General features: G+C 73.0%; 48 protein-coding genes, 1 pseudogene and 2 riboswitches (2 of these 51 running past the window's edge). Of the genes and pseudogenes, 27 read left to right on the top strand and 22 right to left on the bottom strand.

What is annotated here, in order from left to right:
• Together WBQ80_RS04000 and WBQ80_RS03995 are read right to left on the bottom strand one after the other, a co-directional pair.
• Nucleotides 1-461: the 5' portion of an NUDIX hydrolase gene (locus tag WBQ80_RS04000; protein WP_336571166.1), read on the bottom strand. Its footprint begins 310 nt before the window's first position; only the first 461 of its 771 coding nucleotides appear in the window; the start codon lies at nucleotides 459-461; its stop codon lies beyond the left edge, outside the window.
• Between the two features lie 181 nt (nucleotides 462-642).
• Entirely contained in the window at nucleotides 643-1,593 is a 951-nt protein-coding gene (locus WBQ80_RS03995; RefSeq protein ID WP_336571167.1) for an endonuclease domain-containing protein, read from the bottom strand.
• Between the two features lie 297 nt (nucleotides 1,594-1,890).
• Nucleotides 1,891-1,996: riboswitch (glycine riboswitch) on the top strand.
• A gap of 57 nt (nucleotides 1,997-2,053) precedes the next feature.
• Nucleotides 2,054-2,155, top strand: a riboswitch (glycine riboswitch).
• A gap of 44 nt (nucleotides 2,156-2,199) precedes the next feature.
• On the opposite strand from WBQ80_RS03995, the gene gcvT reads away from it, so the two are divergent.
• The 3 genes from gcvT to gcvP all read left to right on the top strand — a co-directional run bounded on the left by gcvT (nucleotide 2,200) and on the right by gcvP (nucleotide 6,777).
• Complete coding sequence (gene gcvT, locus WBQ80_RS03990; protein ID WP_336571168.1) at nucleotides 2,200-3,378, top strand: glycine cleavage system aminomethyltransferase GcvT; 1,179 nt, start codon at nucleotides 2,200-2,202, stop codon at nucleotides 3,376-3,378.
• Between the two features lie 55 nt (nucleotides 3,379-3,433).
• A complete protein-coding gene (gene gcvH / locus WBQ80_RS03985) occupies nucleotides 3,434-3,805 on the top strand; it encodes a glycine cleavage system protein GcvH (RefSeq protein ID WP_336571169.1) in 372 nt (123 codons plus the stop codon).
• Nucleotides 3,806-3,873: 68 nt separating this feature from the next.
• Nucleotides 3,874-6,777 carry an aminomethyl-transferring glycine dehydrogenase gene (gene gcvP, locus WBQ80_RS03980; RefSeq protein ID WP_336571170.1) on the top strand — a complete coding sequence of 968 codons (2,904 nt, stop codon included), beginning with the start codon at nucleotides 3,874-3,876 and terminating at the stop codon, nucleotides 6,775-6,777.
• A gap of 3 nt (nucleotides 6,778-6,780) precedes the next feature.
• Here gcvP and WBQ80_RS03975 read toward each other — a convergent pair whose 3' ends face one another.
• Nucleotides 6,781-6,978 carry a hypothetical protein gene (locus WBQ80_RS03975; protein WP_336571171.1) on the bottom strand — a complete coding sequence of 66 codons (198 nt, stop codon included), beginning with the start codon at nucleotides 6,976-6,978 and terminating at the stop codon, nucleotides 6,781-6,783.
• A 135-nt stretch (nucleotides 6,979-7,113) separates the two neighbouring features.
• Between WBQ80_RS03975 and WBQ80_RS03970 the strand changes: the two genes are divergently transcribed.
• Nucleotides 7,114-7,590 (top strand): hypothetical protein, encoded by a 477-nt coding sequence (locus WBQ80_RS03970; RefSeq protein ID WP_336571172.1) that lies wholly within the window; start codon nucleotides 7,114-7,116, stop codon nucleotides 7,588-7,590.
• Here WBQ80_RS03970 and WBQ80_RS03965 read toward each other — a convergent pair.
• Entirely contained in the window at nucleotides 7,536-8,300 is a 765-nt protein-coding gene (locus WBQ80_RS03965) for a CPBP family intramembrane glutamic endopeptidase (protein ID WP_336571173.1), read from the bottom strand. The genes WBQ80_RS03970 and WBQ80_RS03965 overlap by 55 nt on opposite strands.
• Before the next feature lie 228 nt (nucleotides 8,301-8,528).
• Between WBQ80_RS03965 and WBQ80_RS03960 the strand changes: the two genes are divergently transcribed.
• From WBQ80_RS03960 to WBQ80_RS03935, 6 genes are all read left to right on the top strand, one after another.
• On the top strand, nucleotides 8,529-10,151 hold the full coding sequence (locus WBQ80_RS03960; protein WP_336571174.1) for a peptide ABC transporter substrate-binding protein: 1,623 nt from the start codon (nucleotides 8,529-8,531) through the stop codon (nucleotides 10,149-10,151).
• A gap of 185 nt (nucleotides 10,152-10,336) precedes the next feature.
• Nucleotides 10,337-11,266: an ABC transporter permease gene (locus WBQ80_RS03955; protein ID WP_336571175.1), complete on the top strand. Its 930-nt coding sequence runs from the start codon at nucleotides 10,337-10,339 to the stop codon at nucleotides 11,264-11,266.
• Nucleotides 11,256-12,206: an ABC transporter permease gene (locus tag WBQ80_RS03950; protein ID WP_336571176.1), complete on the top strand. Its 951-nt coding sequence runs from the start codon at nucleotides 11,256-11,258 to the stop codon at nucleotides 12,204-12,206. Before WBQ80_RS03955 ends, WBQ80_RS03950 begins: the two co-directional genes overlap by 11 nt.
• Complete coding sequence (locus WBQ80_RS03945; protein WP_336571177.1) at nucleotides 12,203-13,972, top strand: ABC transporter ATP-binding protein; 1,770 nt, start codon at nucleotides 12,203-12,205, stop codon at nucleotides 13,970-13,972. The genes WBQ80_RS03950 and WBQ80_RS03945 overlap by 4 nt, the downstream gene beginning before the upstream one ends.
• A 202-nt stretch (nucleotides 13,973-14,174) precedes the next feature.
• Nucleotides 14,175-16,079 (top strand): translational GTPase TypA, encoded by a 1,905-nt coding sequence (typA, locus tag WBQ80_RS03940; RefSeq protein ID WP_336571179.1) that lies wholly within the window; start codon nucleotides 14,175-14,177, stop codon nucleotides 16,077-16,079.
• Between the two features lie 271 nt (nucleotides 16,080-16,350).
• Complete coding sequence (locus WBQ80_RS03935) at nucleotides 16,351-17,040, top strand: M23 family metallopeptidase (RefSeq protein ID WP_336571180.1); 690 nt, start codon at nucleotides 16,351-16,353, stop codon at nucleotides 17,038-17,040.
• A 70-nt stretch (nucleotides 17,041-17,110) separates the two neighbouring features.
• On the opposite strand, the gene WBQ80_RS03930 is transcribed toward WBQ80_RS03935, so the two are convergent.
• Nucleotides 17,111-17,923 carry an enoyl-CoA hydratase/isomerase family protein gene (locus tag WBQ80_RS03930; protein ID WP_336571300.1) on the bottom strand — a complete coding sequence of 271 codons (813 nt, stop codon included), beginning with the start codon at nucleotides 17,921-17,923 and terminating at the stop codon, nucleotides 17,111-17,113.
• 87 nt (nucleotides 17,924-18,010) lie between these two features.
• Between WBQ80_RS03930 and WBQ80_RS03925 the strand changes: the two genes are divergently transcribed.
• The 5 genes from WBQ80_RS03925 (at nucleotide 18,011) to WBQ80_RS03905 (ending at nucleotide 21,894) form a co-directional block, all read left to right on the top strand.
• Nucleotides 18,011-18,460, top strand: a complete 450-nt coding sequence (locus WBQ80_RS03925; protein ID WP_336571298.1) for a hypothetical protein — start codon at nucleotides 18,011-18,013, stop codon at nucleotides 18,458-18,460.
• Nucleotides 18,457-18,903 (top strand): DUF6113 family protein, encoded by a 447-nt coding sequence (locus WBQ80_RS03920; protein ID WP_336571296.1) that lies wholly within the window; start codon nucleotides 18,457-18,459, stop codon nucleotides 18,901-18,903. Before WBQ80_RS03925 ends, WBQ80_RS03920 begins: the two co-directional genes overlap by 4 nt.
• Nucleotides 18,904-18,942: 39 nt before the next feature.
• Nucleotides 18,943-19,263 (top strand): ferredoxin, encoded by a 321-nt coding sequence (gene fdxA, locus WBQ80_RS03915; protein ID WP_067949403.1) that lies wholly within the window; start codon nucleotides 18,943-18,945, stop codon nucleotides 19,261-19,263.
• A 2-nt stretch (nucleotides 19,264-19,265) separates the two neighbouring features.
• The gene (gene dapC, locus WBQ80_RS03910; RefSeq protein ID WP_336571292.1) at nucleotides 19,266-20,381 is read left to right on the top strand and encodes a succinyldiaminopimelate transaminase; all 1,116 of its coding nucleotides are present in this window, start codon (nucleotides 19,266-19,268) and stop codon (nucleotides 20,379-20,381) included.
• A 199-nt stretch (nucleotides 20,382-20,580) separates the two neighbouring features.
• A complete protein-coding gene (locus WBQ80_RS03905) occupies nucleotides 20,581-21,894 on the top strand; it encodes a citrate synthase (RefSeq protein ID WP_442892678.1) in 1,314 nt (437 codons plus the stop codon).
• A 48-nt stretch (nucleotides 21,895-21,942) separates the two neighbouring features.
• On the opposite strand, the gene ctlX is transcribed toward WBQ80_RS03905, so the two are convergent.
• Nucleotides 21,943-22,929 (bottom strand): citrulline utilization hydrolase CtlX, encoded by a 987-nt coding sequence (gene ctlX, locus WBQ80_RS03900; protein WP_337282464.1) that lies wholly within the window; start codon nucleotides 22,927-22,929, stop codon nucleotides 21,943-21,945.
• Between the two features lie 3 nt (nucleotides 22,930-22,932).
• A complete protein-coding gene (locus WBQ80_RS03895; protein WP_336571288.1) occupies nucleotides 22,933-23,961 on the bottom strand; it encodes an ornithine cyclodeaminase in 1,029 nt (342 codons plus the stop codon).
• A 124-nt stretch (nucleotides 23,962-24,085) separates the two neighbouring features.
• On the opposite strand from WBQ80_RS03895, the gene WBQ80_RS03890 reads away from it, so the two are divergent.
• A complete protein-coding gene (locus tag WBQ80_RS03890; protein WP_336571286.1) occupies nucleotides 24,086-24,517 on the top strand; it encodes an Lrp/AsnC family transcriptional regulator in 432 nt (143 codons plus the stop codon).
• Between the two features lie 57 nt (nucleotides 24,518-24,574).
• Here the strand turns inward: WBQ80_RS03890 and WBQ80_RS03885 are convergent, their stop codons facing one another.
• A complete protein-coding gene (locus WBQ80_RS03885) occupies nucleotides 24,575-27,169 on the bottom strand; it encodes a penicillin acylase family protein (protein WP_337282463.1) in 2,595 nt (864 codons plus the stop codon).
• A 120-nt stretch (nucleotides 27,170-27,289) separates the two neighbouring features.
• Nucleotides 27,290-28,252 (bottom strand): 2,3,4,5-tetrahydropyridine-2,6-dicarboxylate N-succinyltransferase, encoded by a 963-nt coding sequence (gene dapD, locus WBQ80_RS03880; protein WP_336571282.1) that lies wholly within the window; start codon nucleotides 28,250-28,252, stop codon nucleotides 27,290-27,292.
• Between the two features lie 102 nt (nucleotides 28,253-28,354).
• Between dapD and dapE the strand changes: the two genes are divergently transcribed.
• The 3 genes from dapE to WBQ80_RS03865 all read left to right on the top strand — a co-directional run bounded on the left by dapE (nucleotide 28,355) and on the right by WBQ80_RS03865 (nucleotide 30,953).
• Nucleotides 28,355-29,458 carry a succinyl-diaminopimelate desuccinylase gene (gene dapE, locus WBQ80_RS03875; protein WP_336571280.1) on the top strand — a complete coding sequence of 368 codons (1,104 nt, stop codon included), beginning with the start codon at nucleotides 28,355-28,357 and terminating at the stop codon, nucleotides 29,456-29,458.
• 8 nt (nucleotides 29,459-29,466) lie between these two features.
• On the top strand, nucleotides 29,467-30,699 hold the full coding sequence (locus WBQ80_RS03870) for a hypothetical protein (protein ID WP_336571279.1): 1,233 nt from the start codon (nucleotides 29,467-29,469) through the stop codon (nucleotides 30,697-30,699).
• Nucleotides 30,700-30,779: 80 nt separating this feature from the next.
• Nucleotides 30,780-30,953: a DUF3117 domain-containing protein gene (locus WBQ80_RS03865; protein WP_019179788.1), complete on the top strand. Its 174-nt coding sequence runs from the start codon at nucleotides 30,780-30,782 to the stop codon at nucleotides 30,951-30,953.
• Between the two features lie 2 nt (nucleotides 30,954-30,955).
• Here WBQ80_RS03865 and WBQ80_RS03860 read toward each other — a convergent pair whose 3' ends face one another.
• Complete coding sequence (locus tag WBQ80_RS03860; RefSeq protein WP_336571277.1) at nucleotides 30,956-31,588, bottom strand: O-methyltransferase; 633 nt, start codon at nucleotides 31,586-31,588, stop codon at nucleotides 30,956-30,958.
• Nucleotides 31,589-31,679: 91 nt separating this feature from the next.
• Here WBQ80_RS03860 and WBQ80_RS03855 point away from each other — a divergent pair, with 91 nt between their 5' ends.
• Nucleotides 31,680-32,069, top strand: coding sequence for a twin-arginine translocase TatA/TatE family subunit (locus WBQ80_RS03855; RefSeq protein ID WP_336571276.1), 390 nt, complete (start codon nucleotides 31,680-31,682; stop codon nucleotides 32,067-32,069).
• Nucleotides 32,070-32,090: 21 nt separating this feature from the next.
• Here WBQ80_RS03855 and WBQ80_RS03850 read toward each other — a convergent pair whose 3' ends face one another.
• The 5 genes from WBQ80_RS03850 to WBQ80_RS03830 are packed head-to-tail and all read right to left on the bottom strand — an operon-like array spanning nucleotide 32,091 to nucleotide 37,606.
• Entirely contained in the window at nucleotides 32,091-33,650 is a 1,560-nt protein-coding gene (locus tag WBQ80_RS03850; RefSeq protein ID WP_336571274.1) for a succinic semialdehyde dehydrogenase, read from the bottom strand.
• Between the two features lie 4 nt (nucleotides 33,651-33,654).
• On the bottom strand, nucleotides 33,655-34,554 hold the full coding sequence (locus tag WBQ80_RS03845) for a hypothetical protein (RefSeq protein WP_336571273.1): 900 nt from the start codon (nucleotides 34,552-34,554) through the stop codon (nucleotides 33,655-33,657).
• A gap of 5 nt (nucleotides 34,555-34,559) precedes the next feature.
• On the bottom strand, nucleotides 34,560-35,726 hold the full coding sequence (locus WBQ80_RS03840; protein WP_336571308.1) for an Mrp/NBP35 family ATP-binding protein: 1,167 nt from the start codon (nucleotides 35,724-35,726) through the stop codon (nucleotides 34,560-34,562).
• A gap of 34 nt (nucleotides 35,727-35,760) precedes the next feature.
• Nucleotides 35,761-36,285, bottom strand: a complete 525-nt coding sequence (locus WBQ80_RS03835; RefSeq protein ID WP_336571272.1) for a DUF1003 domain-containing protein — start codon at nucleotides 36,283-36,285, stop codon at nucleotides 35,761-35,763.
• Nucleotides 36,272-37,606, bottom strand: a complete 1,335-nt coding sequence (locus WBQ80_RS03830; RefSeq protein WP_336571271.1) for a magnesium transporter MgtE N-terminal domain-containing protein — start codon at nucleotides 37,604-37,606, stop codon at nucleotides 36,272-36,274. The genes WBQ80_RS03835 and WBQ80_RS03830 overlap by 14 nt, the downstream gene beginning before the upstream one ends.
• A 66-nt stretch (nucleotides 37,607-37,672) precedes the next feature.
• Between WBQ80_RS03830 and WBQ80_RS03825 the strand changes: the two genes are divergently transcribed.
• The gene (locus tag WBQ80_RS03825; protein ID WP_336571270.1) at nucleotides 37,673-38,386 is read left to right on the top strand and encodes a general stress protein; all 714 of its coding nucleotides are present in this window, start codon (nucleotides 37,673-37,675) and stop codon (nucleotides 38,384-38,386) included.
• Between the two features lie 48 nt (nucleotides 38,387-38,434).
• Here WBQ80_RS03825 and WBQ80_RS03820 read toward each other — a convergent pair whose 3' ends face one another.
• Together WBQ80_RS03820 and WBQ80_RS03815 are read right to left on the bottom strand one after the other, a co-directional pair.
• On the bottom strand, nucleotides 38,435-40,015 hold the full coding sequence (locus tag WBQ80_RS03820; protein WP_336571268.1) for an aminopeptidase P family protein: 1,581 nt from the start codon (nucleotides 40,013-40,015) through the stop codon (nucleotides 38,435-38,437).
• A 29-nt stretch (nucleotides 40,016-40,044) separates the two neighbouring features.
• On the bottom strand, nucleotides 40,045-41,067 hold the full coding sequence (locus WBQ80_RS03815; RefSeq protein ID WP_336571267.1) for an endonuclease/exonuclease/phosphatase family protein: 1,023 nt from the start codon (nucleotides 41,065-41,067) through the stop codon (nucleotides 40,045-40,047).
• A 95-nt stretch (nucleotides 41,068-41,162) separates the two neighbouring features.
• Between WBQ80_RS03815 and WBQ80_RS03810 the strand changes: the two genes are divergently transcribed.
• A complete protein-coding gene (locus tag WBQ80_RS03810) occupies nucleotides 41,163-42,053 on the top strand; it encodes a PHP domain-containing protein (RefSeq protein WP_336571266.1) in 891 nt (296 codons plus the stop codon).
• Between the two features lie 9 nt (nucleotides 42,054-42,062).
• Here the strand turns inward: WBQ80_RS03810 and WBQ80_RS03805 are convergent, their stop codons facing one another.
• Entirely contained in the window at nucleotides 42,063-43,556 is a 1,494-nt protein-coding gene (locus WBQ80_RS03805; RefSeq protein WP_336571265.1) for a DEAD/DEAH box helicase, read from the bottom strand.
• 134 nt (nucleotides 43,557-43,690) lie between these two features.
• Between WBQ80_RS03805 and WBQ80_RS03800 the strand changes: the two genes are divergently transcribed.
• Nucleotides 43,691-44,407, top strand: coding sequence for a ferritin-like fold-containing protein (locus WBQ80_RS03800; protein WP_336571263.1), 717 nt, complete (start codon nucleotides 43,691-43,693; stop codon nucleotides 44,405-44,407).
• A gap of 17 nt (nucleotides 44,408-44,424) precedes the next feature.
• Here WBQ80_RS03800 and WBQ80_RS03795 read toward each other — a convergent pair whose 3' ends face one another.
• Both WBQ80_RS03795 and WBQ80_RS03790 read right to left on the bottom strand, forming a co-directional pair.
• A complete protein-coding gene (locus WBQ80_RS03795; RefSeq protein ID WP_336571262.1) occupies nucleotides 44,425-44,730 on the bottom strand; it encodes a hypothetical protein in 306 nt (101 codons plus the stop codon).
• Nucleotides 44,730-44,954 carry a DUF3107 domain-containing protein gene (locus WBQ80_RS03790; RefSeq protein ID WP_336571261.1) on the bottom strand — a complete coding sequence of 75 codons (225 nt, stop codon included), beginning with the start codon at nucleotides 44,952-44,954 and terminating at the stop codon, nucleotides 44,730-44,732. Before WBQ80_RS03790 ends, WBQ80_RS03795 begins: the two co-directional genes overlap by 1 nt.
• 93 nt (nucleotides 44,955-45,047) lie before the next feature.
• Between WBQ80_RS03790 and WBQ80_RS03785 the strand changes: the two genes are divergently transcribed.
• Nucleotides 45,048-48,152, top strand: coding sequence for a PD-(D/E)XK nuclease family protein (locus WBQ80_RS03785; RefSeq protein ID WP_336571260.1), 3,105 nt, complete (start codon nucleotides 45,048-45,050; stop codon nucleotides 48,150-48,152).
• Nucleotides 48,149-51,466 (top strand): ATP-dependent DNA helicase, encoded by a 3,318-nt coding sequence (locus WBQ80_RS03780; RefSeq protein WP_336571259.1) that lies wholly within the window; start codon nucleotides 48,149-48,151, stop codon nucleotides 51,464-51,466. Before WBQ80_RS03785 ends, WBQ80_RS03780 begins: the two co-directional genes overlap by 4 nt.
• A gap of 458 nt (nucleotides 51,467-51,924) precedes the next feature.
• Here WBQ80_RS03780 and WBQ80_RS03775 read toward each other — a convergent pair.
• Nucleotides 51,925-52,692 (bottom strand): annotated as a pseudogene (locus WBQ80_RS03775) (phosphotransferase); the annotation flags it as partial.
• Between the two features lie 84 nt (nucleotides 52,693-52,776).
• Here WBQ80_RS03775 and nudC point away from each other — a divergent pair.
• Both nudC and WBQ80_RS03765 read left to right on the top strand, forming a co-directional pair.
• Nucleotides 52,777-53,799, top strand: coding sequence for an NAD(+) diphosphatase (gene nudC / locus WBQ80_RS03770; protein WP_336571258.1), 1,023 nt, complete (start codon nucleotides 52,777-52,779; stop codon nucleotides 53,797-53,799).
• Nucleotides 53,796-55,613, top strand: coding sequence for an ATP-dependent helicase (locus WBQ80_RS03765; RefSeq protein ID WP_336571307.1), 1,818 nt, complete (start codon nucleotides 53,796-53,798; stop codon nucleotides 55,611-55,613). Before nudC ends, WBQ80_RS03765 begins: the two co-directional genes overlap by 4 nt.
• An 801-nt stretch (nucleotides 55,614-56,414) precedes the next feature.
• Here WBQ80_RS03765 and WBQ80_RS03760 read toward each other — a convergent pair.
• A protein-coding gene (locus WBQ80_RS03760; protein ID WP_336571305.1) for a zinc-dependent metalloprotease crosses the window boundary here: on the bottom strand, nucleotides 56,415-56,597 show its 3' portion. Its footprint extends 1,245 nt past the window's final position; only the last 183 of its 1,428 coding nucleotides appear in the window; its start codon lies beyond the right edge, outside the window — the gene reads right to left on this strand; the stop codon is at nucleotides 56,415-56,417.

The raw sequence follows: 56,597 nt of genomic DNA, 5'->3' as shown, positions 1-56,597 counted from the left end.
GAGTACTCGAGCTTGGTGCGCAGTCGGCGGAGCGCGTAGTCGATGATCGCGTCGTGGTCGAACGCCAGGTCGGGGAGGTCGTCCTCGTCGAACCAGCGGACGTTCTCGTCGGAGACGGCGCGCTCGACCTCGTCGGAGTGCACGAGCGCCCAGTACACGACCGAGACGACGCGCTCACCGGGGGAGCGGTCGGGGTCGCCGAAGGTGTAGAGCTGCTCGAGGTACCGCGGGGAGAGCCCCGTGGTCTCGGCGAGGGTGCGACCGGCGGCGGCATCGAGCGACTCGTGCACGGGCAGCCAGCCGCCGGGCAGGGCCCATCGGCCCAAGCCGGGCTCGCGCAGGCGGCGCACGAGGGGGACTCGGAGGCTCGGGCGCTCCACGCCGTCGCCGTCGGTCTCCGGGGAGAGGGCGAAGATGACCGTCGACACGGCCAGGCGCGCCTGCGCGTGGTGCTGCGGCATCCGTCCCCCTTTCTCTCGGTCTTCGTGTCAGGATGACGCGAAGTCCTCCCAACAGCTTACAGTCACCCTGACACGAACGCCAATCGCGTGACGCCCGGCTGCTCGCGGCGCAGACTCCGCACTCCACCACCCCTGGCCGCGGGTCCCACGTGGTGGACTGCGGAGCCTGCGGCAGTGCGGGTCATGGAGCCCATCCGCGCGAGCGGAGACGGGCGGCGATGCGCGCCACGGTCCGCTGCGACGCCGCGCCCGGGCGGTCCGGAACGTCGTCTGCGGTGAAGCGGACCACGATCCAGCCGGCGTCCTGCAGCCGCTCGTACCGCGCGATGTCGCGCCGGAACTGCAGTGGCGCCCGGTGGTGGTCGCCCTCGTACTCCAGCGCGACGCGGTACTCGGGGTAGGCGAGGTCGACGGTCGGCTCGTACCCGTTCAGCGCCCGCTCGACCACGCGGTACGCCACGACGGGCTCGGGCAGGCCCGCCTGCACGACGCGGACGCGAAGCAGCGACTCACGACGTGAGAGCGGCCCGGGTCGCAGCAGGGGGAGCGCCTCGCGCAACAGGCCGACTCCAGTCGTGCGGCGGTGGGCGGCGGCCGCCGCCGTGAGCGCGGGAACAGAGGAGAACGCACTCCGACGGCCTGAGTCGAGCCTCCGCACCGTGATGAGGTGGTCGCCGACCGCCACGAGGTCCTCCAGGCCCAGGAGCCGCGCGAGTTGGCACCACGTGGTCGCGGCATCGGTCATGCGGACGCCCCCGACCCGGACGACGTGCGTCCGTGCCGCTTCGAGCTGATGGCCGATCACGCCGGCGACCCGGGGCTGCGCGTCGCCGGCGAGTACCGAGACGTGCAGCAGCCGGTCGTCCTCGATCGCGGCCGGCAGGGGCACGCCGTTGAGGATCGCGGCCGTGCTGTGGCTGAAGAACTGGGTGGCCGGCATCCGAGCGGCGTACGCGGCGGCGAATGCGGCCACCGACTCGGGTGCGTCGACCCGCAGCCGCGCTCCTCGGTACGGCGTCCGCAGATCGGATGCCTCAAGCCGACGCCGCGACGCGCCGAGCCCGACCGCGTGACGGACCCCGAACGCGGGCTCCGACGAGAGGGGCTCGGGCAACGGTGCGGGATGCGGCATCCGCTCAGCGTGCCCGCTCGCGCCGGAGACGGGTGAGTCTGTCCACATGCTCGACCGTCGGTGGTCCAGAGTCCGCAGTCGACCACGCCACGGATCCGGTCAGGGGTGGTGGAATGCGGAGTCTGCGCAGAGGGGTGGAGAGCTGAGGTGAGAGGGAGATAGGGAGAGGGAAAGAGAGGGAGAGGGGGAGAGAGGGAGAGAGGAAGAGGGAGAGAGGGAGAGGGCGAGAGTGGGGCGCGCGGGCGCGGGGGACGGAGGGGCGTTGTAGACTGCGACGACAACCGCACATCGGGCCGTCCACGCATCGCGGGAGAGCCGGCAGTCCCGTCACGACGAGACCAGCCGGCACCGAAGGAGCAAGCCTCCCCGCCAATCTCTCAGGTCGCATCACCGCGATGACCAGGCCACTCTGAAAAGTGCTCCGCGCGGAGCGCGGAGCAGATCGAGCAGCGCCGCCGCAGGCGACGCGTCTCGAGATCCCCGCACCCGTGCGGGCCGCCGAAGGTGAAAGCAAGCTCCCCGGGGCGCGCGAAGCTCTCAGGCCCATGACAGAGGGGGAGTTCTCGAGCGGCGCATCGCCGCGCCATCGCGCGATATGGAGAACTCGTGACCGACGCAACCGGCACCACCGACCCCGGCACCGCCACCGAACGACGCAGCCCCCTCGACGAGGTGCACCGCGCCGCGGGCGCGTCCTTCACCGACTTCGCCGGCTGGCAGATGCCCGTGCGCTACTCGAGCGACCTGGCCGAGCACCGCGCGGTGCGCGAGCACGCGGGCCTGTTCGACCTGTCGCACATGGGCGAGATCCTCGTGGTCGGCCCGGAGGCCGCCGACGCGCTCGACTACGCGCTCGCCGGAAAGCTCTCGGCCATCGCCGAGGGACAGGCCAAGTACTCGCTCCTGCTCGCCCGCGACGGCGGGGTCGTCGACGACCTCGTCGTGTACCGCACCGGCGAAGACCGCTACATGGTGGTCGCGAACGCGTCGAACCGCGAGGTCGTGGTCGAGGAGCTCCGGAACCGCACCTCGCCGTTCGACTGCGAGGTGTTCGACGAGTCCGACGACATCGCGCTCATCGCGCTGCAGGGCCCCGACGCACTCGAGGTGCTGCAGCAGACGGAGGGCTTCGGGATCCAGGGTCCCGGCAACGACGACGAGGACTTCGACGCCGCCGTCGCGGCCCTGAAGTACTACCGCGCGCTCGCCGCCGAGTTCGAGGGCGAGCCCGTCCTCGTCGCGCGCACCGGGTATACGGGCGAGGACGGCTTCGAGCTCTACCTTGCGCCCGACCGCGCTGCGCGGCTGTGGGAGGCCCTCCGGGAGACCGGCGGCCCGCGGGTCGTGCCGTGCGGCCTCGCGAGCCGCGACACCCTGCGCCTCGAGGCCGGCATGCCGCTCTACGGACACGAGCTCACGCGCGACATCCTGCCGGTGCAGGCGGGCCTCGGCCGCGTGGTCGCGCTCTCGAAGGACGGCGACTTCGTCGGCCGCGCCGCGATCGAGCAGGGCCCGGCCGACGGCGCGCCCGTGCTCGTCGGCCTGACCGCGGAGGGCCGTCGCGCGCCGCGCGCCGGCTACGAGGTCTACGACGGCGACGGCGACGGCGCGCGCCGGGTCGGCGAGGTCACCTCCGGTGCCCTCTCGCCCACGCTCGGCCACCCGGTCGCGATGGCGTTCGTGGCCCCGGATGCCGCCGAGCCCGGCTCGCAGCTGTTCGTCGACGTCCGCGGCACGCGCATCGCGGCATCCGTGACGCCCCTGCCCTTCTACAAGCGCGCCTGACCGCGCCCCCGACCGCACCGCAATCCGCACCGCCCGAGACCACGAGGAGCACGCCATGACCGACCGCACCGACCTGCAGTACACCGAGGAGCACGAGTGGGTGAAGGTCGACGGCGAGACCGTCACCATCGGCATCACCGACTACGCCGCCGAGAAGCTCGGCGACGTCGTCTACGTCGACCTGCCCTCGGCGGGCACCGCGATCACGACCGGCACGGTCGTCGGCGAGATCGAGTCGACCAAGTCGGTCGGCGAGCTGTTCGCGCCCGTGGACGGTGAGGTCGTCGAGTCGAACCAGGCCGTGGTCGACTCGCCCGAACTGGTCAACAGCGATCCGTTCGGCGAGGGCTGGCTCATCAAGGTGACCGCCGCGTCGCTGCCGAAGCTCCTCACGCTCGACGAGTACCGCGCCCTCACGGGCGAGTAGTCCTCCTCGCATCCCGGTCGGCAGACGCGGGCTGCGCCTGCTCCTCGACCAGCGACCCAAGGAACACGATGACCACCAGCACCTCTCCGGCCTTCGACGTCGACGCCTTCGGGCGACGGCACATCGGCACGACCCCGCGCGACCACGAGTGGATGCTCGCGGCGCTCGGCTACGACTCGCTCGACGCGCTCATGGACGCCGCGGTCCCCACCGCGATCCGCATGCACGACGTCGTGGACTCGGTGATCCCCGCGGCGGCGACCGAGCGCGAGGCGCTCGCCGAGCTGCGGGCGCTCGCCGACCGCAACGCGGTGCGCACGTCGATGATCGGGCTGGGCTACTCGGGCACGATCACGCCCGCCGTGATCCAGCGGAACGTGCTCGAGAACCCGAGCTGGTACACGGCCTACACGCCCTACCAGCCGGAGATCTCGCAGGGCCGGCTCGAGGCCATCATCAACTTCCAGACGATGGTCGCCGACCTCACCGGGCTCGACACGGCGAACGGGTCGATGCTCGACGAGGGCACGGCGGTCGTCGAGGGAATGCTGCTCGCGCGTCGCGCGTCGAAGTCCCGCTCGAACCGCTTCGTGGTCGACGCCGACGCGCTGCCGCAGACGCTCGCGCTGCTCCGCTCGCGCGCCGGGGCGGTGGGCATCGAGCTGGTCGAGGCCGACCTCGACGAGACGACGGATGCCGCGGCGCTGGGCGAGCACTTCGGCCTCTTCGTGCAGTACCCCGGCGCGTCGGGGCGGGTCTGGAACCCGGCATCCGTCATCGCCGCCTCGAAGGAGCAGGGCGCGCTCGCCGTCGTCGCGGCCGACCTGCTGGCGATGGCGCTGCTGACGAGCCCCGGCGAGCTGGGGGCGGATGTCGCGGTCGGCACCTCGCAGCGCTTCGGCGTGCCCATGGGCTTCGGCGGCCCGCACGCCGGCTACATGGCCGTGCGCAAGGGGCTCGAGCGGCAGCTGCCCGGCCGCCTCGTCGGCGTGTCGCAGGATGCCGCGGGCCACCCCGCGTACCGGCTCAGCCTCCAGGCGCGCGAGCAGCACATCCGTCGCGAGAAGGCGACGTCGAACATCTGCACCGCGCAGGTGCTGCTCGCCGTCATGGCGTCGATGTACGCCGTGTACCACGGGCCCCGCGGCATCCGCCACATCGCCATGACCACCGCGGCCAAGGCCAAGGCCCTCGCCGACGCCCTCGCCGCGGGCGGGCTCGACCTCGTGCACGAGTCGTTCTTCGACACGGTGCGCGTGCGCGTGCCCGGCCGTGCCGCCGAGGTCGTCGCCGCTGCTCGCGAGGCCGGCGTGCACCTCTGGCAGGTCGACGGCGACACCGTGCACGTGGCCGTCGACGAGACCACGACCGCGGCCGAGCTCGAGCTCGTGATCCTCGCGAACGGGATCGAGGCCATCGCCGAGCAGCTCGCGCCGCTCCGGGGGCTCGTCCCGCCGGCCAGCCTGCCCCCGGCGCTGCGCCGCACGTCCTCCTACCTCGAGCACCCGGTGTTCAACACGCACCAGTCCGAGACCCAGATGATGCGGTACCTCAAGACGCTCGCCGACCGCGACTACGCGCTCGACCGCGGCATGATCCCGCTCGGCTCGTGCACGATGAAGCTCAACGCCGCCACGGAGATGCAGGCCGTGACCTGGCCCGAGTTCGCGAACCTGCACCCGTTCGCGCCGGAGGCCGACGTGGACGGCTCGCTCGAGCTCGTCTCGCAGCTCGAGGGCTGGCTCGCCGAGGTCACCGGCTACGACACCGTCTCGCTCCAGCCGAACGCGGGCAGCCAGGGCGAGCTCGCGGGCCTGCTCGCGATCCGCGGGTACCACCTCGCGAACGGCGACGCCGAGCGCGACGTGTGCCTCATCCCGTCGAGCGCGCACGGCACGAACGCGGCCTCCGCGGTGCTCGCGGGCATGCGCGTCGTCGTCGTCGCGTGCGACGAGCTGGGCAACGTCGACCTCGGCGACCTGCGCGCGAAGATCGCCGACCACGCCGACCGGATCGCGGCGCTCATGATCACCTACCCGTCCACGCACGGCGTGTACGAGCACGACGTGAAGGACATCACGACGGCCGTGCACGACGCGGGCGGCCAGGTCTACATCGACGGCGCGAACCTCAACGCCCTCCTCGGCTTCGCGCGCTTCGGCGACGTCGGCGGCGACGTGTCGCACCTGAACCTGCACAAGACGTTCTGCATCCCGCACGGGGGCGGCGGACCCGGCGTCGGACCGGTCGCGGCGAAGGCGCACCTCGCGCCGTTCCTGCCCGGCCACCCGATGGCGCAGCGCAACGCCCACGCCGGCGGGGTGTCGCACGACGGCGGCCCCGTGTCGGCCGCCCCGTACGGCAGCCCGTCCATCCTGCCGATCTCGTGGGCCTACGTGCGGATGATGGGGGCCGAGGGCCTCAAGCAGGCCACCGCGACCGCGGTGCTCGCGGCGAACTACGTGGCCACGCGCCTGCGCGACCACTATCCGGTGCTCTACACGGGCGAGAACGGCCTCGTGGCGCACGAGTGCATCCTCGACCTGCGACCCCTCACCGCCGAGACGGGCGTGACCGTCGACGACGTCGCCAAGCGGCTCATCGACTACGGCTTCCATGCGCCGACCATGTCGTTCCCGGTCGCGGGCACGCTCATGGTGGAGCCGACCGAGTCCGAGGACCTCGCCGAGCTCGACCGGTTCATCGAGGCCATGATCCAGATCAAGGCCGAGGCCGACGCCGTGGGCCGGGGCGAGTGGCCGGCCGACGACAACCCGCTGCGGAACGCCCCGCACACCGCCGAGTCGGTCATCGCGGGCGAGTGGACGCACCCCTACACGCGCGAGCAGGCGGTCTACCCGGTCCACTCGCTCGTGCGCAACAAGTACTGGGCGCCGGTGCGGCGAATCGACCAGGCGTACGGCGACCGCAACCTCGTGTGCGCGTGCCCGCCGATCGAGGCGTTCGCGTAGCCGTCAGGCACTCGCCGGGCGCGGCGCCGCGTGGCGTCCGCGCTCGGTGAGCTCGCGGCGAGCGGATGCCGCGGCGCGGGCGGTCCGGCGCGCGAGGACCCGCTGCTCGGCGGCGCGCACCTCCTCCTCGTCGGCGCGGAAGCGTCGTTCGGTGCGCCGGGCGGCGATGCCGCCGGCTGCGAGGGCATGTGCGAGGTCCATGGCCGATCCCTTCCGTACGGTCGCCGCGGGCGACCCGTGGACCACGGTCTCCGCGGTCGGGCGGGCCCGGATCCGGAGGGTCCCTCGACCGGCCCCCGGGAGTACACTGAGGATCTCTCGCACATGGGGGTGCGCATGATCCCGATTGACCTGGTCGCGGCGGTCGCGACGATCGCCTTCGTCGGCGTGATGGTGGGCTGCACGCTCGCCGGAGCCGGCTCGCTCGGACTCCAGCAGCGCGCGGGACTCGTCGAGCGCCGCAATCCCGCGCTCGCCGAGGCGCTCCGGCGCGCCGAGACCATGGGCGACTTCACCCGCGGGTTCGCGACCGGCCCCGAGGCGTTCTCCGCGGTCTGCACGCCGAGCCGACGCAGCTGGATGGACGGCGCGCGCATCCGCGCGGCCGACACCGACCTCCGGGTCGAGCCGCCGGAGGAGGCGCTGCCGCCGATGCCCGCGACGGTGGTCGCGCTGGCGCGCGGCCGGCACGTCGCCGAGGCGCCGCGCCCGCGGCATCCGTCGCCGATGCCGCCCGCGCACCCCGCTCGGCCGGGGCCTCAGTCGGCCGGGGGCGCGAACAGCCCGGGCCACCAGCCGAGCGCGAGCGGGTAGCCCACGAAGGACACGATGTCCAGGATCCAGTGGGCCACGACGAGGGGCATCGTGCGGCCCCATCGCAGGTAGGCCCAGCCGAACACGACGCCCATGACGGCGTTGCCCGCGAACGCGCCGAACCCCTGGTAGAGGTGGTACGTGCCTCGCAGGAGCGCGCTCGACAGGATCGTCGCCCAGGGGCCGACCCCCAGTTCGCGGAGCCGCGTGAAGAGGTACCCGACTGCGATGACCTCCTCGACGAGGGCGGCCTCCAGGGCGGCCAGAACCAGGATCGGCACGGTCCACCAGTAGTCGTCGAGCGATTGCGGGACGACCGCCACGGTGAAGCCCATCGCGCGTCCGGCGGCGTACAGGGCGAGCCCGGGCACGCCGATCACGGCCGCGAGCAGCACGCCGGATGCCGCATCGCGGCCGGGACGCGTGAGGTCGAGTCCGATGCGACGGAAGGGATCCCGTCCCGGCTGCCAGAGCAGGTACAGGACCAGCGCCACGACCGCGACGCCGAAGACCACGTCGAGGAACTGGTAGGCGAAGTCGAGCCACTCGCGTTCGGCGCGGGACTGGTTGAGCGCGGCCGACTGCTCGCCGAGCGGCCGATCGTCGGTGAGGCGCGCCACGATCGAGACCACCGAGTACACCGCGGAGGCGCCGAGCGAGAGGGCCAGCACGATGGCGATCTCGAGTCGCAGGCGCCGCGGCTGTGACATGCCGTCATCCTCGCATGGCGGCGCGGCACGCAAGAATCGTGCGTCCCGGCGTGCTCATGTGAGCAGACCGGCCGCCGTAGGTTGCGCCTCGGTAACGGTTGCGCCATCGGGTTTGCGCGGCTCGAACGCGCTTATAGTCTCGATTCACCTACCAGCGCCCCCAGACCCGACCTTCGAGTCCACCAGACGCGAATCGTGCTGTCGTGCGCTCATCTCACAGGAGGAACATTGAAGATCAAGAGAATCGGCGTCGCAGCCATTGCTCTTGCGGCGGCCGGTGCGCTCGCGCTCTCCGGTTGCTCGACCAGCAACGAGCCGGCAGCCCCCGAGGGCGACTCGACCGCGATCATCACCACCAACGGCTCCGAGCCGCAGAACCCGCTGATCCCGACCAACACCAACGAGACCGGTGGCGGCAAGATCCTCGACGCGATCTTCGCGGGCCTGATCTACTACGACGCCGACGGCAAGCCGGTCAACGACATGGCCGAGTCGATCGAGACCGAGGACTCGCAGACGTACACGATCACGATCAAGGAGGGCCAGGAGTTCACCAACGGTGAGCCCGTCACGGCCGAGTCCTTCGTGAAGGCGTGGAACTACGGCGCCGCGCTCGACAACGCGCAGCTCTCGAGCTACTTCTTCGAGTCCATCGAGGGCTTCTCCTACGACGAGAACGTCGAGGAGATGTCGGGCCTCGAGGTCATCGACGAGCGCACCTTCGAGGTGACCCTGAGCCAGCCGGAGTCCGACTTCCCGCTGCGCCTCGGCTACTCGGCGTTCTACCCGCTGCCCGAGGCGGCGTGGGAGGACCTCGAGGCCTTCGGTGAGAACCCGATCGGCAACGGCCCGTACAAGCTGGCCGAAGAGGGCGCCTGGAAGCACAACGAGCGCATCGACCTCGTGAAGAACGAGGACTACCAGGGCGGCCGCCAGGCGGCCAACGGTGGTCTCGAGATCATCTTCTACGCGACGCAGGACGCGGCCTACGCCGACCTCCAGGGTGGCAACCTCGACATCATCGACGCCATCCCGGACAGCGCGCTCGCGACCTACGAGGACGAGTTCGGCGACCGCGCGGTCAACCAGGCCGCGGCGATCTTCCAGTCGTTCGTCATCCCGGACCGCCTCCCGCACTTCGGTGGCGAAGAGGGCAAGCTCCGTCGCGCCGCGATCTCGCACGCGATCAACCGCGAGGAGATCACCGACGTGATCTTCTCGGGCACCCGTACCCCGGCGAAGGACTTCACCTCGCCCGTCATCGACGGCTACTCCGAGGACATCGCCGGCGCCGAGGTCCTCGAGTACGACCCCGAGCGCGCGGTCGAGCTCTGGGAAGAGGCGAACGCCATCAGCCCGTGGGAGGGTTCGTTCCAGATCGGCTACAACGCCGACGGTGGCCACCAGGCCTGGGTCGACGCTGTCGCCAACCAGGTCAAGAACGAGCTCGGCATCGACGCGACGGGTGCTCCGTACCCGACCTTCGCCGAGTTCCGCACGTCCATCACCGACCGTGCCATCCAGACCGCGTTCCGCACCGGTTGGCAGGCCGACTACCCGTCGCTCTCGAACTTCCTCGCCCCGCTCTACCAGACCGGCGCAGGCTCGAACGACGGTGACTACTCGAACCCCGAGTTCGACCAGCTGATGGAAGAGGGCCTCGGAGCGACCGACGTCGAAGAGGGCATCGCGAAGTTCCAGCAGGCGCAGGAGATCCTCTTCGAGGACCTCCCCGCGATCCCGCTCTGGTACTCGACCGTCAACGGCGCGTGGGGTGAGCAGGTGGAGAACGTCGAGTTCGGCTGGAACTCGGTGCCCCTGTACCACCAGGTGACCAAGACCGAGGAGTAATTCTCGATCTCGGTGTGAGGGGGTTTAGACTCTCTTCCGCCCGTGGGGCGGCGGTCATTCAGATCGCCGCCCCACTCCCACGTATCCGGGGTGCAGACAGAGCGCGTAACATCGTGTGGTCGCACTCCACAACGGTGAGGTTTCTTCAACACATGTCCACGAACGAGAAGCACGAGGCCTGATCCATGGCCGGTTACATCGTGCGCCGGGTCCTGCAGGCGATCCCTGTACTGCTCGGCACCACATTCCTGATCTACTTCATGGTCTTCGCCATGCCGGGCGATCCCATCGTCGCCCTGTTCGGCGAGAAGACCCCGCCGCCTCAGGTCCTCGAGGCGGTCCGCGAGCGGTACAACCTCGACGAGCCCTTCATCGTCCAGTACCTCCTCTTCCTCGGCGGCATCTTCCAGGGCGACCTCGGCATCTCCTTCTCGGGTGAGCCGGTGAGCGACATCCTCGCTCGCACCTTCCCCGTGACGCTCCGCCTCGCGCTGCTGTCGACGATCTTCCTCATGGTCGGCGGCATCCTCATCGGCCTCGTCTCGGGTCTGCGCAAGGGCGGCATCTTCGACGCCAGCGCGCTCGTCGTGAGCCTCATCCTGATCTCGCTGCCGATCTTCGTGATCGGCTTCGTGGCGCAGTTCGTCTTCGCCATCCAGTTGGGCTGGTTCCGGACCACCGTCGGTCCGGGCGCCCCATGGGGTGATCTGGTCCTGCCGGCCATCGTGCTGGCCGCGGGCAGCTTCGCGCAGATCGTCCGACTGACGAGGGCGTCGGTCATCGAGACGGACGGCCAGGACTTCGTTCGCACCGCCGCGAGCAAGGGCCTGTCGCGTCGCCGGATCGTGCCGGTGCACATCCTGCGCAACTCGCTCATCCCCGTCGTCACCTACCTCGCCGTCGACTTCGGCGTGCTCATGGTCGGTGCGACGGTCACGGAGGGCATCTTCAACGTGCCGGGCGTGGGCAACACGCTCTACCAGGCGATCATCCGAGGAGAGGGACCGACCGTCGTCTCCTTCGTGACCGTCATGGTGCTGATCTACCTCGTCGTCAACCTCGTGGTGGATCTGCTGTACGCCGTTCTCGACCCGAGGATCCGCTATGCCAAGTAACATCCGACCCACTCAGGCGCACTACGTCGCCCCGGTCGAGGAGACCCCGCTCGTCGCGATCGACTCCGTGAAGGCCGAGGGCAAGCCCTCGAACCTCTGGACCGATGCCTGGCGAGACCTGCGCAAGCGGCCCATGTTCTGGATCTCCGCGGTCATGATCGCCCTGCTGGTGGTCGTCGCGCTGTTCCCGACCCTGTTCACGAGCGTCGACCCTCGGTACTGCCAGCTCTCGCTGAGCAACCAGGGACCCGGCGGCGACAGCCTGCTCGGCTACAACCGGCAGGGCTGCGACATCTACTCGCGGATCATCCACGGCACGTCGACCTCGCTCGCGGTCGGTCTCATCGTGTCGTTCCTCGTCGCCGTGCTCGGCGTGATCTTCGGCGCGTTCTCCGGCTTCTACGGCGGCTGGATCGACGCGGTGCTGTCCCGCCTCGGCGACATCTTCTTCTCGATCCCCTACATCCTCGCGGCCGTCGTGGTCATGTCGGTGTTCTCGCAGTACGCGAACGTCTGGACCATCTCGCTGGCGATCGGCGCCTTCGCGTGGCCGGCGACGGCCCGTGTGCTCCGAGCCGAGATCCTGCGGGTCAAGAACGCGGACTTCGTCATGGCGGCGACCGCGCTCGGCGTCTCGCGGTTCCGCATCCTGGTCCGGCACGTGCTGCCGAACTCGATCGCGCCCGTCCTGGTCATCACGACGATCTCGCTCGCGTCGGCGATCGTCGCCGAGGCGACCCTGTCGTTCCTCGGCGTCGGCCTCCCGTCGACGACGATGTCGTGGGGCAACGACATCAGCCAGGCCCAGGTGGACCTGCGGACCAACCCGCAGACCCTGATCCTCCCCTCCATCGCGCTGTCGGTGACGGTCCTGAGCTTCATCATGCTCGGCGAGGTCATCCGCGACGCGCTCGACCCGAAGGCGAGGGCGCAGCGATGACCTCGACCGTGAACGGATCCGACGTGCAGCAGTCCACCCCCGGCGCCGACGAGCGCCCGATCCTCGAGGTCAAGGACCTCGAGGTCGCCTTCACCACCCAGGAGGGCAAGGTCACGGCCGTCGACGGCGTGAGCTTCACCCTCTACCGCGGCCAGAGCCTCGCGATCGTGGGCGAGTCGGGCTCGGGCAAGTCGACGACCGCGCACGCGATCATCAACCTGCTCCCCGGCACCGGGCACATCGCCGGCGGCCAGATCCTGCTCGACGGGCAGGACCTGGCGCAGACGTCGCAGAAGGACATGGAGGCGATCCGCGGTCGCAAGATCGGCTTCGTCCCCCAGGACCCGATGTCGAACCTCAACCCGGTGTGGTCGATCGGCTACCAGGTCGAGGAGGCGATCAAGGCCAACGGCATCGCGAGCGAGCGCAAGGAGGTTAAGGCCCGCGCCATCGAGGTGCTGAAGCAGGCCGGCCTGCAGGACGCCGATCGCCGCATGAAGCAGTTCCCGCACCAGTTCTCGGGCGGCATGCGCCAGCGCGTGCTCATCGGCATGGGCCTGTCGGCCGACCCCCAGCTGCTCATCGCCGACGAGCCGACCTCGGCGCTCGACGTGACCGTGCAGCGGGTCATCCTCGACCACCTGGAGTCGCTGACTCGCGAGCTCGGCACCACCCTGCTGTTCATCACGCACGACCTCGGCCTCGCGGCCGAGCGCGCGGAGCAGCTCGTCGTGATGTACAAGGGCAAGGTCGTCGAGTCCGGCCCGTCGCTCGAGATCCTGCAGAACCCGCAGCACCCCTACACGCAGCGGCTGGTCGCCGCGGCACCGAGCCTCGCCTCGCGCCGCATCCAGTCGACCGGCAGCGTGGCGGCGGCCGAGGCGTCGATGTCCGAGGATGCCGCGTCGGCGGCCGGCGACACGATCGACCTGATCGCGACCGCCGAGGCGCGCCAGGAGGCCGTCGAGGCCGCCGCGTCCAGGGAGCCGGCCATCGTGGTCGAGAACCTCACCAAGGTGTTCAAGATTCGCGGTTCGGGCGAGTTCACGGCGGTCGACGACGTCTCGTTCCGGATTCCCAAGGGCACCACCATGGCGCTCGTGGGCGAGTCCGGTTCGGGCAAGTCCACCGTGGCGAAGATGCTGCTGAAGCTCGAGGATGCGACGAGCGGCAGGATCATCGTGGGCGGCAAGGACCTCGAGAAGGTCAGCCGGTCCGAGCTCTTCGCGCTCCGCGGGCGCATGCAGCCGGTCTTCCAGGACCCGTACGGCTCGCTGAACCCGCTGCGCAACATCGGCAATACGATCGCCGAGCCGCTGTACACGCACAAGGTCGGCGACACCGCGTCGCGTCGCGCTCGCGTGCTCGAGCTGCTCGACCAGGTGTCGCTCCCGCGCACGCTGGTCGGCCGCTACCCGAACGAGCTGTCCGGCGGTCAGCGCCAGCGCATCGCCATCGCGCGGGCGCTCGCGCTGAAGCCCGAGATCGTGGTCCTCGACGAGGCCGTGTCGGCGCTCGACGTGCTCGTGCAGGCGCAGATCCTGCGCCTGCTCGCCGACCTGCAGGCCGAGCTGGAGCTGACCTACCTCTTCATCACCCACGACCTCGCGGTCGTGCGGGTCATCGCCGATCACGTCGCGGTGATGCAGAAGGGGCGCATCGTCGAGGCGGCGACCACCGACGAGGTGTTCGACAACCCCAAGGAGCAGTACACGAAGGACCTGCTCGCGGCCATCCCGGGCGCGAACCTCGTGCTCGGCGCCTGACGCCGAGCTCCTCCCGCCGGACGCCCGGCATCCGCGAGTCGGATGCCGGGCGTCCGCCGTTCCGGCGACAGGGTAGGCTGGTCTGGCGCGATCCGTGCCGTTCGGCCCACCGCGCTCCCACCGACTCCCATCCAGCGCCCTCCCGCGCTGCCGACCCGCGCCCCGGTGCCCACGGCGACCGGCGGCCACGCGAGGACCCACCATGGCCAAGGCCACCCGCAACGACCTGCGCAACGTCGCGATCGTCGCCCACGTCGACCACGGCAAGACGACGCTCGTCGACGCCATGCTGAAGCAGACCCACTCGTTCGCCGAGCACGCCCACGTCGACGAGCGCGCGATGGACTCGAACGAGCTCGAGCGCGAGAAGGGCATCACGATCCTCGCGAAGAACACGGCGATCGAGTACGCCGGCGAGCACGCGGCATCCGGCCCCGTCACCATCAACGTGATCGACACCCCCGGCCACGCCGACTTCGGCGGCGAGGTCGAGCGCGGCCTCTCGATGGTCGACGGCGTGGTGCTGCTCGTCGACGCGTCCGAGGGGCCGCTGCCCCAGACGCGCTTCGTCCTGCGGAAGGCGCTCGAGGCGCGCCTGCCCGTCATCCTGCTCGTGAACAAGACCGACCGGCCCGACGCGCGCATCGACGAGGTCGTCGCCGAGAGCCAGGACCTGCTCCTCGGCCTCGCCTCGGACCTCGCCGACGACGTGCCCGACCTCGACCTCGACGCCATCCTCGACGTCCCCGTCGTCTACGCTTCGGGCAAGGCCGGTCGCGCGTCGGCGAACAAGCCGGCCGACGGCTCGCTGCCCGACAGCGACGACCTCGAGCCGCTCTTCGAGGCCATCCTGACCCACATCCCCGCGCCGACGTACGACGACGAGGCTCCCCTCCAGGCCTGGGTCACGAATCTCGACGCGTCGCCGTTCCTCGGTCGCCTCGCGCTGCTCCGCGTGTTCAACGGCACCATCCGCAAGGGCCAGACGGTGGCCTGGGTGCGCCACGACGGCTCGCACTCGAACGTGCGCATCACCGAGCTGCTGAAGACCAAGGCGCTCGAGCGGCACCCGGCCGAGGAGGCCGGCCCGGGCGACATCATCGCGGTCGCGGGCATCGACGAGATCACGATCGGCGAGACGCTCGCCGACCCGGAGGACGTGCGACCGCTCCCGGCCATCACGGTCGACGACCCCGCGATCTCGATGACCATCGGCACGAACACCTCACCGCTCGTCGGCAAGGTGAAGGGCCACAAGCTCACCGCGCGCATGGTCAAGGACCGACTCGACCGCGAGCTCATCGGCAACGTGTCGCTCAAGGTGCTCGACATCGGCAAGCCCGACGCGTGGGAGGTGCAGGGCCGCGGCGAGCTCGCGCTCGCGATCCTCGTCGAGCAGATGCGCCGCGAGGGCTTCGAGCTCACCGTCGGCAAGCCGCAGGTGGTCACCAGGACCGTCGACGGCAAGGTGCACGAGCCGTACGAGCACCTGACGATCGACGCTCCCGAGGAGTACCTCGGCGCCATCACCCAGCTGCTCGCGGCGCGCAAGGGCCGCATGGACGGCATGTCCAACCACGGCACCGGCTGGGTCCGCATGGAGTTCATCGTGCCGAGCCGCGGGCTCATCGGCTTCCGCACCGAGTTCCTCACCATCACGCGCGGCACCGGCATCGCCAACGCGATCTCGCACGGCTACGACGAGTGGGCCGGCACGATCACGACGCGCAACAACGGCTCGATCGTCGCCGACCGCGCCGGCGTGGTGACGCCGTTCGCGATCATCGCGCTGCAGGAGCGCATGACCTTCTTCGTGAACCCGACCGAGGAGGTCTACGAGGGCATGGTCATCGGCGAGAACTCGCGCAACGACGACATGGACGTGAACATCACCAAGGAGAAGAAGCTCACGAACATGCGGTCGTCGACCGCCGACACGTTCGAGTCGATGACCCCGTCGCGGCAGCTCACGCTCGAGGAGTGCCTCGAGTTCGCTCGCGAGGACGAGTGCGTCGAGGTGACCCCCGAGAAGATCCGGATCCGCAAGGTCGAGCTCGATGCGACGGCGCGGGCGCGAGCCGCGTCGCGCCTGAAGAAGCAGGGGTAATCGGGCGTCGAGCGGATGCCGCCGGCGGGGCCGCTGCGCGGCATCCGCTCGCTCGATTGATGAACCTCACAGAAACGGGGTCGTAAGGTTGTCGGGTTCTCCGAAACCAGACACGCCAGTTACGCAATCGTTACGCAACCCCCCTTTTCTTTCTATGACTCCTCCCCCCCACGGTCGCCGCGCGGCCGCACGCCCCCGCCCTGCCTTCCGACCCATCCGCGACGCCGCGACCCGACGGCGCCGCACCGGCACCGGTCCCGTCCGATCGGCGATGTCCGTCGCGGCGATGTCCATCGCCGGCGGCATGCTCCTGGCCACGAGCGTCCCCGCGCTCGCGGTGACCGCCACGGACACCGAGGTCCGCGCCTCGGTCTACGCGCCCGCCCAGGACACGATCTCCCAGCGCTCGCAGTCGCTCGAGGTGAGCGCCGAGGCGAGCCTCCAGCCCATCGACGTCGGCGGGTGGGACGTCGAGGCGGCGCCGCCGCCCATCGAGTCGAGCGTCGCCGGCGTCGGCGAGGTCTCCCTGCTCGAGTCGCCGCGCATCGTGTGGCCGGTCGACCCCTCGCGCACCTCCGACGGCTTCGGTCCGCGCAGCGCCCCCTGCGGCGGCTGCTCCACCGAGCACGACGGCATCGACTTCAACCCGGGCGCGGGTGCGCCCATCGTCTCCCTCGCCGACGGCGTCGTGATCACGGCGACCGAGTCGGGCGGCGGCTACGGCGCCTACGTCGAGGTGCAGCACAACATCAACGGCGTGCTCATCACCTCGCTGTACGCGCACATGCAGTACGGCTCCATCGCGGTCTCGGCCGGCCAGCGCGTGAGCGCAGGCGACGTGCTCGGTGCCGTCGGCTCCACCGGCCAGTCCACCGGGGCGCACCTGCACCTCGAGATGTACGGCGCCGACGGCGTGCGGTTCGACGGCATGGCCTGGCTCCAGGCGAACGTCACCGGCTGAGCCGACACCCCATCCCGAGCGGGGCGCCGCCGTCGATGACGGAGGCGCCCCGCTTCGGCGTCCGCCGGGCTCAGCGGCCCGTGAACTCCGGCGTGCGCTTCTCGAGGAACGCCGCGACGCCCTCGCGCATGTCGTGCGTGCGGAAGGCGTCGGCGAAGCCCTCGACCTCGAGGTCCGCGGCGACGGCCGTGGGGGTGCCGGACGCGGCCACGAGCACGCGCTTGGCGAGCGCCACCGCGGTCCAGGCGTTCTCGGCCGCCTCGCCGATGGTCGCTCGGGCTCCGTCGAGCAGCGCATCGCGATCGGGGAACCGGCGGGCGACCAGGCCCGCCGCCTCCGCCGTCCGGGCGTCGATGCGCCGACCCGTGTAGATCAGCTCCTTCGCGAGCGGGAGCCCGACCGCGCGCGGCAGGCGCACCGTGCCACCGAAGCCCGGGATGAGTCCCAGGCGCACCTCGGGCTGGCCGAACGTCGAGGCCTCCGTCGCGTAGATCATGTCGCAGGCCAGCGCGAGCTCGAGACCTCCGCCCAGGGCGAACCCGTCGACGCACGCGATCACGGGCGCGGGGAACGACTCGATCGCCGCGGCGACGCGATGGCCGAGACGTGCGGCCTCGGCGCCTTCGTCGGGCGTGAGTTCGGCGAGCGAGCGGATGTCGGCTCCGGCGACGAACGCACGGCCGCCCTCGCCGACCACGATCACGCCGCGCACCGCGTCGCGCTCGGCCGCCAGCTCCTCGAACGCGGTCGCGAGCGCCCGGAGGACGTCGGGGGAGAGGGCGTTCAATGCCGACGGCCGGTCGACGACGACCGTCGCCACGATGCCGTCGCGTTCGACGCGGACGGGCGGAGTCGGGCTCTCGGCTGCGGGCTGCTCGGTCATTCGTCGTCCTTCCGGGCGCGCTCCGGTGCCCGCCGGCGACCACGCTACGCCATCGGCGGGTCCGGCCCCGCCGGTAGACTCGGCGGCATGCGCGCTTCCCCCCGCCGCCGTCGGACGGCCGCCGCCGCGACCGCGGCCGCCCTCTCGATCGGACTCCTGGCCGGCTGCACCGGCACTCCCGTCGACGAGTTCGTCGACCGCGGCGTGGAGGACGCGGTCGAGGGGGCCACCGGCGGCGATGTGAGCCTCGGCGGCGAGCTGCCGGCCGACTTCCCGCCGAGCGTCCCGGTCATCGACGGCGAGGTCGAGCTGAGCGGCGGGTCGGGCGGCGGCGAGGGATGGGTCGTCGTGCTGACCACCTCCGCCGAGGACCCGCTCGGCGAGGCGAAGGCCGCGCTCGAGCAGGCGGGCTTCACCGAGCAGACGGGAGCCTCGACGCAGGCGGCCGCCGGGGTCCTCTACTCGGACGGCGAGCACCTCGTGGTGCTGGCGGGCGAGGGCACCACGGTGAGCTACGCCGTGAGCGCGGCCCCGTGACCGGCGCGGCGATGCGGCCGGCCGACGAGCGCGAGGCGGCGTCGTCGCGATCCGCGCGCATCCGCGCGATCGCGATCGCGACCGTGGTGGGTCTGGTCTACGGAACCGTCGCGACGATCGGGCATCGGCACGCCTGGCAGGTCGGCGACGTGTCGATCCCGTGGGGGCTCGTCGCGGGGCTCGTCGGCGTGGCCGCCCTGCTCCTCGGCATCCGGCTCGTCGCCGGCGGGCGGGCGGCGGCCATCGGTGCGGCGGTGGGCGTCGTCGGGGCGGTCGCCCTGCTCTCGCTGCCCGGACCGGGCGGTTCGGTGCTCGTCGCGAGCGGCGTGGTCGGCACGGTCTGGTCGGTCGGCCCGGCGCTCATCGCAGTGCTCGTGGTCGCGTGGCCCTCGCTTCCGTCACGCGGCGCCGCTCGCGCACACCCGGCCGCGACGCACGCGTAGACTGGCACTCCAGCCTCATCGAAGGGACACCGACCCACCGTGACCTATGTCATCGCCCTCCCGTGCGTCGATGTGAAGGACCGTGCCTGCATCGACGAGTGCCCCGTCGACTGCATCTACGAGGGTGAACGCTCGCTCTACATCCACCCCGACGAGTGCGTCGACTGCGGGGCCTGCGAGCCCGTGTGCCCCGTCGAGGCGATCTACTACGAGGACGACCTGCCCGACGAGTGGGCCGACTACTACAAGGCCAACGTCGAGTTCTTCGACGACATCGGCTCGCCGGGCGGTGCGGCGAAGGTCGGCGTGATCGCCAAGGACCACCCGCTCGTCGCTGCGCTTCCGCCACAGGGCCACTGAGGATGGCGCTCGGCGCGCTGCCCGAGTACCCCTGGGACCTCATGGTCCCGTACCGCGATCGCGCGGCCGCCCATCGCGACGGCATCGTCGACCTGTCGATCGGCTCGCCGGTCGACCCCACGCCGGCCGTCGTGCGCGACGCGCTCGCCCGGGCGACCGATGCGCACTCCTACCCGACGACGGTCGGCACGACCGCGCTCCGCCGGGCCATCGTCGCGTGGTACGAGCGGCGGCGCGGCGTGGCGGGCCTCGGGGTCGACGACGTGCTCCCGACGATCGGCTCGAAGGAGCTCGTCGCGCTCCTGCCGTTCATGCTGGGCGTGGGCGACGGCGACGTCGTGGTGCACCCGCGCGCGGCGTACCCCACCTACGAGATGGGCGCGATCTTCGCCGGCGCGCGCTCGGTCGCGTCCGACGACCCCGCCGAGTGGCCCGACGGCACGAAGCTCGTGTGGCTCAACTCCCCGGGCAACCCCGACGGCCGGGTGCTGGGCGTCGACGAGCTGCGGGCGGCCGTCGAGCGCGCGCGCTCGCTCGGCGCCGTCATCGTGGGCGACGAGTGCTACGCCGAACTGGGCTGGGAGTCGCCCTGGCGCGACGGCCCGGTGCCGAGCATCCTCGATCCGCGGGTGACCGGTGGCGACGCCTCCGGCGTGCTCGCGATCTACTCGCTCTCGAAGCAGTCGAACATGGCGGGGTACCGCGCCGCATTCGTCGCCGGATGCCACGACTCGATCGCCCGGCTCACGACCGCGCGCAAGCACGCCGGGCTCATGGTGCCCGCGCCGCTGCAGGCCGCGATGACGGTCGCCCTCGCGGACGACGCGCACGTCGCCGAGCAGAAGGAGCGGTATCGGAGCCGTCGCGAGCAGCTGAAGGGCGCGCTCGAGGATGCGGGATTCCGCATCGATCACAGCGAAGCCGGCCTCTACCTGTGGGCCACCGAGGGCCGGGATGCCTGGGACTCGATCGGGCGGCTGGCCGACCTCGGCATCCTCGCGGGACCCGGCCACTTCTACGGGGCGCACTTCCCCCGGCACGTGCGGCTGTCCCTCACCGCGCCCGACGAACGCGTCGCCTCGGCCGCTGCGCGGCTCCGGGCGACCGCCGTCCGCTGACCGGGGCCGGGGAGCAGTGCGGGCGGCCTCGCAGCACGGTGCGATGAGTTCTGTGGCATCCGTCAACTGAGCGCCGGATCTCTTGGGGGATGCGACAGTGCGCTCGGCGCCCGTCTAGGCTGTAGTGCGGGCCGCCGACGCCGACCGGCACGGGGCCGGAAAGCAGGTGACCCCGCAAGTGACGATCACAGGAGATGCCGTGAGCGACGCCGTGAACACCGCGCCGGGGGCCGACCGTCCCGATACCGCCACGCTGGCCTTCCCGGGCGGCACCGCCGAGTTCCCCATCCACGCGGCCGCCCAGGGCAACTCGAGCATCGACCTGTCGACGCTGACCCGGCAGACCGGCCTGACCGCGCTCGACTACGGGTTCGTGAACACGGCATCCACCCGGTCGTCCATCACGTACATCGACGGCGAACAGGGCATCCTCCGGTACCGCGGGTACCCCATCGAGCAGCTCGCCGAGCACTCGACCTACCTCGAGGTCGCGTGGCTCCTCATCTACGGCGAGCTGCCCACGGCCGACCAGCTCGGCGAGTTCGACGAGAAGATCCGCCGGCACACGCTCCTCCACGAGGACCTCAAGCGGTTCTTCTCGGCACTGCCCCACACCGCGCACCCCATGGCCGTGCTCTCGAGCGCCGTCGCCGCGCTCTCGACGTACTACGAGGACTCGTCCGACCCGCACGACCTCGACCACGTCGAGCTCACGACCATCCGGCTGCTGGCCAAGCTGCCCGTGATCGCCGCGTACGCGCACAAGAAGAGCATCGGCCAGGCGTTCCTCTACCCCGACAACTCGCTGAACTTCGTCGAGAACTTCCTGCGGCTGAACTTCGGCAACATGGCCGAGCCCTACTCGATCGACCCCACGCTCGCGAAGGCGCTCGACCGCCTGCTCATCCTCCACGAGGACCACGAGCAGAACGCGTCGACGTCGACGGTCCGTCTCGTCGGCTCGACGGGCGCCAACCTGTACGCGTCGATCTCCGCGGGCATCCAGGCCCTGTCCGGACCGCTGCACGGCGGTGCGAACGAGGCGGTCCTGCAGATGCTGGCGCGCATCCGCGACTCCGGCGAGGGCGTCGGCAAGTTCGTCGAGCGTGTGAAGAACAAGGAGGACGGGGTCAAGCTCATGGGCTTCGGGCACCGGGTCTACAAGAACTACGACCCGCGCGCGAAGATCGTCAAGACGAGCGCGGATGCCGTGCTCGAGGGACTCGGCGTCGACGACCCGCTGCTCGACATCGCCAAGGAGCTCGAGCAGTTCGCGCTCGAGGACGACTACTTCAAGCAGCGCCGGCTCTACCCGAACGTCGACTTCTACACCGGCGTGATCTACAAGGCGATGGGCTTCCCGACGCGCATGTTCACCGTGCTCTTCGCGATCGGCCGCCTGCCCGGCTGGATCGCGCACTGGCGCGAGATGAACCTCGACCCGCAGACGAAGATCGGCCGTCCGCAGCAGCTGTACACGGGCTCGCTCGAGCGCCCGTACCCGCACCGCTGATCGGCGTCGACGGACGGCCCCGACCCATGGGGGAGCGGGGCCGTCGTCCTAGCGGGCCGCGACCTCGTCGGCCGAGGCGTCGTCGGCCGGGGTCGCGTGCCGCTCCACGAGTCCCGGGCGCGGGTCGAGGTGGATCCCGGTGAGCATGCACCGCACCGATCCGCCCGCCAGCTCGATCGTGGGCACGTCGAGGGGGAGCAGGCGTGCGGACCGCTCGATGCGCGCGCGCTGGTCGTCGGTGAGCGCGTCGAACGCCCGCTGCGACAGCGCGAGCACGCGACCCTGGGAACCCCAGAGCTCGAGCGCGTTGCCGCTGAACTCGTCGACCTGGTCGTTCGTCAGGGCGATGACGTCGCGGCGCCCGCGGGCGGAGAGCCGGTCCACGATCTCCTGGCGGCGCGCAGGGGAGACGATCATGTCGGTCGCGAGCAGCGCGTACTCGGTGGCGATGCTCATGATCACGTTCGTGTGGTAGACGGCGATGCCGCGTCCGTCGACCGCGTCGAACACCATGGGCTCGTAGCCGAAGTTCGTGCAGAATCGCTCGAGCGCGATGGGGTCGGCCCGGTTCGAGCGCGCGGCGTAGGCGATGCGCGACTCGTGGTCGAGCACCATCGCGCCCGTTCCCTCGAGGAACACGTCGTCGTACTCGAGCCCCGAGTAGTCGATGACGTCCTGGACGCGGTAGGTCGTCTTCAGCAGCTCCACGATGTCGGAGCGGCGCTCGGTCCGCCGGTTCGGCGTGAACATCGGGTAGAGCGCGATGTGGCCGCCGGAGTGCGTGGAGATCCAGTTGTTGGGGAACACGCTGTCGGGGCGGTGCCGCGTCTCGTCCTCGAAGAGGTGCACCGTCACGCCGGCCGCCTCGAGCGCCTGGGCGGCGCGCGTGACCTCGTCGTAGGCGGATGCCGCGAATCCGGCCCCGTCGAGGCCGTCGGTGCTCGGCTGGAAGCCGTTGTCGGCGACCGTCTGCGGGTTGGGGGCGAAGTGGTGCGGTCGCACCATGACGACCGCGGAGGGCGACTGGACCGACATCGGTCAGCTCACCGGGGAGAACGCGCCGACGATGCCGAACAGGTCCTTCGGGTCCTCGGGGTCGGCGACGAGGTCGATGCGCTGCTCGAACGCCGTGCCCGCCACCTGGTCGCGCACGTACCGCAGCGCCGAGAAGTCCTCGATCGCGAAGCCGACCGAGTCGAAGAGCGTGATCTGCTCGGCGCTCGTGCGGCCGGCGGCCCGGCCGGTCAGGGTCTCCCACAGCTCGGTCACCGGGAAGTCGGGCGCCTTGGCCTGGATCTCCCCCTCGATCCGCGTCTGCGGGGTGTACTCGACGAACACGCTCGCGCGGTCGAGGATCGCCGGGTCGAGCTCGGTCTTCCCGGGGCAGTCCCCGCCGATGGCGTTGAGGTGCATGCCGGGGCGCACCCACTCGTCGGCGACGACCGTCGCGCGCGCCTTGTCCGCGGTGCAGGTCGTGACGATGTCGGCGCCCTCGAGGGCCTCGGCCGCACTGCCCGCGACCTCGATCTCGAAGCCGAGGGGGAGCATGTTGCGCACGAACTTCGCGATCGCATCCGGGTCGACGTCGAACACGCGGAGCGACGTGATGCCGAGCGCGCTGCGGAAGGCCAGGGCCTGGAACTCGGCCTGGCTGCCCGTGCCGATCATGGCCATGACCCGGGAGTCGGGGCGGGCGAGCAGCTTCGCGGCGAAGGCCGACGTCGCGGCGGTGCGGAGCGCGGTGAGGACCGTCATCTCGGCCAGGAACGTCGGGTAGCCGTTGTGCACGTCGGCGAGCACGCCGAACGCGGTCACGGTCTGGTAGCCGCGCGCGGGGTTGGAGGGGTGCCCGTTGACGTACTTGAAGGCGTACGACTCGTGGTCGCTCGTGGGCATGAGCTCGATCACGCCGAACGGGGTGTGGCTGGCCACGCGGGGGGTCTTGTCGAAGCTCTCCCACCGGGCGAAGTCCTGCTCGAGGTACTCCATGATCCCGGCGATGATGCGCTCGGGACCGGTGCTGGCGACCCAGCCGACCATGTTGCGTACGTCGACGAAGCTCGTCATCACGTTCCTTTCGAATTGCCTGCGATCAGGCTAGATCCCGTCGATATGCAACGGCAACGAGCGTTCTGCCATCGGTGCGCGCACGGTGTGATCGATCTGCGCAGCATGGAGGTACGATGTGCGCATGGACAACCTCGACGACCTCGACCGCCGGCTCCTCGCGCTCCTGCGCGAGGACGGACGCGCCCCGGTCGCCGAGCTCGCACGCCGCCTGGGCGTCGCCCGCGCGACGGTGAACGGCCGCATCGACCGGCTCGTCGCATCCGGCACGATCATCGGGTTCTCGGTCCGCGTGCGCGACGAGGCCGACCCGCTCGCGATCCACGCCATCTCGTTCATCGAGGTCGAGGGCCGAAGCACCGACGACGTGATCCGGCGCCTCCGCGGCTTCCCCGAGATCATCGCGCTGCACACCACGAACGGCGGATGGGACCTCGTGGCCGAGCTGCGGACCGGGACGCTCGGCGAGTTCGATCGCGTGCTCGGCCGCATCCGCTCGATCGTGGGTGTCGTCAACAGCGAGACGAGCCTGCTGCTCAGCTCGGTGCTGCGCTGACCGCCGCGCCGCGGTGCGGGAGCCCGTCCTCGCACCGCGGACGGCGGGGCCGGCGCGTCAGTCGCCCGGCGGCCGCAGCTGCAGCACGTCCCGCGAGGTCTCGCGCACGGCCCCGACGCTGAAGGCCCACGGCCGCATCCGCTGGTCGCGCCACAGCTCGGCCTGGTCGTCGTAGTTGCGGTGGAACGCGTGTCCCGACACGCCCGTGAGGTTGACCCACGTCGATTCGTCGAAGTCGTCGAGGTCGACGACCATGCGCATGGACGGCACCCAGTCGACCTCGTATCCGAGCCTCGCGTCCCATCCGATCGCATTCACGATCGCCGAACCGCCGCCCAGCTCGTACGGGCCGCGGTTGAAGGCCCACTCGAGGGCGCCGATGCCCGACGACCCGAACGAGGAGTGCTCGAGCGTCAGCGTGTGCAGCCGGCCCCAGCGCCAGTCGGCCGGGTCATCGCCCATGCGATCGGATGCCTCGGCCCACGCGGCCTCCAGCGCGGCGGCGAGCACCGCGTCGCGCCCTGCGGCATCCGACCCGTCGTCGGCCCACCACGTGCTGTCGGGCTCGCCGAGCAGGGTGTGCACCACGGAGAACCAGCGGTCGCCGCCCTCCGGACGCGTGGCCTCGGGCAGGTCGCCGAACATGCGGTCGAGGAGCGTGCGCCAGAAGACCGCGAAGTACGCCGCCTCGGCGCTGTCGGCGTCGGCGGCTCCGCTCCAGCCGTCGAGCAGTCGCGCCCCGCGGGCGGCGTCGCCGTCGAGGTCGAGCTCCGCGATGACCGGGAGCAGCGCCTCGGCGTTCGCGTCGCGGGTGTCGAGCTGGATCTCGGCCATCAGGTCGCCCGTGATCGGCCGGCCCTCGGCGATCAACGCGCCGAGGCGGCGCTCGACGCCCTCGGCCCGGTAGCCGAGGTCCCAGTCGCTCGTGAGCGTCGGCCCGCCGTCGTCGACCGCGTTGTTCGCGGTCACGAGGTACCCGCGCTCGGGGTTCAGCACCGAGGGCAGCGTGGCGAAGTCGACGAAGCCGGTCCATCCGTTCGCGCTCGTCCAGCCCGGGACGGGCAGGGTGCCGTCGCCGGCGGCGCGGACGGGGATGCGCCCGGGGGCCTGGTAGCCGATGTTGCCGTCGATGTCGGCGTAGAGGAGGTTCTGGGCGGGCACGTCGAAGAGCGCGGCCGCGGCCCGGAAGTCCTCCCAACCGCGTGCGCGGTTGAGGGCGAGGATGGCGCGGGGCGTGCTGCCCGCCGAGAGCGCGGTCCACTGCAGCGAGACCTCGAGCTCGGCCTCCGCCGACGCGGGCGGCTCGCCGGGCGCGGCGACCGCCGCGAAGTCCTCGGCGACGCGCGCGAAGTCGGCGGAGATGTCGGTGACGATGGGACCGCGATCGGTGGCGCGGACGGCGAGCTCGACCGATTCGCCGCCGGCGACCTCGATCACCTCCTCGCGCACCGTGAGCGGCACGAGCGTGCCGTCGAGTTCGTACGCGTCGCCCTGCACGCGCTCGAGGTAGAGGTCGGCGACGTCCGGGGCCATGTTGGTGAGACCCCACGCGATGCGGTCGTTGTGCCCGATGACGATGCCCGGCAGCCCGGCGAAGCCGAAGCCGCTGACGTCGTAGTGGCAGGCGTCGTTGAGCTCGGCGCACCTGAGCGCGGTCTGGGTCCAGATCGAGGGCATCGCGGGGCCCAGGTGCGGATCGTTCGCCAGCAGCGGCAGTCCCGACTCGGTGAGCGCCCCGGAGACGACCCACGAGTTCGAGCCGAGGTCGCCTCCCTCGGGTCCGAGCAGTTCCGGGAGGCCGTCGAGGGTCGACGCGAGCGAGGCCAGCGCGTCGACGTGACCGGGGGCGAGGGGCTCGTCTCGCGGTGCGACGGATGCCGCGGCATCCGTGCCGATCGGCCCAATCTGCTCCGCCGCGGGGGCCGCCGCGACCGGTCCGTCGACGATCGTGGGCTTGGCGCCGAACGGGAAGCCCGGGTGCAGTCGCGCGACCTCCTCGGGCGGGAGCTCGGCCGACAGCAGTGCGCGGTCGATCTCGTCGCCGAGGTTGGACCGGAGGTCCCACGCCATGGCCTTCAGCCACGCGATCGAATCGACGGCGGTCCACGGCTCGGGCTCGTATCCGGGCCGCTGCAGGCCGAGCAGGCCGTACTCGAGCGACAGCTCGACCCCGGACCGGCGGTCGAGGTAGGAGTTCACGCCCTCGGCGTACGCGTCGAAGGCCGCGCGCGTCTCGGCGTCGAGCAGCAGGTACTCCTGCTCGGCCACGCCGCGCCAGTCGAGGGTGCGCACGAAGGCGTCGCTGGCGACCTGCGACTCGCCGAACAGCTCGGCCAGGCGGCCGGCCGTCGCGTGGCGGCGCAGGTCCATCTCCCAGAACCGGTCCTGGGCGTGCACGAAGCCCTGGGCGAAGAACAGGTCGGCGTCGGTCTCGGCGACGATGTGCGGCACGCCCGCGTCGTCGCGATACACCGTGGCCGGCGCGGCGAGACCCGGGACGTCGGTGCGACCCGACGCGGTCGGGAACGAGCGCTGCACGGTCCACCAGCCGAGCCCGGCGGCGATCACCGCGACGACGAGCACGGTCACGAGCAGTCCGACCGCGAACCGTCCCCATCGGTGTCGAGCGGTCCTCGGCGCGTCGGTGCCCACGTCACTCCCTCGTGCTCCCCGCAGCGCCCCGGCGCGCATGCGGGCGGCCGCCCGCGGGGCGGCCTCGGGTCATCACTGTACCCGGCCGCAGGGCGCGACGGACGCCGCCGGGCAGCGCGGTCAGGCGTGCAGCGCGGTGTTGAGCACGACCCCCTCGCCGGACCGCGAGACGACCTCGACGCGGCCGTCGAGGGAGTTGCGCCGGAAGAGCAGGTTGGGGCGGCCCGAGAGCTCGACCGCCTTGACGATGCGGTCGCGCTCGCCGGCGGCGCCGCGCACGGCGACCTTGGTGCCGGCCGTGACGTAGAGCCCCGCCTCGACCACGGAATCGTCGCCGATCGAGATTCCGATGCCCGAGTTCGCGCCGAGGAGGGCGCGCTCGCCGATCGCGACCCGCTCGGTCCCGCCGCCGGACAGCGTGCCCATGATCGAGGCGCCGCCGCCGATGTCGCTGCCGTCGCCGACGACGACGCCCTGCGAGATGCGTCCCTCGACCATCGAGGTGCCGAGCGTGCCGGCGTTGAAGTTCACGAACCCCTCGTGCATGACCGTCGTGCCCGGCGCGAGGTGCGCACCGAGCCGCACGCGCGACGCGTCGGCGATGCGCACGCGCTCGGGCACCACGTAGTCGAGCAGGCGCGGGAACTTGTCGAGGCCGGTGATGTGGATGCCGGCCCGCTGCAGCACCGGCCGGAGGCGCTCGAGGTCGCCGGGGTGGACCGGACCGGCGTTGGTCCAGGCCACGTTCGGCAGGTGGCCGAAGATCCCGTCGAGGTTGATCGAGTTCGGTCGCACGAGGAGGTGCGAGAGCAGGTGCAGCCGCAGGTAGGCGTCCGAGGTGCCCGCGGGGGCCTCGTCGAGCCGGACCGCGACCCGCACCGGTTCGACGCGGACGCCGCGCCGCTCGTCGGGGCCGACCGAGCCGGCCGGCGGCTCCCACGCCGAGGGCTCGGGCGACGGCAGGTCGCCGAGCTGCGGCGCCGGGTACCACGTGTCGAGCACCGTGCCGTCGGCGGCGATCGTGGCGAGCCCGTCGCCCCAGGCGGCGGTGGGCGCGGTCGTGTTCGGCGTGTCTGCGGGCATGCCTCAAGGGTACCGAGCCGGATGTCGTCGGGTCGGCGCGTGACGGCGGCGGCCGCGTCGCGGCATCCGCCCGCCCGGTCCGGTCGCCGTAGACTCGAGCGCATGGCTGCTCCCGTCCGACCCAGGGCCGCGCTCGACCTCACGGACGACGTGGTCGCGATCACGCGGGCGATCTGCGACGTGCCGAGCGTGTCGGGCGACGAGGGGCCGCTCGCCGACCTCGTCGTCGCTGCGCTCGAGGGTGCCGACCACCTCGAGGTGGTGCGGGACGGCGACACGATCGTCGCGCGGACGAACCTCGGACGAGCCCGGCGCGTCGTGATCGCAGGGCACCTCGACACCGTGCCCATCAACGACAACCTGCCCACCCAGTACGAGGAGGTGGACGGGCGCGGCATCCTGTGGGGACGCGGCACGGTCGACATGAAGGCGGGTGTCGCCGTGCAGCTGAAGCTCGCGTACGAGCTCGCCGAGCCCGCCGTCGACGTGACGTGGATGTGGTACGACCACGAGGAGGTCTCGGCCGACCTCAACGGGCTGGGCCGGGTGCTCCGCGTGCACCCCGACCTGTTCCGCGCCGACTTCGCGATCCTCGGCGAGCCGACGCGCGCCGAGGTCGAGGGCGGCTGCAACGGCACGCTCCGCGTCGAGCTGCGCGCCGCGGGTCGCCGGGCGCACTCGGCGCGCAGCTGGGTCGGCGACAACGCCATCCACAAGCTCGCGCCCGCGCTCGAGCGGCTCGCGGCGTACGAGGCCGAGACCGTCCGGGTCGACGGGCTCGATTACCGCGAGGGGCTCAACGCGGTGCTCGTGCGCGGCGGCGTCGCCGGCAACGTCATCCCCGACGAGGCGGTGCTGACGCTCAACTACCGCTTCGCGCCGAGCCGGTCGGTGGCGGATGCCACGGCGCACGTGAACGAGCTGTTCCCCGAGTACGACGTGACCGTGGTCGACGCGTCCGAGGGCGCCCGTCCGGGCCTCGACGACCCGCTCGCCCGGCAGTTCGTCCGCGCGGTCGGCGGCGAGGCGCGGCCCAAGTACGGGTGGACCGACGTCGCGCGCTTCAGCGCGCTCGGCATCCCGGCCGTCAACTTCGGCCCCGGGGACCCGCTGCTGGCCCACGCCGACGACGAGCGGGTCGACTGCGACGAGATCGTCGCGTGCGAGCGGGCGCTGCGCGACTGGCTGTCCGGCCCCGCCGCGTAGGGCGCGCGGTGAGCGGCATCGAGGTCGGCGACCGGCGACCGGAGGTCGTCCGGTACGGACGTTGGGCGCCCCGCGTGCGGTGGCGCCTGCTGCCGTGGTGGGGCCGCGTCATCGCGGTCTACGCGGCGTCGCGCGTCGTCACGACGGTCTTCGTCCTGCTGCTCGCGCGCGAGCAGGGCGCCAACCCGTGGACCGCGGCGCGACCGGGCTACTTCGAGTACGCCAACATCTGGGACTCGCGCTGGTACCAGGTGATCGCCGCCGCCGGGTACCCCACGGAGCTCCCGCTGACCGACGACGGGCACGTCGCCGAGAACGCCTGGGCGTTCCTCCCCGTGTTCCCCGGGATCGTGCGGCTGTTCACCGCGGTCGGGGTCCCGTGGGACGTCGCCGCGGTGCTCATCGCGCTGTCGGCGGGGCTCGGCGCCGCCCTCGTGTTCCACCGGCTCATGTCGCGGTTCCTCGAGCCCGACCAGGCGATGTTCGCGGTCGTGCTGTTCTGCGTCGCGCCCGTCGCTCCCATCATGCAGTTCGGCTACGCCGAGTCGCTCGGCTTCCTGTGGCTCGCCGTCGCGCTGCTGCTGCTCGTCGACCGGCGGTACGGATGGCTCGTGCCGGTGCTCGCGGTCTGGGCCTTCAGCCGGCCCGGCGCCCTCGCGTTCGCGCTCACGCTCGGCCTGCACTGGATCGTGCGCTGGTTCACGCGGGACCGCGATCCGTTCCCGGGGCGCGAGCGCGTGGTCGTGGCATCCGTCGCGGTGTTCGCCGGCATCGCGGGGCTGGCCTGGCCCGCCATCGCCTGGGCCGCGACCGGGTCGCCGAGCGCCTACACCGACACCGAGCTCGCCTGGCGTTCGGCGTACATCGGCTACGTGGAGCTCGTGCCGCTCACGCCGTGGTTCCAGTCGGGGGAGTGGTGGCTGGGCCAGCCGATGGGGACCATCGTCCCGATCGCGCTCGTGGTGGCGTTCGCCGCGGCCCTGGCCTCGCCGTGGGTGCGGCGCCTGGGCGTCGACGTCCGGCTGTGGCTCGCGAGCTACGCGCTCTACGTCTTCGCCGTGTTCTTCCCGCAGTCGAGCACGTTCCGGATCCTCGCCCCGCTGTTCCCCGTCGTCGGGGCGCTCGCGGTGCCGCGCTCGCCGTGGTGGCGGGGCGGCCTGGTGGCGCTGTTCCTCGCGCTGCAGGTCGGGTGGCTGCTGATCGCGTGGGGGATCGACGGGGCCGACTGGACGCCGCCCTGATCTCGGGAAAGCGGAGGGGATTTCCCGGCAGGCTCCGAGGTACGGGATAATGGAGGTTCAGCCACGAAAGGGGTAGCTCAATGGCGGCCATGAAGCCACGCACTGGAGACGGACCGATGGAGGCTGTGAAGGAGGGGCGCCTCATCATCGTGCGCGTGCCCCTCGAGGGTGGCGGTCGTCTCGTCGTCTCGGTGAACGACGCTGAGGCCAAGGAACTCTACGACGTCCTCGGCGGCGTCGTGAACGCGGCCTGACCTCAGGCGCCCAGCTTCACGATCTGCAGCAGGCCGTCCCCGGCCGGCGAGATGGCGGTGACGACGGCGGAGGAGGCCGCGAGCTCCGAGATGAGCCCGCGGAACGCCGTCGCCGCGTCGTCCCGCCGTGCCGGGTCGGCCACCCTCCCCTTCCAGAGCGCACGAGCGACGAGCACGCTGCCGCCGGGCTTCGCGAGCCGCAGGCCGTGCTCGACGTACTCGATCACCGACGGCGCGTCGGCGTCGACGAAGACGAGGTCGTACGACCGCTCGTTCATGCGCGGCAGCACCTCGCTCGCGCGACCCGCGATGAGGCGCACCCTCGCCGGCGCGATGCCGGCCTCGGTGAAGTGCTCGCGCGCGTGCTGCTGGTACTCGGTCTCGGTGTCGATCGAGGTGAGGTGCGCGCCGCGAGCGGCCTGCAGCATCCACAGCCCCGAGACCCCCACGCCCGTGCCGACCTCGATGATCGCCCGGGCACCGGCGGCCGCCGCGATCACGGCGAGCTGCGCGCCGACGGCCGGCGAGACCGGCTCGACGCCGAGCTCGAGGGACTGCTGACGGGCCTTCGCGATCGACTCGGATTCGACGACCGACTCGTCGACGTACTTCCAGTTCAGGTCGTGTTCGGACACGTGGCGGCTCCCGGGGTTCTCTCGACCCCCCAGCCTAGGGGCCCCTCCCGAGGTGCCGCCGCACGCCTCGCCGCCCACTATCCTTGAGCACATGGGCGGGCTCACCTTCGACAAACTCCTCATCATCGGGGTGATCGCCGTCTTCCTGCTCGGCCCCGAGCGACTGCCGCACTACGCCGCGCAGCTCGGCCGGCTCGTGCGTTCCATGCGCGACATGGCCAACGGGGCGAAGGATCGCATGCGCCAGGAGATGGGGTCCGACTTCGACGACGTCGACTGGCGCAAGCTCGACCCGCGCCAGTACGACCCCCGCCGCATCATCCGCGAGGCCCTGAGCGATGTCGACCCCTTCGCCGAGCCGCAGCGCCCCGTCGTCGCGCGCGCCGCCGTCAACGAGAACTCGGCCTACCTCCAGCGCAAGCGCAAGCGGGAGGCCCTCGCCGTGGGCGAGGGCGCGCCGTTCGACTCCGAGGCCACCTGACCCGTCGGCGCGCGCGCTGCGTCAGGCGCGCCGGACGGCGCGCAGGACGCGCGCCAGGAGCACGAGCGGCCCGACCAGGCGGGCGTACTCGCGGCCCGTGTGCGGCAGCGGGATCAGCCGCCGGTTGACCGAGATCGTCACCGGGTCGACGAAGCGACGGAGCCCCTCGGGGCCGTTGCGACGGCCGATCCCCGACTCCTTGAGCCCGCCCATCGGTGCGTCGACGGATCCGAAGCTCCCCCGGTAGCCCTCGTTGACGTTCACACTGCCCGCATCGATCTCGTGCGCGAGCCGCAGGCCGTAGCGCGTCGACCCCGTGAGCACCGAGGCGTTGAGGCCGTACTCGGACGCGTTCGCGAGCAGCACCGCCTCGGTCTCGTCGTCGACGACCGCGACGCTCGCGATCGCGCCGAACGTCTCCTCGGTCGCGACCCGCATGTCGGGCCGGACGTCGGCGAGGATCGTCGGCTCGAACGCCCACGGGCCGACGTCGGGGCGGCTCCGCCCGCCGACGAGGACACGCGCGCCCTTCGCCACGGCGTCGTCGAGGTGGGCCTGCACGCGTCGGAGCTGGGTCTCGGTCGCGAGGCTCCCGTAGTCGGCCTCGTGATCGAGTCCCGAGCCGATCCGCGGGTCGGCCAGCCGCGCCGCGAGGGCCGCGGTGAACGGCTCCGCGACGCGGCGGTGGACGTAGATGCGCTCGATCGAGACGCACAGCTGCCCCATCGACGAGAAGCACGCGTGCGCGGCATCCGCGGCGGCCTGCTCGACGTCGACGTCGTCGAGCACGATCAGCGCGTTCTTCCCCCCGAGCTCGAGCGAGGCGCCCACGAGCCGCCGACCCGCCTTCTCGGCGATGCGCCGGCCGGTCGCGGTCGACCCGGTGAAGCAGATGTAGTCGACCTCGTCGGTCAGGGCCTCGCCGGCCTCGGCCGGATCGCCGGCGACGACCGCCCACACCGCTTCGGGCAGTCCCGCGTCGATGAAGGCGCGCCGCAGGGCGAGCACCGACAGGGCGCCCTGGTCGTCGGCCTTCTGCACGACGGCGCACCCGGCGGCGAGGGCGGGAACGACGTCCATCGCGCCGAGGCTCACGGCGTAGTTCCACGGCGTGATCACGCCGACCACGCCCTTCGGGCGGTACCGCACGCGAGCCGAGAGCACCAGCGGGATGCCCGCCCGACGTCGTCCGCCGCCGAGCACGCGACGCGCCCTGAGCGCGTTCCATCGGGTGACGGATGCCGCCTGGAAGACCTCCTCGAAGGCCTGGCCCCGGGTCTTGCCGCTCTCGAGCTGCGTCAGGTCGAGCAGGTCCTCGCGCCGGTCGAGGAGGAGGTCGTGCGCCCGCAGCAGCACGCGCCGGCGCTCGGCGAAGCCGACCCGTGCCCACGCGAGCTGCGCGAGCCGCGCGCGCGAGACGGCGCCGCGCACGTCGTCGGCACTCGAGCGGGGAAGGTCGAGGAGGCGCTCGCCCGTCGCCGGCGAGAGGACGGGCACCGACCGGCCGGTCGAGGCCACCACGTCGCGCAGCAGGTGGTCGAAGGAGGAGTGGACCGGCGTTCGGGTGGCGGCGATGGGCACGCCGTCAGTCTAGGCCGCAGCGCTCGCCGTAGTAGGCGTAGAGGTCGGCCTTGAGCGCGTCGCCGGAAGGCAGTTCGAGCGCGCCCGCGCGGCCGTCCGACGTCGTGACCTCGAACGGCAGGATGGTGCCGCGCTTGTCGTCCGCGATGGCGTGCGCGTCGCACCGCGCGGGCCGCACGGGCAGCTCGACCGTGACCGGCGCGTCGCCGGCCGCGACCTCGATCCCGACCGGCCAGGAGCCGCCCGCCTCGGACCCGATGAGCGTCGTGCCGAGGACCCGGTCGATGCCGAGCGCGGCGTCGCCGGACGGTCGGGGCTCGACCCGCACGTCGATGACCGCCCGGGCGTCGGCGCCCGTCCCGCTCACGCGGAGCCGCTCGGGAAGGACGATCGCCGCGGCGGCCGCGACGGACTCGGCGAGGCAGTCCCGGTCGGCGATGCGCGCCATGGTGTCGAAGGGGTCGTCCGGCACGAGGGCGGCTCGGGCGCCCTCCGGCTCGTCGCCGTGGTCGCGGTGCACGAGCACCTCGATCGTCGTGTCGGGACGCGCATCGCACACGCTGCCGGTCAGGGGGAAGCGGGCGTCGAGCCGGTCGCCGGGGTCGAGCTCGATCGGCCTCGTGCGCTCCATGCCCGGCTCGAGCGCGGGCGAGACGACCTCGGCCCGCTCGATCACCACGCGCTCGCCGCCGTCGTTGGCGAACGACACCACGAGCACGCGGTCGGGGACGTCGAAGCGACCCTGGCGGACCTCGACGGACAGCCCGTCGACGGCGGTCGCCGCGAGTGCGTCCTCGGCGCCGTTCGCACCGGATCCGCCGGTGCTGCAGGCCGCGAGCGCCAGCACGGCGACCACCGCGGCGACGGCGGACGCCGCCCGCCCGGCCCGTCGCGCGCGCGGCATCCGCCTCACCGCACCCGGACGTCGAGCGGGCGGCCCGCGAGCGAGCGCCGACGCTGCGCGAGGGCGTCGGCGACCCGTTCGATGGCCCGAGCCGCCGGGTCGTCGGGCTCGGCGAGGACCACGGGCACGCCGTCGTCGCCGCCGCGCCGGAGGCCCACGCTGAGCGGCACGGACGCGAGCAGCGGCACCGGCTCGTCGACGCCCGCGGAGAGGCGATGCGCGACCTCGGCGCCGCCGCCTTCGCCGAAGAGGTCGAGCACCGTGCCGTCGGGCTGCGCGAAGCCCGCCATGTTCTCGACCACGCCCACGACGTGCTGACCGGTCTGCCGGGCGACGAGGCCCGAGCGCTCGGCGACGTCGGCCGCCGCAGGCTGCGGGGTCGTGACGACCACGACCTCGGCGTTCGGAAGCAGCTGCCCGAGCGAGATCGCGACATCGCCCGTCCCGGGAGGCAGGTCGAGGAGGAGGACGTCGAGGTCGCCGAAGTACACGTCGGTGAGGAACTGCTGCAGCGTGCGATGCAGCATCGGCCCGCGCCAGGCCACCGCCACGGACGAACCGCGCCCGCCCGGGCTCGTCGGTTCGACGAACATGCCGATGGAGATGACCTTCACGCCGTGCGCCACCGGGGGCAGGATCATGTCGTCGACCCGGGTGGGCCGGGGCGCGTTGCCCTGGGCGTCGACGAGGCCGAGGAGTCCCGGGATCGAGAAGCCGTGCACGTCGGCGTCCACGAGTCCGACCGAGAGGCCCCGCGCCGCGAGCGCGACCGCGAGGTTCGCCGTGAGGGTCGACTTGCCGACGCCGCCCTTGCCGCTCGTCACGGCGAGGACGCGCGTCAGCGTGCCGGGGCCGAACGGGTTGCCGCGGGCCTGCCGGCCGCCGCGGAGCCGCTCGGTGAGCGCCTGCCGCTGCTCGGGCGTCATGACGCCGAGCCGGACGACCGCGTTGCCGGGGCCGACGACCTGCTCCGCGGCCGCGCGCACGTCGCGCTCGATGCGATCCGACGCGGGACAGCCGATGATGGTGAGGCGCACGTCGACCTCGACTCCGCCGGGGGTCGCCGCGACCGCGCCGACCATGTCGAGCTCGGTGATCGGCCTGCGGATCTCGGGGTCGATCACGCCGCCCAGCGCGGCGTGCACCGCGCGCTCGACCTCCGCGGGGGCCATCCGGGCCGACGCCGCGGAGGCGCCCGCAGCGGGGTCAGGACGCGCCATTCGCGCCGTCCTCGTCGTCGCGGCGCTCGAGTTCGTCGAGCACCTGCCGCAGTTCCTGGCGGATGAAGTCCTTCGAGGCGAGCTCGCGCACGGCGATCCGGAGCGCGACGACCTCGCGCGCGAGGTACTCCGTGTCGGCGAGGTTGCGCTCGGCGCGCTGGCGATCCTGCTCGATCTGCACGCGGTCGCGGTCGTCCTGCCGGTTCTGCGCGAGGAGGATCAGCGGGGCCGCGTACGACGCCTGCAGCGACAGGGCCAGGGTCAGGGCCGTGAACCCGATCGCGATGGAGTCGAACCGCAGCGGCTCGGGCGCGAACGTGTTCCACGCCATCCAGCCGAGGGCGAACACCGTCAGACCGAGGAGGAAGCCCGGCGTGCCCATGCCGCGTGCGATCCACTCGGTGAACCGGCCGAACCGGTCGCGGTCGCCGGACAGGCGCAGGGGCGGTCCCGACCGTCGCAGCCCCTTCGGGGTGTCGAACCGACGGTCGTCGGACTCAGCGCGTGCCATCTCCTGCCCTCCTTCCGGGTGCGATCGGGATGCTGCCGGTGGCGAGCTGGGCGCGGGCGGTCGCGCGTCTGGTCACCTCCGACTCGGAATCGGGATGGCTTCGCCAGTCATCGGGCAGCAGGTAGTCGAGCACGTCGTCGATCGTGACGACGCCCACGAGCCGGTGCTTCTCGTCGACGACGGGCACCGACACGAGGTCGTAGCTGGCGAGGATGCGGCTCACCTCGGCCGCCGACGTGTCGGCGGTCACGGGCTCGAGCCCCTGGTCGATGAGCGAGCCGAGGCGCTCGTGCGGCGGGTAGCGCAGCATCCGCTGGAAGTGGACGATGCCGAGGAAGCGCCCCGTCGGCGGCTCGTACGGCGGGAGCGTCACGCACACCGCCGCGCCGAGCGCAGGCGGGAGGTCGTGACGTCGGATCAGCGCGAGGCCCTCGGCCACCGTGGCATCCGCCGACACGATGATCGGCTCGGTCGTCATGAGGCCGCCCGCGGTGTCGGCGCCGTACGAGAGGAGGAACCGCACGTCCTCGGCCTCCTCGGGCTCCATGAGCTCGAGGAGGTGCTCGCCGCGCTCCTCGGGCAGCTGCGCGATGAGGTCGGCGGCGTCGTCGGGCGACATGTGGTCGAGCACGTCGGCCGCGCGGTCGTCGCCGAGCTTGGCGAGGATGTCGACCTGGTCGGACTCGGGCATCTCCTCGAGCACGTCGGCGAGCCGGTCGTCCGGGAGCTCGGCCGCGACCTCCTGCCGACGGCGCGGCGGGAGGTCGAGGAGCGTGGTCGCGAGGTCGGCGGGCTTCAGCTCCGAGTACGTCGCGATGAGCTGCTCGGCCGACTGCGCCTCGCCGGCCGCGGTCAGCTCGCGCACCTCGCGCCAGGTCACGTACGCCGACGGACCCTTGGCGAACGGCGAGGCGCTCGTCTTCGGGCGGCGGACGAAGAGCTGGTCGACCTCCCACTCGCCCGGGTCGCGTTCCTCGATCGCCACGTCCTCGATGGTCGCGGACCCCGAACCGTCGTTGAAGGCGACCTTGCGCCCGAGCATCTCGGCGATCACGCGCACCTCGCCGCCGCGCTGCTCGAACCGGCGCAGGTTGATGAGCCCAGTGGTGATGATCTGCCCGCCGCCGATCGACGTCACCCGGCCGATCGACACGAAGACGCGGCGCTTGCCCGGGATCTCGACGATGAGTCCGACGACCCGCGGGGGGTCGCTCTTGCGGTACACGACGAGGACGTCGCGCACCTTGCCGACCCGGTCGCCCGCCGGGTCGAAGACGGGGCACCCGGCGAGTCGGGCGACGAAGACTCTCGTGGCGCTCACATCCCCAACTTACCCCGCAGGCCTCCCTTCCGGCCCGTGCGAGCGGCCGCATGGGAGAATGGCCGGGTGAGCAGTCAGAGCCCGTTCGGCGGCCGCCTCGGCCGCACCTACCCGACCCTGCCCCAGGGCGAGACCATCGCGAGCTACGAGACCTACCAGGAGGCGCAGGCCGCGGTCGACAAGCTGGCCAAGGCGGAGTTCCCGGTCAAGGAGCTCTCGATCGTCGGCCACGACCTCACGACCGTCGAGCGCATCACCGGCAAGCTCACCTGGGGTCGCGCCGCCGGCGCCGGCGCGCTCTCGGGGGCGTGGTTCGGCACGTTCCTCGGCCTCCTGCTGTTCATCTTCTCGCCGACCGGCACGTCGCTCGGCATCCTCGGAGCGGCCATCCTCATCGGCGCCGGCTTCGGCATGATCTTCAGCGTCGTGTCGTACTCGCTGAACCGGCGCCGGCGCGACTTCACGTCGGTCATGCAGGTGCTCGCGACCCGGTACGCGATCATCGGCGACCCCGGGCACGTCGCTCGCGCGCGCACCGTGCTGGGGGCGACGGATGCCGCGAGCCCGGCCGCGCCCGCGGCCCCGGCGCCCGCCGCGCCGCCCGCCGCCCCGCCGGCCACCCAGGCGCCGCCCGCAGAGCCGCCCGTCGACGCGCCCGCGGCCGAGCCGAGCGTTCCCGAGCCGGCCGCGCCGGTCGACGACTCGCGCCCGCTCACCTATGGCGAAGCCCAGGATGCGCGGCGTCGCGCCGCGCGCGACGGGCGGGACGCCGGCGCCTGACGCCCGCCCCGAGGCATCCGCCCCGCTGCCCCGCGACGAGGCGTCGCGTCAGCCGCGTGCGCCGCGCACCCACGCCTCGACCTCGTCGGCCGTCCGCGGGATGCGCGCCGAGAGGTTCTCGGCGCCGTCGGCCGTGACGAGGATGTCGTCCTCGATGCGCACGCCGATGCCGCGGAACTCCTCGGGCACCGTCAGGTCGTCCGGCTGGAAGTACAGGCCGGGCTCGATCGTGAAGACCATGCCCGCTTCGAGGACGCCGTCCATGTACATCGAGCGACGGGCCTGCGCGCAGTCGTGCACGTCGAGTCCGAGGTGATGGCTCGTGCCGTGCACCATGTACCGGCGGTGGAACTGGTTCTCGGGCTGCAGCGACTCCTCGGCGGAGACGGGCAGGAAGCCCCACTCGGCCGTGCGCTCGGCGATGACCGCCATCGCTGCCGCGTGGATCTCGCGGAAGATCGCGCCGGGACGCACCACGCGGAACGCGGCGTCCGCCGCCTCGAGCACGGCCTCGTAGACCCGGCGCTGCACGGGCGAGAACGTGCCGTTCACCGGGAAGGTGCGCGTGATGTCGGCCGTGTAGTAGCTGTCGCGCTCGACGCCCGCATCGAGCAGCACGAGGTCGCCGGGCACGACCGGACCGTCGTTGCGGGTCCAGTGCAGGATGGTCGCGTGCGGCCCCGCGGCCGCGATCGAGGCGTAGCCGACGTCGTTGCCGTCGAGGCGTGCGCGCGTCGCGAACACCCCTTCGATGACGCGCTCGCCCCGGACCTCGCTCGTGATCCGCGGGAGTTCGGCGAGCACCTCGGCGAACCCCCGCTCGGTCGCGTCGACCGCGGCGCGCAGCTCGGCGACCTCGTAGTCGTCCTTCACGAGGCGGAGCTCGGACAGCACGCGCGCGAAGTCCGCGTCGGGCTCGTGCTCGGCGTTGACCTCGAGGCTGAACGGCGCATCCGACGCGTTCGTCGTCAGCGCGGCCTCGGCGGCGTAGCGCAGTCGCGCGTGGTCGACCCGCTCGGTGATCGCCGCGTCGGCCTCGCGCACGACGAGCGTCGCGGTGTCGACCCGGTCGACGACGTGCTCGAGCTCGGCGACGCCGCGCGTCTCGAGCTGCAGGTCGGCCGCGACGTGCTCGAGCGACGGGCGCGCGCCGATCCAGAACTCGCCGATCGCGGGATTGGCGTAGAACTCCTCGGAGTCCCGGCCGGCGCGCTCCCGGAAGAACACGGTGGCCGTGTGGCCGGCGTCGCCGCTCGGCTCCATCACGAGCACGGCGCCCGGCTCGGAGTCCGAACCCCAGCCGGTGAGGTGGGCGAACGCCGAGTGGGCCCGGAACGGGTAGTCGGTGTCGTTGGCGCGCTGCTTCACGTCGCCGGCGGGGACGATGAGGCGCTGGCCGGGGAACGCGGCCGACACGCGTGCCCGCCGCGCCGCGGCATGCGCCGCCTGCTCGCGCGGCGCGGGCGGGGTCTCGTCGCGCTCGGCCCAGCCGCCGCGGATGAACGACTTGAACCCCTCGGATTCCGGCGTCGTCGACCGATTGGCGTTGCGGCCGGACTCCTCGGCCGTGGTCTCGTCGAGGGTGCGGGCCTCGTGGGCCGTCGCGGTGGCGTCGCCGGTGTTCGTCATGCGTCCCATTCTCGCACCGGCGCCGGCCCTCAGCTGCGGACGAGGGTCGCCACCACCGGGCGGTGGTCGCTGCCCGCGTCGTCGAAGCCCTCGAGCACGCGGAAGGACTCGACCGACCACGACGGCGTCGCCATCACGTGGTCGATGGGGCTGCCGAGGAGGGCGGGGAGGCCGGTCGGCCAGGTGCCCACCCCGCCGGCGCCGCCGGCCGCCGCGGCATCCGCGCATCGCCCCAGGTCGCCCCCGTCGACGCCGCGGCCGGCGAAGTGGTCGAGGGTCGCGTTGAAGTCGCCGGCCATGATCACGTCGTCGCCCGCGCACTGCTCGGCGAGCCAGTCGAGGTCGCTCCGCCAGTTCCGCAGCTCCCATCGGATCGGGGCGACGGCGTGCACCGCGACGATGCGGGGCCCGCTGCCCGACACCGGGTCGGCCACGACGCTCGGCAGCGTGTTGGTGTTGCCCGGAGGGCCCGGGAACCCCGCGTTCACCACCGCGTACTCGCCGAGGTCCGGCGTGATGAGGATCGTCGTGGAGCGGGCCTTCGCGACGTCGTCGAAGGCCTGCGTGTGCACCCACATCGGGCGGCCGCCCTCGCGCATGGCGATCGCGACCTCCTCGCCGAGCGGTGCGGTCGTCTCGGGCAGCACCACGACGTCGGCGCGCTCGGCCAGCGCGAGGTCGGCGATCGTCGCCGCGTCGGGCACCTCGCCGAGCGTGTTCCACGAGAGCACGGTGACCGAGTCGGATGGCGCCGCCGCGGGTGCGCCGGCCAGGCCGAGTCCGCGCACGGCGAGCACGCCCGCGTTGCCGACCGCGAACAGCATGAGGATCGCGGCCATGGCGGCGCCGAAGCGTCGCCCGGACCGTCCGAACGCGAGGGCGACGAAGAACCCGGAGGCGACCGCCGCGCACGCCGCCGCCGCACCGCGCAGTGCGACGACGTGGGCGGCGATCCACTGGTTCTGCAGGCCGAACGCCTGGGGCCACAGGAGGACGGCGGCGAGGGCGGCGGTGCCGAGCACGAACGCCCAGCCGAGGGTGCGGGGGAGCATCGCCATCCAGCGTAGGCCAGCGTCCGGGGCGGGACGCCGGAGCGCGCCGCATGTCGGCTGGGAGTCGGCGGGGAGGCCGCCCGTACGATGGTGGGATGGCCGACATCCCCGTCGCCGTCCGCGCCGACCTGCACACGCACTCGACGGTCTCCGACGGCACCGACTCCCCGGCGGAGCTCGTGGCCGCCGTGGCCCGGGCGGGACTCGGGGCGTTCGCCATCACCGACCACGACTCCACGGCCGGATGGGCCGGGGCGCGCGCCGCCGCCGAGCAGCACGGCGTCGTGATGATCCCCGGGATCGAGCTGTCGACCCGGGTGCAGTTCGCCAGCGTGCACGTGCTCGGCTACCTCGTCGACCCGGACGACGGGGGCCTCCTCGCGGAGACCGCCCGCATCCGCGAGTCGCGGCAGACCCGTGCCGAGCGCATCGTCGAGCGGATCGCGGCCGACTACGACCTGACCTGGGACGACGTGCTCGCCCAGACGAGTGCGGGGACCACGATCGGCCGGCCGCACATCGCCGACGCGCTCGTCGCCCGGGGCCACGCGCAGACCCGGTCCGACGCGTTCGCGGGCATCCTGCACTGGCGCTCGGGATACGCGCAGCCGCACTACGCGCCCGACCCGCTGACCGGCATCCGCCTGATCCGCGCGGCCGGCGGCGTGCCCGTGCTCGCCCACCCCGGCACGCGCGGCGCCGAGGACGTGCTCCCCGAAGCGCGGATCCGGCAGCTCGTCGACGCCGGCCTGTTCGGGCTCGAGGTCGACCACCCCGAGAACACCGCCTCCGCGATGCCGCGGCTCCGCCGGCTCGCCGAACGCTACGGGCTCGCCGTCACCGGATCGAGCGACTACCACGGTCGGGGCAAGCCCAACCGGCTCGGCGAGTGCACGACCGAGCCCGAGGTCGTCGCCCGGATCCTCTCGGAGGGCACGGGCTCGTCGCCCGTGGTGCCTCGCGCGGGCGAACGCGCGGCGCGCTGACCGGACCGATCAGGCCTGGGCAGCGGGAGCGGCGGCGCCGCCGGAACGGCCGCCGCGGCGACGACGGCGCCGCGGCGCCGGCTTGCCGTCGTGGTGCTCGTGGCCCTTGCCGTCGTGGGTGCCGGCACCCGGCTCCCTGACCTCGGCCGGAGCGCCGCCCTCGGCGGCGGGGGACGCCGCGGCGCCTTCGCCGTCGGGGCGACCGCCCCGGGTGCGACGACGCGAGCGGGACCGGGCCGGACGGGACGCGTCATCCGTCGCCGCCTCGCCCTCGCGGCGACCCGCGGTGCTCGAGCGCGTCGGGGGCGCCGTGGGTGCGGGCTTCAGCCGCCCCTTGGTGCCCGCCGGGATGTCGAGGTCGGTGTAGAGGTGCGGGCTCGACGAGTACGTCTCGGTCGGCTCGGGCTGGCCGAACTCGAGCGCCCGGTTGATGAGCGCCCACTTGTGGAGGTCGTCCCAGTCGACGAAGGTCACCGCGATGCCGGTCTTCCCCGCGCGCCCGGTGCGCCCGACGCGGTGCAGGTACGCCTTCTCGTCCTCGGGGATGGTGTGGTTGATGACGTGCGTCACGTCGTCGACGTCGATGCCGCGCGCCGCCACGTCGGTGGCGATCAGGACGTCCTTCTTGCCGGCCTTGAAGGCCGCCATCGCGCGCTCGCGCTGGTCCTGGTTGAGGTCGCCGTGCACGGCGGCGGCGTTGAAGCCGCGGTCGTTCAGCTCTTCGACGAGCTTCGCCGCCGCGCGCTTCGTGCGCGTGAAGATGACGGTCTTGCCGCGGCCCTCGGCCTGGAGGATGCGGGCGATGACCTCGTCCTTGTCGAGCGAGTGGGCGCGGTAGACGAGGTGCTTGATGTTGGCCTGGGTGAGGCCCTCGTCGGGGTCGGTCGCGCGGATGTGGATCGGGCGCAGCATGAAGCGGCGCGCGAGCGCGACGATCGGCCCCGGCATGGTCGCCGAGAACAGCATGGTGTGGCGCGTGGCCGGAGTCTGCGAGAACAGCTTCTCGATGTCGGCGAGGAAGCCGAGGTCGAGCATCTTGTCGGCCTCGTCGAGCACCATCTCGCTCACGTTCTTCAGCGACAGCAGGCGCTGGCTCGCCAGGTCGAGCAGGCGGCCGGGCGTGCCGACCACGATCTGCGCGCCGGCCTTCAGCTGCTCGATCTGGCCTTCGTACGCCTTGCCGCCGTAGATCGACACGATCTTGGTGGGGCGATTGGATGCCGCGAGCTCGAGGTCCTCCGTGACCTGCACGCACAGCTCGCGCGTGGGCACCACGATGAGCGCCTTCACGCCGCCCTCGGGGTCGTCGCCGAGGCGCTGGATGAGCGGCAGGCCGAACCCGAAGGTCTTGCCGGTGCCGGTCTTCGCCTGGCCGATGATGTCCTGGCCGGAGAGGGCCAGCGGGATGGTCTGCTCCTGGATCGGGAAGGCATCGACGATGCCCTTCCCGGCGAGGGCCTCGACGATGTCGGGCGCGATGCCGAGTTCGGTGAACGTGGTCAAGTATCTGCCTGTCGGTGATGCGGAATGAGAGGTGCGCCCTGTTCCGATCCCAGGCGCACGGCCGCGGATCCATCGCCCGCGTGCACCCACAGCCTATCGGAGGCGGCTGTGAGCGCCCGGATATGCTGTCCGACATGGCGAACTGGTCCCGCGCGCGCCTGCCGCGCCCCGATGCCCCGCGCATGCGGCCGCGGGTCGTCCCGACCGAGCTCACCCGGATCGACTTCACCGAGATCGTCCCCGAGCCGGTCGCGTTCCTCGGCCAGGCCGCCTACATCCAGCTCGAGTTCTTCGAGAGCCTCGCGAAGGCCGTGGCAACCGCGCCCGACCTGGCCGCGAAGGAGGGGCTGAGCGCCGCCGCGGGCGTGGCCCTGCGCAAGCACCACGACCTGATCGCCGAGCTGCGCCGCCTCGGCGCCGAGCCGGCCGAGGTCATGGCGCCGTTCGCGCCCGCGACCGACCGGTTCCGGCAGGCCACCTCCGGGGCCGACTGGTACGAGCTGCTGCTCGGCATCCACATCACCTCGGGCATGCTCGACGACTACTTCGCCCAGCTGTCCGAGGGGCTGCCCGCCGAGCTCGGCGCACGCGTGCGCGGCATCCTGCGCGAGCGCGGGGCATCGGAGGTCATCGAGCGGGAGCTCTCGGAGGCGATCGCGACGGAGCCGACGCTCGACGACCGCCTCGCGCTGTGGGGCCGCAGCCTCGTCGGCGACACGCTCCTCATCGCGCGGTCGGCGCTGCGGGCGGCCGAGGCGAGCGGCGCGCTCGGAGCCGACGTCGAACCGGTCTTCACCGAGCTCATCGCGGCGCACACGCGACGCATGGACGCGCTCGGGCTCACCGCCTGAGGTGCGAGCGGCCCGGCTCAGGAGCGGGCGACGCCCACCTTCGCGAGGCGGGCGAACGTCTCGGCGTCGTCGCGTTCGCGACGCGGGCCGAGGAGCATCGCGACGCCCACCGCGGCGAGGCCCGACGCGACGAGCGATGCGACCCAGATCCATCCGCCGTCCCACGCCAGGCCCAGCCAGGTGAGCGCGACCCACACGACCGCCGCCACCCCGGCGCCCACGGCCGGGACGACGAGCACGCCGTGCAGCGCGCGACGCGGGATCGAGTACCGCGCGGCGAGTCCGAGCAGCGCCCCGCCGAGGGTGACGAACAGCAGCTCCATCAGCCGACGAAGCCGATCCGGCGGGCCGCCTCGGTGCCGATCTCGACGTATGCGAGGGCGGCGGCGGGCACCACGAACACCGCGCCCTTGGAGTCGGTGAGGCGCAGCACCGGCGACTGGCCGGTCAGGGCGGCAGAGACGGCCTGCTCGACCTCCTCCGCCGTCTGCGAGGTCTCGAAGCCGAGCTCGCGGGGGGAGTTCTGGATGCCGATGCGAAGGTCCACGGTGCGCCTTTCTGTCGTTGACAGCACACTACGACACGCGCGGTGCACGGCCGGACGAGTTCACTGTCGGCGGACACGGATACCGTTGGCCGCATGCAGCCCCTGGCCCTTCCCGCGCGCTCCCTCGTCGACCTGGTCGGGCCGGGGCACGCGGCGGTGTTCGGCGCACCGGGCAGCGGCAAGACCCGGTTCGCCGTCGAGCTCGTCGCCGAGCACGTGGCCGCCGGCATCGACCCGACCGAGGTGCTCGTGCTCGCCGCCACCCGGCGCACCGCCGCGACCCTGCGCGACGCCCTCGCCGTGCGGCTCGGCGTGCCCACGCGCGGGGCGCTCGCACGCACGGCCAGCGCCGTCGCGTACGACCTCGTGCGTGCGCGCAGCGGGCGGCAGGTGACGCTGCTCACGGGCGCCGAGCACGACCAGGTGATCGGCGAGCTGCTCGAGGCGCAGGCCCTCGACGGCGGCGGGCCGGCGTGGCCCGACGCACTGTCCGACGAGGTGCGCGCGCTCCGCGGCTTCCGGTCCGAACTCCGCGACCTGCTCATGCGCGCGGTCGAGCAGGGACTCGACGCCGCGGGCCTCGACCGGCTGGGCGAGTACGCCGGCCGCCCCGAGTGGCGCGCGGCGGCGCGGTTCCTCGCCGAGTACGCCGAGGTGAAGGAGCAGCTGCGTCCCACCCAGTTCGACTCCGCCGAGCTCGGCGCCTTCGCCGCCGCCGTGGTGCGCCGGAGCCTCGTCGAGCCGGCCGACGCCGCAGCGCTCGGCGACCTCGCCGCACTGCGGCTCATCGTCGTCGACGACGCCCAGGAGGCGACCGAGGCGACCGCGGCGCTGCTCGGCGCGTTCGCCGCGCGAGGCGTGCGCGTGGTCGCCCTCGGCGACCCCGACGTCGCCAGCAACGGCTTCCGCGGCGGCCGCGCCGACCTGCTGGGCTCGCTCGGGTCCGTGCTCGGCGCCCGCGACGTCCGCCGCGTGGTGCTGCCCGAGGTGCATCGCGGTCGCCCCGAGCATCGCGCGCTCCTCGCCTCCCTCACGGCGCACATCGGCACGGCGCTCGGCGGCAGCCACCGCGGCGCGGCGCTCGCGGTCGCCACCGGAGACGACGAGGCGGTCCGCGATCCGCTCGACCCGGTCGTCGGCATCGAGGCGGCGTCGTCCGCCGCCGAGGGCGCGCAGGTCGCCGCGCTGCTGCGCGAACGACACCTGCTCGACGGCGTTCCCTGGTCGTCCATGGCCGTCGTGCTGCGCTCGGGCGCCGAACTCCCCGGGTTCTCGCGGGCCCTCACGGCCGCCGACGTGCCGGTCTCCGGGCGGCACGCGAGATCGGCCCTGCGCGACGCGCCCGGGGCCGCCCCGCTCGTCGCGGCGGCCGCATGCGTGCTCGGCATCGAGCCGCTCACCCCCGAGACCGCCACCGCCCTCCTCACGGGCCCGCTCGGCCGGCTCGACCGCGTCGGGCTCCGGAGGCTGCGTCTCGCGCTCCGGCACGAGGAACTCGCGTCGGGCGGCGTCCGGAGCGCCGACGAGCTCCTCGTCGAGGCGCTCGGGGCCGCCGGCGGCTTCGCGACGATCGACGCCCCCGCGGGCCGCCGGGCCGCGCGCCTGGCGCGGCTGCTCGACGCCGCCCGGCGAGCGGCGGTGCGTGGTGCCACCGTCGAGGAACTGCTGTGGCTGCTGTGGCACGACAGCGGCCTCGAGTCCGAGTGGGCGGGCCAGGCGGCCGGCGCGGGCATGCTCACCGACGAGGCGGACCGGTCGATCGACGGCGTCGTGGCCCTCTTCGCGGCCGCCCGCCGCTTCGTCGAGCGCGAGCCGGGGGCGCCGGCCCGCCGTTTCGTCGACGAGCTCCGCCAGAACGCCCTCCCCGAGGACTCGCTCGCCCCGGAGCGCGGTGACGACGCCGTCGTGCTCGCCACCCCGCCCACGCTCATCGGCCGGGAGTTCGACGTGGTCGTGGTCGCCGGGCTGCAGGACGGCGTCTGGCCCAACCTGCGTCCGCGCGGCACGCTCCTGCACGCCGGCGCGCTCGGCCCTGCCGCGGCCGCCGAGCGTTCGGGGCAGCGACCGCCCGAGCCCGACTCCGCCGCCGCCGTCCGCTCGGCGGTCCGGGCCGACGAGCTCCGGCTGTTCGCGCTCGCCGTGTCGCGGGCGCGCCGCCAGGTCGTGCTGTCGTGCACCGCGAACGACGACGAGCAGCCGTCCGTGCTGATGGCGTTCGCGGAGCGCCGCGAACCCCGGCGTCGGCGACCGCTGCACCTCCGCGGACTGGTCGGCGCGCTCCGACGCGACGCGGCCGGCGGCGACCGGGAAGCCGCGGCCGCGATCGCGCTGCTCGCCGAGCAGGGCGTCCCGGGCGCGCATCCCGACGACTGGTACGGTCTCGCCGCGCCCTCGACCCTCGCTCCGCTCGTCGACCTCGACGGCGACCCCGAGGCGCTCGTGCCGGTGTCGCCGTCCCAGATCGACCGCGTCGAGGAGTCCCCGCTCGGGTGGTTCGTCGATCACGTGGCGTCTCCGCCGTCGGGGCTCGCGGCATCCATCGGCACCATCGTCCACGCCGTGGTCGAGGAGGCGTCGTCGACCGAGGGCGATCTCGACGTCGAGGCCCTCTGGGCCTCCGTGGAACGGCGCTGGCGCGATCTCCGGTTCGACGCCGGCTGGGTCGCCGAGCGCGAGCGCCGGGGCGCCCGCCGCATGACCGAGGGCGCCGCCGACTACCTGCGGAACGCGGCCGACGACGGCGTCGTCGTGCTGGGGGCCGAGGGGCGGTTCACGCTGGTCAGCGGCAGGGTGCGCATCACCGGGACGATCGACCGCGTCGAGGCGACGCCCGACGGAACGACCGTCATCGTCGACATCAAGACCGGCCGCACGCCCCCGAGCGCCGCCAGGACGGCCGAGCATCCGCAGCTTGCGGCCTACCAACTCGCGGCGCGCGCCGGAGCGCTGCCCGACGCGGGTCGCCTCGGCGGCGCGAAGCTCGTCTACGTGGCGCGCCCGGTGGGCGGTCGCCGATACACCGAGCGAGCGCAGCAGCCGTTCGACGACGAGGACGAGGCGGCCTTCCACGCCCGGCTCGACGAGGTGGCGCGCGTCATGGCGGGCGCGACCTTCGACTCGCCCGTCGAGTTCGCCCACGGCTCGCGGTTCGGCGAGTGGCGGTATCGCGTGCATCTGGTGCCGGCGGTGTGCGCATGAGCGGCATCCGGCTCGGGGCCGACGAGATCGCGCTGCGACTCGGACTCCACCAGCCCACGCCCGAGCAGCGCGCGGTGATCGAGGCCGACCCGCGCGGCCAGAGCATCGTCGTCGCGGGCGCGGGCAGCGGCAAGACCGAGACGATGGCGAACCGGGTCGTCTGGCTGCTCGCCAACGGCCATGCCGACGTGCCCGAGGTGCTGGGCCTCACCTTCACGCGCAAGGCGGCGGGCGAGCTCGCCGAGCGCATCCGCGAGCGGATCGGCCAGCTGGTCGACGAGGGGCTCGCCGAAGTGCGCATCGACCCCTTGGAGTCCGCCGCGGTCGGCACCTACAACGCGTTCGCCGGCGCGATCTACCGCGAGCACGCCCTGCGCATCGGGCGCGAGCCGGATGCCGCGGTGCTCGGCGAGGCGGCCGCCTGGCAGCTCGCCCGCAGCATCGTCGCGGCATCGGCCGATCCGCGACTCGTCGAGATCGATGCGTCGCTCGACCGCGTCACCGGCGCCGTCCTCTCGCTCAGCCGTGCGCTCGCCGAGAACGTGACCGACAGCCGCGACGTCCGGGCTTTCGCCCGCGACTTCCTCGCGATGTCCGACCTGCCGATCGAGGCGCCCCGCAAGCGCACGCCCTTCGAGAGCTTCGTCTCGGCGCTCGGCGTGGTCGACGCGCTGCCGCCGCTGCTCGACCTGGCCGACGCCTACGCCGACGCGAAGCGGTCGCGAGGCTACATCGAGTTCTCGGACCAGGTGGCCCTCGCGCTCGAGATCTGCACGACGCATCCCGAGGTGGTCGCCGAGCACCGCGACCGTTACGCGACCGTCCTCCTCGACGAGTACCAGGACACGAGCGTCGTCCAGACGCGACTGCTCGCGACGCTCTTCCGCCACCATCCCGTCATGGCGGTCGGCGATCCCGACCAGTCCATCTACGGCTGGCGCGGCGCGAGCGCCGCCAACCTCGCGCGGTTCGGCCGCGACTTCGCCGCTGCGGGCGCAGCGGCCGCGTACGACCTGTCGACGAGCTGGCGCAACCCGGTCGTGGTGCTCGAGGCGGCGAACGCGCTGATCGCGCCGCTCGACGGGGGCATCCCGAAGGCGCCGCTGCGCCCCTCGCCGTTCGCCGGCCCGGGCCGGATCGACGTGTCCTGGTCCGAGACGATCGACGACGAGGCCGAACAGGTCGCCGAGTGGATGGCCGAGCGGCTGCGACCCGGCGGGCGCACCGCGGCGCTCCTCTGCCGGACGTTCGCACACGTCGACCTGTTCGCCGCCGCGCTCCGGGCACGCGGCGTCCCGGTGCACGTGCTCGGAGTGGCGGGCCTGCTCGACCAGCCGGTCATCGCCGACCTCGTGTGCGCCCTCCGCGTCCTGCACGACCCGACCGCGGGGTCGGAGCTGCTCCGCCTGCTCGGCGGCGCGCGCTGGCGCATCGGCACGGCCGACCTCGCCGCGCTCGGCTCGCTCGCCAGGTGGCTGGCCGAGCGCGACCTCTCGACCCGCCGCCTCGCCGACGAGGTGCGGCAGGGCATCCGCGGGTCGATCGCGCCCGACGAGTCGCCGTCGATCGTCGACGCGCTCGACTTCGTGCTGACCGCGCCCGACGACCACCGCGCGCTCGCCGCGATCACGCCCGAGGGCCTCGCCCGCATGCGCCGGGCGGGGGCCCAGCTGCAGTCGCTGCGCCGGCGGACCGGCCTGGGGCTCGTCGACTTCGTGACGCTGGTGCAGCAGGAGCTGCTGCTCGACGTCGAGGTCGCCGCGAACGCCTCCCAGCCGCTCGGCGGGGCGAGCCTCGAGGCCTTCGACGACCTCGTGGCCGGGTTCGTCGACACCGCCGAGCACGCCACCCTCGGCGCGTTCCTCGGGTGGCTCACCGAGGCCGAGCAGCGCGACCGGCTGAGCCCGCGCCAGGACGATCCCGAGCCGGGCGCCGTCCAGGTGCTGTCGATCCACGGCTCCAAGGGCCTCGAGTGGGACCTCGTCGCGATCCCGCGCCTGGTCGAGGACGAGCTGCCCTCGAAGCCGCGCAGCACGAAGGGGTGGCTCGCGTTCGGCGCGCTGCCCGACGAGTTCCGCGGCGACCGCGACGAGATCCCCGACCTCATGTGGCGCGGGGTGCAGAGCCAGGCGGAGTTCGACGAGGCCGTGCGCGCCTACTCGGCCGAGAACCGGGAGCGGCACGCGGACGAGGAACGACGCCTCGCCTACGTCGGGGTCACGAGGGCACGCGCCGAGCTCCTCCTGGCGGGATCATGGTGGGCGACGCAGAAGTCCCCGAGGTCGCCGAGCGGATTCCTGCGCGAGCTCGTGCAGGCCGGCGCCGTGGATGCCGCGGTGCTGCCCACGTCATCCGAGCACGACGAGAATCCCCGAGCTGCGGATGCCGCGCGCGTGCAGTGGCCGCTCGACCCGCTCGGTCCCCGTCGACCGTCCGTCGAGCGTGCCGCGCGACTCGTGCGCGAGGCCGCCGCCATGCCCTCCGGCACCGGGATCGGCCCGCAGCTCGCCGGCGAGATCCGGATGCTGCTCGAGGAGCGCCGCCTGCGAGGCGAACCGCGCCGAGGCGGAGAGGTGCCGGTCCGCGTGCCCGCGTCGCGCTTCAAGGACTACGTCGACGACCCCGCCGCCGTCGCGGCGGAGCTCGCCCGCCCCATGCCGCAGCGTCCCTACCGCGCGACGCGCATCGGCACCCTCTTCCACTCGTGGGTCGAGCAGCGCGCGCTCGGCGACGGCTCGCGGCCGGCCGCGCCGGGCTCCGACGACCTCGACACGCTCGACGTCGGGTTCGACCTCGGCGCCGAGGGCGAGGTCCTCGCCGATCCGACCGAGGCGCGGCTCGCGGCGCTCCGCGACACGTTCGCGGCGTCGGAGTGGGGCGACCGACGTCCCGAGGCGGTCGAGCTGGAGCTGCACCTGCCGCTCGACGGCCACGTGTTCGTGTGCAAGCTCGATGCCGTCTACGAGGTGCCCGCCGAGACGGAGCTCGCGAGCCGCGGCATCCGCTACCAGGTGGTGGACTGGAAGACGGGGGCCGCCCCGCGCGATGCACGCGAGCTCGAGCTGCGGCAGACCCAGCTCGCCCTCTACCGGCTCGCGTACTCGCGATGGTCGGGCGTGCCCGTCGAGCAGATCGACGCGGTCTTCTACTACGTCGAGGACGACCTGGTCCTGCGTCCGGAGGTGCTCTACGACGAAGCGGCGTTGCGCCGCGCCTGGGCGTCCGTGTCGGTGCGCTCCGGATCCGCATCGTCGACCGACCCGGCACCCGATGCGCTCCCCGGTGAGGTGCGATCGGCGGTCGTCGGAGGATGAGCACCGGCCGCGCCCGGCGCCGCGGTCGAACCGCCGGAGCGGCCCCGTGGTGCCGCATCGCCCCAATCGCTGAGGTCGAGCGGGATGGGCGCCGTCTCGTCCATGGCGGGGGCCCGGACGCCGCGACCCGATCCGCCGGCCGCGCCCGCGGCCGTGCCCTCGAGGTGGCGCCGCAGTTCCTCGACGTCGTAGCTGTCGGTGAGCATGCCCGTGCCGGGCTCGCGCGCGGCGGCATCCCGCGGCGTGGTCTCGAGGAGGCGCTCGACGTCGGTCACCGCGAGCACCGGACCGGTGTCGGTCGTGAGCGACTCCGAGGAGTGGTCGTGCACACGCGCGACCAGCCCGTCGAGCAGGCCCACGGCGTCCTCGATGACCGCGTCGTCGTGCGTGTCGACGCCGTGGAGGAGCCAGCGCGCCAGCTCGAGCTCGCCGTAGAGCAGCGCCCGCCGGGCGAGCTCGGCGTCCGCGAGGCCCGCCCGCGCGGTCATGTACGCGGCGAGGGTCTCCTCCGCTGCGGCACCCGTCGACGTGAGCACCCAGTGCAGGTCGCGCGCGGGATCGTCCTGCGCGAGTCCGGACCATCCGATGATCCCGGTGACGTGGTCGCCCTCGACGAGGAAGGAGTCGGCACCGAGCTGCCCGTTCACGACCGTGGGTCCGAACCGCCACAGGGTGTCGTCGTCGGTCGCCTCCTCCCATCGGCGGATGAGCGCGGCCGGCAGGCGGCCCGTGTCGGCCGCGCGGTCGATGACCTCGACGGCCGCCTCGCGGGCCTGCTCGGCCGTGCGGCGCGGAAGCCCCGCCTCGCCGATGAACCCGGCGGGGAGCGCGTGGATCGCGGCGATCGCGCGACCGACCGCGCCGGCGAGCTCCGGAGCGGAGGTGAGCTCGTCCGCCGACCGCACGGCGCCGGGGATGAATCCCGTGACGACCGCGCGGGTCGGCCCGATCGGCGCCTGGCCGACGAACTCGGGGACCGCGAACGGCAGGCGCGAACGGATGCCGGCGGACAGCGCCCGCAACCCGACCAGGTCGGCGGACTGCTCGTTCTCGGCCGTCGGCGACCGCGGCACGCGGATCATCAGCCTTCGGCCGTCGGTGGACTGGAGCTCGACGGCATCGAACGCGCCCGACGTCCCGTACGTGTGCGCCCGGGCCGCCCGCACCTCGAGTCCCGCCACCGCGGCCGTGGCCAACGCGGCTAGAGTGAGTGGGGGTCTGGCCATGGCACCAGCCTAAGCACGCGTCCTCGCCCGCCCGGCGACCGCCACGCCTTCCCGACGACTCCGGACGAAAGCGAGAGGTGGACCGTGCGCGAACCCGAGTCCGTCGCCCCGCCGCATTCCCGCAGCGGCCGGCTCGCCGCCGACGCCCCCGCCGTGCCCCCGCTGGCCCGCGAGCACCTCGACCGCGACGCGGTGCGCCGCACCGACCCGTCGCGACAGGCGGCGTTCGACGCCGACCCGAACGCCCGCGTGCTCCTGGTCCGTGAGGGGCGGGTGCTGGTCGCGGCCGGCGAGCCGACGGCCCTCGACCTGCGGCATCCGTCGGCCCTGCCCGACCCGGTCGTGCGCATGTACCTCGGGCGAACGCTCGACCCGTCGACGGATGCCGCGGGCGATGCGCTCCCGGCGGGCAGCCCCGTCGAGGCGTGGGTGCTCGCGGACGCCGACGCCGACGCGCTGGCGGACGACGCCGGCTCCTGGCGCGGGCTGCGTTCCGTCGCGACCATGCTCGACGACCGCGACGCGGGACTCGCCATCCAGGCCGTCGCGCTCGCCATCTGGCACGACACGCACGCGTTCTGCCCCGCGTGCGGCAGCCCGACCGAGGTGGTGACCGCCGGATGGGCGCGCCGCTGCCTCGCCGAGGACCGCATGCGCTTCCCGCGCACCGACCCGGCGGTGATCGTGATCGTGACCGACGACGACGACCGCGTGCTGCTCGGCTCGAACGCGATGTGGGAGCAGGACCGCTTCTCGGTGCTCGCGGGCTTCGTCGAGCCGGGGGAGTCGCTCGAGGCGGCCGTGGTCCGGGAGATCGCCGAGGAGACGGGCCTGCACGTCGACCGGGTCGAGTACCTCGGGTCGCAGCCGTGGCCGTTCCCGGCGAGCCTCATGCTCGCGTTCCGGGCACGCGTGGTCGACGGGGCGTCCGTCGCCCCGGTGCCGGACGGCGAGGAGATCGTCGAGCTGCGCTGGTTCGACCGATCCGAGCTGCGCGGTGCGCTCGGCCGCGTCGCGCTGCCCGGCGAGACCTCGATCGCGCGGTGGATGCTCGAGCAGTGGTACGGCGAACCGCTCGAGTCGTCGCTGCCCTGGTCGACGTCATGACCTCGGGCGATCCGCTCCTCGACGCCCTCGACGACGAGCAGCGCGTCGCGGCCGAGGCGCTCGTCGGCCCGGTGTGCGTGCTGGCCGGCGCCGGGACGGGCAAGACCCGCGCGATCACGCACCGGATCGCCTACGGCGTGGCATCCGGCGCCTACGACCCCGCGCGCGTCATGGCCCTGACGTTCACCAACCGGGCGGCCGCCGAGCTGCGCTCCCGCCTGCGGGCACTCGGCGCGGGCGGCGTCCCCGCGCGGACCTTCCATGCGGCGGCGCTGGCCCAGCTGAATCACTTCTGGCCGATCGTCGCGGGCGGGCCCGCGCCGCGCGTGCTCGAGTTCAAGGGCCGGCTGCTCGGCCTCGCGGCCGAGCGATGCCGGCTGCGCGTCGACACGGCCACGTTGCGCGACGTCGCCGCCGAGATCGAGTGGCGCAAGGTGAGCGTGATGGGCATGGACGACCATCGCGCGCGGCTGGCCTCGCGCGGCGCGCCCGGGTCGCTCGACGCCGACCAGTTCCTCGAGCTCGTCACGGCGTACGAGCAGCTGAAGGACGAGCGGCGGTCGATGGACTTCGAGGACGTGCTCCTCGCGACCGCGGGGATGATCGAGACCGAGCCCGCCGTCGCGATGCAGGTCCGCGAGGGCTACCGTCACTTCGTCGTCGACGAGTACCAGGACGTGTCGCCCGCGCAGCAGCACCTGCTCGACCTGTGGCTCGGCGATCGCCGCGACGTGTGCGTGGTCGGCGACGCCAGCCAGACGATCTACTCGTTCGCGGGCGCCTCCGCCGAGCACCTGCTCGGCTTCGAACGGCGCTACCCGGATGCCACGGTCGTGCGCCTCGAGCGCAACTACCGGTCGACGCCCGAGATCGTCGAGGTCGCGAACCGCCTGGTGCGCGGGCGGCCCGGGGCGCTCCGACTCGTGGCGGCGGCACCCGATGGTGGCGACCCGGCCGTCCCCGCGGCGGCGCGGCCGCACTCGGGCGCCGCGGGGTCCGCAGCGGGCCGGGTCCCGCACGGCGCGCTGCCCGAGGTCGTCGCCTACCCCGACGAGCTCGCGGAGGCGCGCGGCACGGCCACCCGCATCCGGGAGCGCATCGACGCCGGCGTGCCCGCCGAGTCGATCGCGGTCCTCATGCGCGTGAACTCGCAGTCCGCGTTGCTCGAGCAGGCGCTCGCCGAGGTCGGCGTGGCCACGCGCGTTCGCGGCGCGCAGCGGTTCTTCGAGCAGCCCGAGGTCAAGCAGGCCGTGCACGCCATCCGCGCCCAGGCGCTCGCGTCCACGGGCGAACCGCTGTTCAAGACGGTCAGCGACGTGCTCCGCTCGCTCGGCTGGTCGGTCGAGCCGCCGGAGGGGCCGGGCGCGGTGCGCTCGCGGTGGGAGTCGCTCAACGCGCTCGCGCGCCTCGTCGACGACGTGCCCGCGGGCACCACGCTCCGCACGTTCGCCGACGAGCTCTCAGCGCGCGCCGCGTCGCAGAACGAGCCGGCGATCGCCGCCGTGACGCTCGCGACGCTGCACTCCGCCAAGGGCCTCGAGTGGGACGAGGTGCACCTGGTCGGCCTCACCGAGGGCATGCTGCCCATCGCGTACGCGACGGGACTCGACGCGATCGACGAGGAGCGCCGGCTGCTCTACGTCGGGATCACGCGGGCACGGCGTCGGCTGACGCTGAGCTGGGCGGCGCGGTCCGGCGCGCATCGAGGCGAGCGGGAGCCGTCGCGGTTCCTCCGGGAACTCGACATCCGCACTCGGGATGCGACGCGACCGGCCCGGGAGCGGGTGGCGAGCGGCGTTCCGTCGCGTCGCTGACGAGCACGACCGCCCCGTCGAGCTCGGTGCGCCCCAGGTGCAGCAGGTCGTCGACGGCGGATGCCGCGAGCGCGAGCGCCTCGTGCTCGACTCGGGGCGCGCGGGGCGGGGTCGGTGCGACGGCCAGCTGCGCGGCGACCGCCGGCCACGCGGCATCCGCGTCGCGACGGGCGAGGTGCACGCAGCGCAGGCACGCCCCGGAACCGGGCCGGACGAGCGGACCGACCTCGGCGCCGCGTTCGTCGAACACGACCGCGAGGTGGGGCACGTCGGCCGCGAGCCACGGCAGGTGCGCACCGGGCGGGACCACCCGCGCGGCGATCAGGACGACCGCGTCCACCTCCTCGGCGGGTGCGCTCGCCGCGTGCACGGGCCGATGGCCGAGACGCGCGAGCAGGCCGCCGAGCGCCGAGACCCGGTCTGGGTCGCCGTCGAGCGCGATCGTCCCGGCGTGACGGGTGCGGCCGGGTGCCGTCTCCGGGAGGAGCGCCGGCGCGAGCCGCTCGAGCAGCTCGTCGACGTCGCGCCCGTCGCCGCCGAGCGCCGTGCCGATGGTCGTGAGCGTCGCCCGGCTCGCTCCCGCCGCGAGCGCACTCAGCAGGCCCTCCTCGAACGGACCCGGCGCGTGGAGCACGGCGAACGGGCGCACCCCGCCGAGCTGGAGGTCATGCTGCGTGCGCCAGACGAGGGGGAGTGCGGGATCGAGTCGCGGCGTCATCCCGGAAGCATGCCCGACGTCCGGTGCACGGGTCGCTCGTCGTCCACAGGGGGCCGGGGGAACGGACGCGCCGTGGCGCCGGGTCAGTCGCTGCCGCGACCTCCGCCGGACGGACCTCGGTCGTCGTCGTCGGAGCCGTCGTCGGCGGACTCGTTCGACGCGCCGTCCGGCCCGCCCGTCTCCGCCCCGCCCGTCTCCGGCCCGCCCGTCTCCGACCCATCGGCGGTCGGTCCGGCTTCACCGCGCAGCAGCGCCTCCAGCGCCTG

Source organism: Agromyces sp. CCNWLW213, assembly GCF_037199545.1.
GTDB lineage: Bacteria > Actinomycetota > Actinomycetes > Actinomycetales > Microbacteriaceae > Agromyces.
The sequence above is the reverse complement of the archived record's forward strand: the minus strand, read 5'-3'. Positions and strand labels throughout refer to the sequence as shown.

What these genes read in the sequence shown, in the direction of transcription:
- WBQ80_RS03995 (WP_336571167.1), bottom strand. Translation starts at nt 1,593, where the DNA reads ATGCCGCATCCCGCACCGTTGCCCGAGCCCCTCTCGTCGGAGCCCGCG.
- gcvH (WP_336571169.1), top strand. Translation starts at nt 3,434, where the DNA reads ATGACCGACCGCACCGACCTGCAGTACACCGAGGAGCACGAGTGGGTG.
- gcvP (WP_336571170.1), top strand. Translation starts at nt 3,874, where the DNA reads ATGACCACCAGCACCTCTCCGGCCTTCGACGTCGACGCCTTCGGGCGA.
- WBQ80_RS03975 (WP_336571171.1), bottom strand. Translation starts at nt 6,978, where the DNA reads ATGGACCTCGCACATGCCCTCGCAGCCGGCGGCATCGCCGCCCGGCGC.
- WBQ80_RS03970 (WP_336571172.1), top strand. Translation starts at nt 7,114, where the DNA reads ATGATCCCGATTGACCTGGTCGCGGCGGTCGCGACGATCGCCTTCGTC.
- WBQ80_RS03965 (WP_336571173.1), bottom strand. Translation starts at nt 8,300, where the DNA reads ATGTCACAGCCGCGGCGCCTGCGACTCGAGATCGCCATCGTGCTGGCC.
- WBQ80_RS03955 (WP_336571175.1), top strand. Translation starts at nt 10,337, where the DNA reads ATGGCCGGTTACATCGTGCGCCGGGTCCTGCAGGCGATCCCTGTACTG.
- WBQ80_RS03950 (WP_336571176.1), top strand. Translation starts at nt 11,256, where the DNA reads ATGCCAAGTAACATCCGACCCACTCAGGCGCACTACGTCGCCCCGGTC.
- WBQ80_RS03945 (WP_336571177.1), top strand. Translation starts at nt 12,203, where the DNA reads ATGACCTCGACCGTGAACGGATCCGACGTGCAGCAGTCCACCCCCGGC.
- typA (WP_336571179.1), top strand. Translation starts at nt 14,175, where the DNA reads ATGGCCAAGGCCACCCGCAACGACCTGCGCAACGTCGCGATCGTCGCC.
- WBQ80_RS03935 (WP_336571180.1), top strand. Translation starts at nt 16,351, where the DNA reads ATGTCCGTCGCGGCGATGTCCATCGCCGGCGGCATGCTCCTGGCCACG.
- WBQ80_RS03930 (WP_336571300.1), bottom strand. Translation starts at nt 17,923, where the DNA reads ATGACCGAGCAGCCCGCAGCCGAGAGCCCGACTCCGCCCGTCCGCGTC.
- WBQ80_RS03925 (WP_336571298.1), top strand. Translation starts at nt 18,011, where the DNA reads ATGCGCGCTTCCCCCCGCCGCCGTCGGACGGCCGCCGCCGCGACCGCG.
- dapC (WP_336571292.1), top strand. Translation starts at nt 19,266, where the DNA reads ATGGCGCTCGGCGCGCTGCCCGAGTACCCCTGGGACCTCATGGTCCCG.
- ctlX (WP_337282464.1), bottom strand. Translation starts at nt 22,929, where the DNA reads ATGTCGGTCCAGTCGCCCTCCGCGGTCGTCATGGTGCGACCGCACCAC.
- WBQ80_RS03895 (WP_336571288.1), bottom strand. Translation starts at nt 23,961, where the DNA reads ATGACGAGCTTCGTCGACGTACGCAACATGGTCGGCTGGGTCGCCAGC.
- WBQ80_RS03890 (WP_336571286.1), top strand. Translation starts at nt 24,086, where the DNA reads ATGGACAACCTCGACGACCTCGACCGCCGGCTCCTCGCGCTCCTGCGC.
- dapD (WP_336571282.1), bottom strand. Translation starts at nt 28,252, where the DNA reads ATGCCCGCAGACACGCCGAACACGACCGCGCCCACCGCCGCCTGGGGC.
- dapE (WP_336571280.1), top strand. Translation starts at nt 28,355, where the DNA reads ATGGCTGCTCCCGTCCGACCCAGGGCCGCGCTCGACCTCACGGACGAC.
- WBQ80_RS03865 (WP_019179788.1), top strand. Translation starts at nt 30,780, where the DNA reads ATGGCGGCCATGAAGCCACGCACTGGAGACGGACCGATGGAGGCTGTG.
- WBQ80_RS03855 (WP_336571276.1), top strand. Translation starts at nt 31,680, where the DNA reads ATGGGCGGGCTCACCTTCGACAAACTCCTCATCATCGGGGTGATCGCC.
- WBQ80_RS03845 (WP_336571273.1), bottom strand. Translation starts at nt 34,554, where the DNA reads ATGCCGCGCGCGCGACGGGCCGGGCGGGCGGCGTCCGCCGTCGCCGCG.
- WBQ80_RS03840 (WP_336571308.1), bottom strand. Translation starts at nt 35,726, where the DNA reads ATGGCCCCCGCGGAGGTCGAGCGCGCGGTGCACGCCGCGCTGGGCGGC.
- WBQ80_RS03835 (WP_336571272.1), bottom strand. Translation starts at nt 36,285, where the DNA reads ATGGCACGCGCTGAGTCCGACGACCGTCGGTTCGACACCCCGAAGGGG.
- WBQ80_RS03820 (WP_336571268.1), bottom strand. Translation starts at nt 40,015, where the DNA reads ATGACGAACACCGGCGACGCCACCGCGACGGCCCACGAGGCCCGCACC.
- WBQ80_RS03815 (WP_336571267.1), bottom strand. Translation starts at nt 41,067, where the DNA reads ATGCTCCCCCGCACCCTCGGCTGGGCGTTCGTGCTCGGCACCGCCGCC.
- WBQ80_RS03810 (WP_336571266.1), top strand. Translation starts at nt 41,163, where the DNA reads ATGGCCGACATCCCCGTCGCCGTCCGCGCCGACCTGCACACGCACTCG.
- WBQ80_RS03800 (WP_336571263.1), top strand. Translation starts at nt 43,691, where the DNA reads ATGGCGAACTGGTCCCGCGCGCGCCTGCCGCGCCCCGATGCCCCGCGC.
- WBQ80_RS03795 (WP_336571262.1), bottom strand. Translation starts at nt 44,730, where the DNA reads ATGGAGCTGCTGTTCGTCACCCTCGGCGGGGCGCTGCTCGGACTCGCC.
- WBQ80_RS03785 (WP_336571260.1), top strand. Translation starts at nt 45,048, where the DNA reads ATGCAGCCCCTGGCCCTTCCCGCGCGCTCCCTCGTCGACCTGGTCGGG.
- WBQ80_RS03780 (WP_336571259.1), top strand. Translation starts at nt 48,149, where the DNA reads ATGAGCGGCATCCGGCTCGGGGCCGACGAGATCGCGCTGCGACTCGGA.
- WBQ80_RS03765 (WP_336571307.1), top strand. Translation starts at nt 53,796, where the DNA reads ATGACCTCGGGCGATCCGCTCCTCGACGCCCTCGACGACGAGCAGCGC.